This window comes from Streptomyces flavotricini, assembly GCF_020639365.1.
Classification (GTDB): domain Bacteria; phylum Actinomycetota; class Actinomycetes; order Streptomycetales; family Streptomycetaceae; genus Streptomyces; species Streptomyces flavotricini.
Map to the genome: position 1 here is coordinate 8,518,951 of NZ_JAINUL010000001.1, position 56,371 is coordinate 8,575,321.

52 protein-coding genes and 12 pseudogenes (1 of these 64 cut by a window edge) are annotated in these 56,371 nt (G+C 70.6%); 43 read left to right on the forward strand and 21 right to left on the reverse strand.

Going from position 1 to position 56,371, the window contains the following annotated elements:
• Positions 1 to 83 (forward strand): annotated as a pseudogene (locus tag K7B10_RS39165) (MerR family transcriptional regulator); the annotation flags it as partial.
• Between the two features lie 20 nt (positions 84 to 103).
• On the opposite strand, the gene K7B10_RS39170 reads toward K7B10_RS39165, so the two are convergent.
• Entirely contained in the window at positions 104 to 862 is a 759-nt protein-coding gene (locus K7B10_RS39170; RefSeq protein ID WP_229344399.1) for a hypothetical protein, read from the reverse strand.
• A gap of 249 nt (positions 863 to 1,111) precedes the next feature.
• Here K7B10_RS39170 and K7B10_RS39175 point away from each other — a divergent pair, with 249 nt between their 5' ends.
• The 3 genes from K7B10_RS39175 (at position 1,112) to K7B10_RS39185 (ending at position 2,747) form a co-directional block, all read left to right on the forward strand.
• Positions 1,112 to 1,267 (forward strand): hypothetical protein, encoded by a 156-nt coding sequence (locus tag K7B10_RS39175; RefSeq protein ID WP_229344402.1) that lies wholly within the window; start codon positions 1,112 to 1,114, stop codon positions 1,265 to 1,267.
• A gap of 59 nt (positions 1,268 to 1,326) precedes the next feature.
• Complete coding sequence (locus tag K7B10_RS39180) at positions 1,327 to 2,472, forward strand: hypothetical protein (RefSeq protein WP_229344404.1); 1,146 nt, start codon at positions 1,327 to 1,329, stop codon at positions 2,470 to 2,472.
• A gap of 125 nt (positions 2,473 to 2,597) precedes the next feature.
• Positions 2,598 to 2,747: a hypothetical protein gene (locus K7B10_RS39185; protein WP_229344406.1), complete on the forward strand. Its 150-nt coding sequence runs from the start codon at positions 2,598 to 2,600 to the stop codon at positions 2,745 to 2,747.
• 51 nt (positions 2,748 to 2,798) lie between these two features.
• Here the strand turns inward: K7B10_RS39185 and K7B10_RS39190 are convergent, their stop codons facing one another.
• The 3 genes and pseudogenes from K7B10_RS39190 to K7B10_RS39200 all read right to left on the reverse strand — a co-directional run.
• Positions 2,799 to 2,990 carry a hypothetical protein gene (locus tag K7B10_RS39190; protein ID WP_229344408.1) on the reverse strand — a complete coding sequence of 64 codons (192 nt, stop codon included), beginning with the start codon at positions 2,988 to 2,990 and terminating at the stop codon, positions 2,799 to 2,801.
• A 189-nt stretch (positions 2,991 to 3,179) separates the two neighbouring features.
• The gene (locus K7B10_RS39195) at positions 3,180 to 3,524 is read right to left on the reverse strand and encodes a hypothetical protein (RefSeq protein WP_229344410.1); all 345 of its coding nucleotides are present in this window, start codon (positions 3,522 to 3,524) and stop codon (positions 3,180 to 3,182) included.
• Positions 3,525 to 3,860: 336 nt separating this feature from the next.
• A pseudogene (locus K7B10_RS39200) lies at positions 3,861 to 5,364 on the reverse strand (helicase associated domain-containing protein); the annotation flags it as partial.
• A 27-nt stretch (positions 5,365 to 5,391) separates the two neighbouring features.
• Here K7B10_RS39200 and K7B10_RS39205 point away from each other — a divergent pair.
• The 10 genes and pseudogenes from K7B10_RS39205 to K7B10_RS39240 all read left to right on the forward strand — a co-directional run bounded on the left by K7B10_RS39205 (position 5,392) and on the right by K7B10_RS39240 (position 11,085).
• Positions 5,392 to 5,832, forward strand: a complete 441-nt coding sequence (locus tag K7B10_RS39205) for an SRPBCC family protein (protein ID WP_229344412.1) — start codon at positions 5,392 to 5,394, stop codon at positions 5,830 to 5,832.
• A gap of 844 nt (positions 5,833 to 6,676) precedes the next feature.
• Positions 6,677 to 7,312 (forward strand): hypothetical protein, encoded by a 636-nt coding sequence (locus K7B10_RS39210; RefSeq protein WP_229344414.1) that lies wholly within the window; start codon positions 6,677 to 6,679, stop codon positions 7,310 to 7,312.
• Between the two features lie 191 nt (positions 7,313 to 7,503).
• Complete coding sequence (locus K7B10_RS39215; RefSeq protein ID WP_229344416.1) at positions 7,504 to 7,965, forward strand: lamin tail domain-containing protein; 462 nt, start codon at positions 7,504 to 7,506, stop codon at positions 7,963 to 7,965.
• 232 nt (positions 7,966 to 8,197) lie between these two features.
• Positions 8,198 to 8,671 carry a transposase gene (locus tag K7B10_RS41760; protein WP_372481584.1) on the forward strand — a complete coding sequence of 158 codons (474 nt, stop codon included), beginning with the start codon at positions 8,198 to 8,200 and terminating at the stop codon, positions 8,669 to 8,671.
• A gap of 103 nt (positions 8,672 to 8,774) precedes the next feature.
• Complete coding sequence (locus K7B10_RS41765) at positions 8,775 to 8,930, forward strand: hypothetical protein (protein ID WP_372481585.1); 156 nt, start codon at positions 8,775 to 8,777, stop codon at positions 8,928 to 8,930.
• Positions 8,931 to 9,356: 426 nt separating this feature from the next.
• Positions 9,357 to 9,467, forward strand: a pseudogene (locus tag K7B10_RS41770) (hypothetical protein); the annotation flags it as partial.
• Between the two features lie 134 nt (positions 9,468 to 9,601).
• Positions 9,602 to 9,735, forward strand: a pseudogene (locus K7B10_RS39225) (transcriptional regulator); the annotation flags it as partial.
• A gap of 44 nt (positions 9,736 to 9,779) precedes the next feature.
• Positions 9,780 to 10,013, forward strand: a complete 234-nt coding sequence (locus K7B10_RS39230; RefSeq protein ID WP_267502799.1) for a hypothetical protein — start codon at positions 9,780 to 9,782, stop codon at positions 10,011 to 10,013.
• Positions 10,014 to 10,058: 45 nt separating this feature from the next.
• Positions 10,059 to 10,467, forward strand: a pseudogene (locus K7B10_RS39235) (DUF6415 family natural product biosynthesis protein).
• A gap of 261 nt (positions 10,468 to 10,728) precedes the next feature.
• Entirely contained in the window at positions 10,729 to 11,085 is a 357-nt protein-coding gene (locus tag K7B10_RS39240) for a hypothetical protein (protein WP_229344419.1), read from the forward strand.
• A 210-nt stretch (positions 11,086 to 11,295) separates the two neighbouring features.
• Here K7B10_RS39240 and K7B10_RS39245 read toward each other — a convergent pair.
• A pseudogene (locus tag K7B10_RS39245) lies at positions 11,296 to 13,658 on the reverse strand (helicase associated domain-containing protein); the annotation flags it as partial.
• Between the two features lie 874 nt (positions 13,659 to 14,532).
• Here K7B10_RS39245 and K7B10_RS41105 point away from each other — a divergent pair.
• The gene (locus K7B10_RS41105; protein WP_267501563.1) at positions 14,533 to 14,664 is read left to right on the forward strand and encodes a hypothetical protein; all 132 of its coding nucleotides are present in this window, start codon (positions 14,533 to 14,535) and stop codon (positions 14,662 to 14,664) included.
• 93 nt (positions 14,665 to 14,757) lie between these two features.
• Here K7B10_RS41105 and K7B10_RS39250 read toward each other — a convergent pair whose 3' ends face one another.
• The 3 genes and pseudogenes from K7B10_RS39250 to K7B10_RS39260 all read right to left on the reverse strand — a co-directional run.
• On the reverse strand, positions 14,758 to 15,183 hold the full coding sequence (locus tag K7B10_RS39250) for a hypothetical protein (protein ID WP_229344421.1): 426 nt from the start codon (positions 15,181 to 15,183) through the stop codon (positions 14,758 to 14,760).
• A gap of 99 nt (positions 15,184 to 15,282) precedes the next feature.
• Positions 15,283 to 15,507, reverse strand: coding sequence for a helix-turn-helix domain-containing protein (locus K7B10_RS39255; protein WP_229344423.1), 225 nt, complete (start codon positions 15,505 to 15,507; stop codon positions 15,283 to 15,285).
• Positions 15,507 to 15,623 (reverse strand): annotated as a pseudogene (locus tag K7B10_RS39260) (DUF2975 domain-containing protein); the annotation flags it as partial. The pseudogene K7B10_RS39260 and the gene K7B10_RS39255, both read right to left, overlap by 1 nt.
• Positions 15,624 to 15,650: 27 nt before the next feature.
• On the opposite strand from K7B10_RS39260, the gene K7B10_RS39265 reads away from it, so the two are divergent.
• Positions 15,651 to 16,004 carry an STAS domain-containing protein gene (locus tag K7B10_RS39265; RefSeq protein WP_229344425.1) on the forward strand — a complete coding sequence of 118 codons (354 nt, stop codon included), beginning with the start codon at positions 15,651 to 15,653 and terminating at the stop codon, positions 16,002 to 16,004.
• A gap of 163 nt (positions 16,005 to 16,167) precedes the next feature.
• Here K7B10_RS39265 and K7B10_RS39270 read toward each other — a convergent pair whose 3' ends face one another.
• From K7B10_RS39270 to K7B10_RS39285, 4 genes and pseudogenes are all read right to left on the reverse strand, one after another.
• A complete protein-coding gene (locus K7B10_RS39270; RefSeq protein WP_229344427.1) occupies positions 16,168 to 16,518 on the reverse strand; it encodes a PRC-barrel domain-containing protein in 351 nt (116 codons plus the stop codon).
• A 43-nt stretch (positions 16,519 to 16,561) separates the two neighbouring features.
• Positions 16,562 to 16,837, reverse strand: a complete 276-nt coding sequence (locus K7B10_RS39275; protein ID WP_229344429.1) for an isoamylase early set domain-containing protein — start codon at positions 16,835 to 16,837, stop codon at positions 16,562 to 16,564.
• A gap of 366 nt (positions 16,838 to 17,203) precedes the next feature.
• A pseudogene (locus tag K7B10_RS39280) lies at positions 17,204 to 17,413 on the reverse strand (hypothetical protein); the annotation flags it as partial.
• Between the two features lie 38 nt (positions 17,414 to 17,451).
• Positions 17,452 to 17,748 carry a hypothetical protein gene (locus tag K7B10_RS39285; RefSeq protein ID WP_229344431.1) on the reverse strand — a complete coding sequence of 99 codons (297 nt, stop codon included), beginning with the start codon at positions 17,746 to 17,748 and terminating at the stop codon, positions 17,452 to 17,454.
• Positions 17,749 to 18,109: 361 nt separating this feature from the next.
• Between K7B10_RS39285 and K7B10_RS39290 the strand changes: the two genes are divergently transcribed.
• A complete protein-coding gene (locus K7B10_RS39290) occupies positions 18,110 to 18,427 on the forward strand; it encodes a hypothetical protein (protein WP_229344434.1) in 318 nt (105 codons plus the stop codon).
• A 375-nt stretch (positions 18,428 to 18,802) separates the two neighbouring features.
• On the opposite strand, the gene K7B10_RS39295 is transcribed toward K7B10_RS39290, so the two are convergent.
• Positions 18,803 to 22,201 (reverse strand): ATP-binding protein, encoded by a 3,399-nt coding sequence (locus K7B10_RS39295; protein WP_229344437.1) that lies wholly within the window; start codon positions 22,199 to 22,201, stop codon positions 18,803 to 18,805.
• A gap of 182 nt (positions 22,202 to 22,383) precedes the next feature.
• Between K7B10_RS39295 and K7B10_RS39300 the strand changes: the two genes are divergently transcribed.
• The 6 genes and pseudogenes from K7B10_RS39300 to K7B10_RS39320 all read left to right on the forward strand — a co-directional run bounded on the left by K7B10_RS39300 (position 22,384) and on the right by K7B10_RS39320 (position 26,893).
• Positions 22,384 to 23,073, forward strand: coding sequence for a hemerythrin domain-containing protein (locus K7B10_RS39300; RefSeq protein ID WP_229344441.1), 690 nt, complete (start codon positions 22,384 to 22,386; stop codon positions 23,071 to 23,073).
• A 128-nt stretch (positions 23,074 to 23,201) separates the two neighbouring features.
• A complete protein-coding gene (locus K7B10_RS39305) occupies positions 23,202 to 24,008 on the forward strand; it encodes a pyridoxamine 5'-phosphate oxidase (RefSeq protein ID WP_308284676.1) in 807 nt (268 codons plus the stop codon).
• Positions 24,005 to 24,133 (forward strand): hypothetical protein, encoded by a 129-nt coding sequence (locus K7B10_RS41110; RefSeq protein ID WP_267501564.1) that lies wholly within the window; start codon positions 24,005 to 24,007, stop codon positions 24,131 to 24,133. Before K7B10_RS39305 ends, K7B10_RS41110 begins: the two co-directional genes overlap by 4 nt.
• Positions 24,134 to 24,513: 380 nt before the next feature.
• Positions 24,514 to 24,657, forward strand: a pseudogene (locus tag K7B10_RS39310) (IS5 family transposase); the annotation flags it as partial.
• Between the two features lie 146 nt (positions 24,658 to 24,803).
• Positions 24,804 to 26,405: an ISL3 family transposase gene (locus tag K7B10_RS39315; RefSeq protein WP_229344447.1), complete on the forward strand. Its 1,602-nt coding sequence runs from the start codon at positions 24,804 to 24,806 to the stop codon at positions 26,403 to 26,405.
• A gap of 56 nt (positions 26,406 to 26,461) precedes the next feature.
• Positions 26,462 to 26,893, forward strand: coding sequence for a DUF4259 domain-containing protein (locus K7B10_RS39320; RefSeq protein ID WP_229344450.1), 432 nt, complete (start codon positions 26,462 to 26,464; stop codon positions 26,891 to 26,893).
• Positions 26,894 to 27,125: 232 nt separating this feature from the next.
• Here K7B10_RS39320 and K7B10_RS39325 read toward each other — a convergent pair whose 3' ends face one another.
• Together K7B10_RS39325 and K7B10_RS39330 are read right to left on the reverse strand one after the other, a co-directional pair.
• Complete coding sequence (locus tag K7B10_RS39325; protein ID WP_229344452.1) at positions 27,126 to 27,431, reverse strand: hypothetical protein; 306 nt, start codon at positions 27,429 to 27,431, stop codon at positions 27,126 to 27,128.
• A gap of 253 nt (positions 27,432 to 27,684) precedes the next feature.
• Positions 27,685 to 28,671, reverse strand: coding sequence for a helix-turn-helix transcriptional regulator (locus K7B10_RS39330; RefSeq protein WP_229344454.1), 987 nt, complete (start codon positions 28,669 to 28,671; stop codon positions 27,685 to 27,687).
• A gap of 270 nt (positions 28,672 to 28,941) precedes the next feature.
• Here K7B10_RS39330 and K7B10_RS39335 point away from each other — a divergent pair, with 270 nt between their 5' ends.
• The 8 genes from K7B10_RS39335 (at position 28,942) to K7B10_RS39370 (ending at position 38,469) form a co-directional block, all read left to right on the forward strand.
• Entirely contained in the window at positions 28,942 to 29,160 is a 219-nt protein-coding gene (locus tag K7B10_RS39335) for a hypothetical protein (RefSeq protein WP_229344457.1), read from the forward strand.
• Entirely contained in the window at positions 29,157 to 29,492 is a 336-nt protein-coding gene (locus K7B10_RS39340; protein ID WP_229344458.1) for a hypothetical protein, read from the forward strand. The genes K7B10_RS39335 and K7B10_RS39340 overlap by 4 nt, the downstream gene beginning before the upstream one ends.
• Positions 29,461 to 30,666, forward strand: coding sequence for an aggregation-promoting factor C-terminal-like domain-containing protein (locus tag K7B10_RS39345; protein ID WP_372481522.1), 1,206 nt, complete (start codon positions 29,461 to 29,463; stop codon positions 30,664 to 30,666). The genes K7B10_RS39340 and K7B10_RS39345 overlap by 32 nt, the downstream gene beginning before the upstream one ends.
• A 90-nt stretch (positions 30,667 to 30,756) precedes the next feature.
• On the forward strand, positions 30,757 to 32,067 hold the full coding sequence (locus K7B10_RS39350) for a tachylectin-related carbohydrate-binding protein (protein WP_229344459.1): 1,311 nt from the start codon (positions 30,757 to 30,759) through the stop codon (positions 32,065 to 32,067).
• 1,611 nt (positions 32,068 to 33,678) lie between these two features.
• On the forward strand, positions 33,679 to 34,887 hold the full coding sequence (locus K7B10_RS39355; RefSeq protein WP_229345745.1) for a polyprenyl synthetase family protein: 1,209 nt from the start codon (positions 33,679 to 33,681) through the stop codon (positions 34,885 to 34,887).
• Complete coding sequence (locus K7B10_RS39360; protein ID WP_229344460.1) at positions 34,884 to 36,467, forward strand: phytoene desaturase; 1,584 nt, start codon at positions 34,884 to 34,886, stop codon at positions 36,465 to 36,467. Before K7B10_RS39355 ends, K7B10_RS39360 begins: the two co-directional genes overlap by 4 nt.
• Positions 36,464 to 37,465 (forward strand): phytoene/squalene synthase family protein, encoded by a 1,002-nt coding sequence (locus K7B10_RS39365; RefSeq protein ID WP_229344461.1) that lies wholly within the window; start codon positions 36,464 to 36,466, stop codon positions 37,463 to 37,465. Before K7B10_RS39360 ends, K7B10_RS39365 begins: the two co-directional genes overlap by 4 nt.
• Positions 37,462 to 38,469: a Rieske (2Fe-2S) protein gene (locus K7B10_RS39370; RefSeq protein WP_229344462.1), complete on the forward strand. Its 1,008-nt coding sequence runs from the start codon at positions 37,462 to 37,464 to the stop codon at positions 38,467 to 38,469. Before K7B10_RS39365 ends, K7B10_RS39370 begins: the two co-directional genes overlap by 4 nt.
• Before the next feature lie 40 nt (positions 38,470 to 38,509).
• Here the strand turns inward: K7B10_RS39370 and K7B10_RS39375 are convergent, their stop codons facing one another.
• The 3 genes from K7B10_RS39375 to K7B10_RS39385 are packed head-to-tail and all read right to left on the reverse strand — an operon-like array spanning position 38,510 to position 42,053.
• On the reverse strand, positions 38,510 to 40,099 hold the full coding sequence (locus K7B10_RS39375) for an FAD-dependent oxidoreductase (RefSeq protein WP_229344464.1): 1,590 nt from the start codon (positions 40,097 to 40,099) through the stop codon (positions 38,510 to 38,512).
• Positions 40,096 to 40,824 carry a class I SAM-dependent methyltransferase gene (locus K7B10_RS39380; RefSeq protein WP_229344467.1) on the reverse strand — a complete coding sequence of 243 codons (729 nt, stop codon included), beginning with the start codon at positions 40,822 to 40,824 and terminating at the stop codon, positions 40,096 to 40,098. Before K7B10_RS39380 ends, K7B10_RS39375 begins: the two co-directional genes overlap by 4 nt.
• Entirely contained in the window at positions 40,821 to 42,053 is a 1,233-nt protein-coding gene (locus K7B10_RS39385) for a lycopene cyclase family protein (protein WP_229344470.1), read from the reverse strand. Before K7B10_RS39385 ends, K7B10_RS39380 begins: the two co-directional genes overlap by 4 nt.
• Before the next feature lie 360 nt (positions 42,054 to 42,413).
• Here K7B10_RS39385 and K7B10_RS39390 point away from each other — a divergent pair, with 360 nt between their 5' ends.
• From K7B10_RS39390 to K7B10_RS39410, 6 genes and pseudogenes are all read left to right on the forward strand, one after another.
• Positions 42,414 to 42,677 carry a hypothetical protein gene (locus tag K7B10_RS39390; RefSeq protein ID WP_504967680.1) on the forward strand — a complete coding sequence of 88 codons (264 nt, stop codon included), beginning with the start codon at positions 42,414 to 42,416 and terminating at the stop codon, positions 42,675 to 42,677.
• Entirely contained in the window at positions 42,571 to 42,825 is a 255-nt protein-coding gene (locus K7B10_RS41880; RefSeq protein ID WP_504967673.1) for a VOC family protein, read from the forward strand. Before K7B10_RS39390 ends, K7B10_RS41880 begins: the two co-directional genes overlap by 107 nt.
• A gap of 242 nt (positions 42,826 to 43,067) precedes the next feature.
• A complete protein-coding gene (locus K7B10_RS39395; protein ID WP_229344473.1) occupies positions 43,068 to 44,219 on the forward strand; it encodes a S1 family peptidase in 1,152 nt (383 codons plus the stop codon).
• Between the two features lie 483 nt (positions 44,220 to 44,702).
• Positions 44,703 to 45,636: pseudogene (locus tag K7B10_RS39400) on the forward strand (ricin-type beta-trefoil lectin domain protein).
• 109 nt (positions 45,637 to 45,745) lie between these two features.
• Positions 45,746 to 47,410: a glycoside hydrolase family 64 protein gene (locus K7B10_RS39405; protein WP_229344476.1), complete on the forward strand. Its 1,665-nt coding sequence runs from the start codon at positions 45,746 to 45,748 to the stop codon at positions 47,408 to 47,410.
• A 20-nt stretch (positions 47,411 to 47,430) separates the two neighbouring features.
• Positions 47,431 to 47,595 (forward strand): annotated as a pseudogene (locus tag K7B10_RS39410) (IS5/IS1182 family transposase); the annotation flags it as partial.
• Positions 47,596 to 47,623: 28 nt separating this feature from the next.
• On the opposite strand, the gene K7B10_RS39415 reads toward K7B10_RS39410, so the two are convergent.
• The 3 genes from K7B10_RS39415 to K7B10_RS39425 all read right to left on the reverse strand — a co-directional run bounded on the left by K7B10_RS39415 (position 47,624) and on the right by K7B10_RS39425 (position 50,632).
• Positions 47,624 to 48,349, reverse strand: coding sequence for a DUF6003 family protein (locus K7B10_RS39415; RefSeq protein WP_229344477.1), 726 nt, complete (start codon positions 48,347 to 48,349; stop codon positions 47,624 to 47,626).
• A 484-nt stretch (positions 48,350 to 48,833) separates the two neighbouring features.
• Entirely contained in the window at positions 48,834 to 49,316 is a 483-nt protein-coding gene (locus K7B10_RS39420; protein ID WP_229344479.1) for an RICIN domain-containing protein, read from the reverse strand.
• 536 nt (positions 49,317 to 49,852) lie between these two features.
• On the reverse strand, positions 49,853 to 50,632 hold the full coding sequence (locus tag K7B10_RS39425) for a glycoside hydrolase family 16 protein (RefSeq protein ID WP_229344482.1): 780 nt from the start codon (positions 50,630 to 50,632) through the stop codon (positions 49,853 to 49,855).
• Between the two features lie 115 nt (positions 50,633 to 50,747).
• On the opposite strand from K7B10_RS39425, the gene K7B10_RS39430 reads away from it, so the two are divergent.
• From K7B10_RS39430 to K7B10_RS39450, 6 genes and pseudogenes are all read left to right on the forward strand, one after another.
• Complete coding sequence (locus K7B10_RS39430) at positions 50,748 to 51,023, forward strand: DUF4916 domain-containing protein (RefSeq protein ID WP_267502776.1); 276 nt, start codon at positions 50,748 to 50,750, stop codon at positions 51,021 to 51,023.
• Positions 51,024 to 51,497: 474 nt separating this feature from the next.
• Positions 51,498 to 52,592: an alpha/beta hydrolase gene (locus K7B10_RS39435; protein WP_229344485.1), complete on the forward strand. Its 1,095-nt coding sequence runs from the start codon at positions 51,498 to 51,500 to the stop codon at positions 52,590 to 52,592.
• 66 nt (positions 52,593 to 52,658) lie between these two features.
• Positions 52,659 to 52,880: pseudogene (locus tag K7B10_RS39440) on the forward strand (ISAzo13 family transposase); the annotation flags it as partial.
• Between the two features lie 67 nt (positions 52,881 to 52,947).
• Complete coding sequence (locus tag K7B10_RS41115) at positions 52,948 to 53,073, forward strand: hypothetical protein (protein WP_267501566.1); 126 nt, start codon at positions 52,948 to 52,950, stop codon at positions 53,071 to 53,073.
• A gap of 532 nt (positions 53,074 to 53,605) precedes the next feature.
• Positions 53,606 to 54,405 (forward strand): IS5 family transposase gene (locus K7B10_RS39445; RefSeq protein ID WP_229345748.1). Its coding sequence is split into 2 segments (ribosomal slippage): positions 53,606 to 53,945 and positions 53,945 to 54,405, totalling 801 coding nucleotides; the frame shifts between segments, so codons are not numbered across the junction.
• A gap of 494 nt (positions 54,406 to 54,899) precedes the next feature.
• Positions 54,900 to 56,371, forward strand: the 5' portion of a protein-coding gene (locus K7B10_RS39450) for a right-handed parallel beta-helix repeat-containing protein (RefSeq protein WP_229344488.1). 145 nt of this gene lie beyond the right edge of the window; the window shows 1,472 of its 1,617 coding nt (coding positions 1–1,472); the start codon lies at positions 54,900 to 54,902; its stop codon lies beyond the right edge, outside the window.

The following is a 56,371-nucleotide window of genomic DNA, read 5'->3' on the forward strand; positions in this document are numbered from 1 at the left end:
AAGACCAGCTCGAAGAAGCCCAGCGCATCAACGCCGAATACCGCCGGACCGCCGAATCGGCGAACCCGACAACCACACCCTGAGACGGCAAGGACGTGAACTGTCAGCGCTCGCTGGTGGCGACGTAGGTACCGTGCCAGGTGTGGGGCCATACAGCGCCGGTGGAGGCGTTGACCGAGAGCATGCCGTTGATCTTCCCCTCGCGCAGGGTGTGCAGGGTGTAGTAGCCGGGGAACGCCTCGGCCTCACCGGCGGTGAGACGGCTGCCCCGGTTGCGCAGCCACTGCTGGGCGCGGTCTCGGGCCTGGTCGGGAGAGACCCGGGTCTCGGTCTGGCCGCGGTGGTGCATGCCGTAGTCGGTGTTCCACATCATCGCTGGTCCGTACTCGATCCCGGTGTCACCGTCGGCCGGGTCCACGAGGATCTCGGTGGCCGGCTTCCCGGAGGGGGTATCCAGTTCGGCGTAGAAGTTCTTCGAGAACTGCATGACCTCCCCGACACGCAGGTCGAGCCGGCCGGCGAAGGCGTCGGCCCGTTGTCGGGCCTGGTTCAGGGTCTTGACAGGGATACCGTCACCGCGCTGCCAGTAGTGCCCGCCCATCATGCCCGGCCCCCACGAGCAGTCATCGCGGCCCATCATGCCCGGCCCCATGCCGGGCCCCCACGAGTCCCAGTCGTCCCAGTCGTCGCCCGATGTGCCCGACCCCCAGCAGTCCCTCCCGGAGGGGCTGGGTTGGGCGGCGGCCGGGCGCATCGAGGAGCCGCTGGAGGTGGTGTCGCCTGTCGTGTATCCAACGGCCAGCGTGCCGGTCAGCGCGAGGGCCGCCATCGCGGCGGCGGTTCGCCTGCTGGTGCTGGGCATGGTCATCACCCTTCCGGGTCGTTCCCGCGGCGGCCGCCCGACCTGGCGTCCGCAGGTCTGTGCCCTCCAGCCTCTCTACGGGTACGAGGGCCGCCCAGGGCCGTTCGGACCAGGCCGGTGCACCGATCGGCCCGTACACAAAGAAGACGGCGCTCGTGCACGACGGCTGGAAGTCTTCCCAGGCCGTGTGGCTGTCTGATTCCTCTCGGACAGACAGTGAGTGGTGCAGGGTCGATCATCCCGCCATCGTTGTCGGCATCGACGGTTCCCAGCCTCTTCACGGCGGAGGAACGCCACCTCCTGCGCAGCGTCTCCCTCCTCGACGCCCGGGACCTGGAGCTGGCCACCCGAGCCGCCGGCCTCACCCAGCAGGCCCCGCCCGACGCCTCACCGAACGCCCGCTGATCTCCGAGAATCCGTACGCGCTGTGGCCGTACCACCTGCACCGGGCGATCCGCACCGCTGTGCGCGAGGACACCCACAGTGAGGACCGCTGGACGGACGCCGACTGGCGGCAGGGCGCCACCCGCGCACTGGCCGTCTGCCCGCGCCAGGGCCTGCGTCTGGCCCGCGACCACAACCTCGCCGACCTCGGCTGGCTCACGAAGGCGGCCTACGCTTACACCGACGACAGGGTCTGGGAGCCGCTCACCCTCCCGGCCGACACCGCCGGCGCCCCGGACACGCCCGCGAACGCCCTGGCCGAGCTCCTCACCGCGATCACCCGTCACCAGCACGAACACCAGCAGCGCACGGTGGAGCGGCTGACCGAGGTGCTCGACTCCGGCCTGCTGTCCGCCGAGGTCATCGAGCCGTCCCTGTACTACCGGGCCAAGGCATACGAGGACCTCGACCAAGGCGCCGCCGCCCGAGCCGGGATGCGGCAGGTCGCCGACGCCGACGGGCGCCTCGCGCCGAAGGCCCGCCGCGGCCTGGCCAACCTGGCACGGCTCGCCGGCGACTTCCCCACCGCCCTGGCCGCCGTCCCCACCCTGGGCTGGAAGGGCCGCCACCACCGCGCCCTCGGCGACATCCGCTGGTCCCAAGCCGACACCGCGGCCGCAGGCGCCGCCTTCGAAGCCGGCCGTGCCGAAGCCGAGCAGCACGGCGCCCCCGGCGAGCGCGCCATGATGCAGGTCCGCCTCGCCCTCGCGGTCTCCTTCGCGGACCCCGACCGAGCCGACGACGAGCTCGCACTCGCCCACCAGCTCCTCGGTGGCCTCGATCAGCGCTCCAGCACCCTCCTCGCCAAGGTCGTCGCCCTGATCAAGGACGCCGGAACCAGCGGCGTCACCAACGGCGCCCAGGGCGTGAACGCCGAGATCGAGGCCGCGGGGCTCCCCTCCCTCCACCGGTTCGTAGAGCTCGTCCTCGCCTTCCACCACGCCGTCCGCGGCGAGGACCAGGGCCTGGCCGCCACCATCGACCGCCTGCGCGCGCTGACCGCCACCGGCGACTTCGCCTACTTCACCGATATCGCCCACTACATGGCCGGCCTGCCGCTACCGGAGCCGTCAACCACACGCTGGACGAAGAGCGAAGCCGACGTCCGCTCCGCCTGGCACGGCTTGGTCCGGGTCCGGCAGGAACACCTCCTCGCCGGAAACTGACTCCCGGACACACCACAGCCCCGACCGGCAATCGCAGGTCGAGGCTGTCGCCATACGGGCCGGGGTACCGAGCCCGGAGAAATCCCGCAGGGCTTCGTTCGGAGTCGACCAGGTGCCCCAGCTGGATGCCGGCCGCCGTGCAGGACCGGCGAGCGGTCGTCACCGACCCGCAGCCGGGGATGTTCGCGGCCGTCGCCGGCGACGTCCTCATCGCGGGCGACGACGCGCGCCTCGCCCCCACCCGCTACTGGGACTGGCTCGCCACCCGCCCCTGATGATCCGCCCGCCCGCCGACAACCGCCCCGGCCCCCGATGCTGATGGACCGTCAAGCCATCGAGCGGTGCCTGCGGTCCGTCACGGGTCGCGCCGGGCGGTCGCAGCGCTCCCCAGTGACGAGCCAGGGGCTGCCCCACTGCTGATCCTGGGCATCGGGATCGGCGCCGGCGGCGACCGGTACGCGAGCGGTCTCGACGTGGTCGCCGACCGCCGCGAGCAGGCGCGTGTCCTGTGCCTTCATGTCCTCCCTGTCCCACCGGGGCGGCACGTGCTGCGATCCCGGAGCGGACCGCCGCCCGCTGGCTGGGGCAGTACCTGGACCGGTGCTCCGGCCAGCACCGGTACGTCCCCGCGGGATCGTGTGTACCTCGCAGGGCCGGGCCCCTTTGCGAGAGGAGCCCGGCGTCTGGCGGGGTGCGGGGTTGGGGTGTCAGCTGAAGATGACGGAGCGAAGCCGCAGGCTGTTGCCGAGCCTCTGGCCCGGGGCCATCGTGCGGTAGACGTCGCCGTCGCAGTCCGCGTCGAGGAAGACGGTGGCGGTGGAGGTCGTGTAGTTCCGCGGGGCGAGGGCGGGCAGGGAGGAGCCGACCGTTTCGGGGATGTTGATGCACACCCCGCTGTCCGGGTTGGCGAGTTCACCTCGCAGGTTGAGGCCGTTGAGGCCGACGTACGTGTACACGAAATCGCCGGTGGCGGCCGCAGCGGGCGACGCCGGCAGGGCCACGGAGAGCAGGAGACCACCGAGAGTGGCGGCCAGGGTGCTGCGCAAGCGCATGGGTTGGTCCTCACGGATGGGAAGAACGTGCTGTCAGCGTCCTTTCCACCGACCGGGCCTGCCCGGTTGCTGCGCTGTCAGCAGGAAGGTTTCACCTTCACCCGTTTGGCTCCACAGTCCTGTGAAAAGGTTCAGCGGCCGCATACCGCTGCCGGGTGTACTCGCCTGCTGGCCCTTGTGCCCGCCAAACTCGGCAGACACCGGCAACTGCACGCTCGCGGCGCCCGTGTTGCACCACGATCCGGTGCCGGAGGTCAAGACGAGAGTCCGGGGGCACGACGTTCCGGGGCCTTGACTTCGCTGACCTCCCGGCTCAACGACGGGCGGGGTGGCGTGTCATGCCCCGTCGATGCCGAGTTTGGCGAGCGAGGCGAATTGGTCGGCGGTGAGCTTGTCGCGTCGGCTCTTGGTGTTGGAGACCCACACGCCGAGCTTCACGGTCACCGGTTTTGCCTCGCCCTCGACCGCGATCCCTTCGCTGTGGATGCGGGGTACCGGCGGGTGGGCGCCTTCCCGCTCCACCCACTGCACGAGCGCCGCCAGGCAGCCGTGCCCAGGTGGCCGGCTGCTGCTGCCGTCACCTCCACTTGCCGACGTCGTCGCCGTCGAAGACGCCGCCCGGCGCGATGTCGGGCAGCTGGCCGTCGGCGTCGACCAGGTCCGCCAGGACGCGGTGGTGGCGCTGCCAGTCGAGCGGCCACGGGCAGTTCCAGTCCGTGTCGATCGCGGCGAGCTGTGCGGCCCGGGCCGTCGCGGTCTCCTCGTTCTTCCCGAGACCCTTCTTGGCGCCCTTGCGGCGGAGGTTGGCCATGTGCTGCCCGATGGGCACCATCTCGTCGTCTTCGCCCCACATGGCGTCCTGCCGGGGTGCGAGGTGTCCGGTGGCCCGACGGTTGGACCGGAACGCGGTGAGCTTGGCCTACCACGCCTCTTCGCCCGGCTCCCACACCACCCCGGCCTCCGGCGCGTCCAGCAGAGCCTTGCGCCGGTCCTCTAGCTCCCCGGCCCGCAGGGCCTTGCGCTGCTGATCCACCCACCGCCCCAGCGGGAAGTCCTTGGTGACGCCGACCTCGACCTCTACGCCGTAGGGCACGGCGTAGACGCCGGTGATCTGGTTCTCCGTCCGCCACCGGATCAGGGCCTGGTGGCTCTCCAGCCACACCAGCGACTCCCGGTAGACCCGGGTGCGCAGGAATGCGGCGATCGTGGCGGCGTCCCACGGGCTGGAGAAGCGAAGCAGGGCCGACTCCGCTGCGGCGTAGGTGTCGTCGTCCTGCTCCTGGTCGCCTTCGCCGCTGGCGCCGGCGATCTGCCCGCCCTCGTCGCGGCGCAGGTGGACCTTGCGCTGGCCGTGGGTGAGGGCACGGGAAGCGAGCTGCTCGACGAGGCGCCCATCAAGAGAACGCAGGCCCTGGAGGACCGCTGCGAGCGGCTTGTAGCTGGCGGAGGCGACCATGTCGGTAGGGTCTTCGCCCGGTGCCAGGAACACCGGCACGATGATGCGGGCGATCTTCGTGGAGCCGTCCTTGTTGAGGCGGAGGGCGCGGCCGATGTTCTGGACGTTCTCGACTTGGGAGCCGCGGGTGCCGGCGAAGCAGATGGCCTCCACCCCGCGCTCGCCGGTGATGTCGACGCCTTCCCCGAGGACGCGTACGGAGGCGAGGAACGCCCGGTGGACCCGGTGTCCGGTGGCATCGATGCCGCCTGCGAACTGCCGCAGTACCTCGCGCCGCTCGGTGACGGGGTGGTCCCCGCACGGCCACGCCGACCACACCCGGTCCGGCGGGACGTGACGGCTGGCCTGCAGCTCGTAGAACTCGGCGTCGATCGAGGACTTCGGACGGAGCCGATTCTCTATGATCGTGCCGTGCCCACCTTTTCCCTCGAACTCACGTCCCCGCTCGTCCCCGCGGAGGCGTGGCGCAGGCTGACGGAATGGCCCCGCCACGCCGACGTGGTCCCGCTGACCAAGATCGAGGTGCTCACCGCGCCGCCGACCCACGAGGGAACGCGTTTCGTGGCCCGGTCGGGCGTCGGACCGGTGACGGTCGACGACGTCATGGAGGTGACGGTCTGGCGCCCGCCGGTGGGCGACGAGCCTGGCCTGTGCCGCCTGGAGAAGCGCGGCCGCGTCGTCTTCGGCTGGGCGGAGATCGAGGTCCGGCCAGGGCCGGGGGGCCACAGTCGGGTGGTCTGGCGGGAGGAACTGCGCATCCGCTTCCTGCCCCGCCTCTTCGACAGCATCCTGAACCGGACGGCCCGCCTCATGTTTGGTCGCGCGGCGACCCAGCTGCTCAGGAAGGCCTGAACGACGACGGCTCTCGCGCGACCGAGCCGATGCGCCGCGCCTGCCGGTTCGCGAGGAGACCGCTCTGTCCGCGCGGAAGGGACAGGTTCGAGGCCGCAGTCGCCTTCTCCCTCGGCGAGGACGGATCGGGCTGTTGGGTGACCGTCGTCCTTCGGTGCATCGCGCACGGATGCTGCGGTGTCTATATCGACTGGGAGATCAACTACAGCCCCACGGATCACCTTCTGGCCATGGTCTAGGCCTGCGGAGCGGCCGCCCGAACAGGCTGCGGTTCGTAGACGGTTCCGTCCCGAAGCAGCGTCGGGGACGAGGTCCTTGCTGGCGGCCGCCTGGTCGCCATCACCGATCTCCGCTACCGCCACGGCGGCACCCGCACCATGATCCTCGCGGTGCGGCCGCCCGGCCGTCGCCGAGCGAGCGGTGCGTGTCTGGCGCCGCGTGCGGGCTGATCCGGCCCCGTGCGCCTGCGGCAGGCAGGGCGTGTGGCCGCCAGGGGGTCGGGCAGGCTCGGCGAGGAGCGGTCTGCCGCCCTTGTGCGGATCCCGGAACGGTGTCGGGCGCGTGGGGGCTTGCTTCGGCGCGGGGCCGGGCCGGATGCTGAGGGTGTGGGGGCTCCGGGGGAGGCACGGCCGAACGGCCCTTCGCTGCGGTCGCGGCTGGGGGTGTTCCTGCTGACGCTGGTGCTGTGCCCGGTGGTGTCGGTGGGTACCTGGTGGTCCGTCATGGAGGTCGGCCTGCACCTGGGGCCTGGCTGGGCGGTGGCCTTGCCCTTGGTGTCCTCGCCTTTGGTGGCGCCTCCGGCGCGGTGTTCCGCCGGTTCGAGCCCACCCGCCCTGGAGCCGCCTTGACCGCTTTGGTGGCGGTGATGTTCGCGGGCTTCCAGTGGATCGATGCGCAGGCGAGGGAAGCGGACTACCGGGTGCTGCGCAAGCGGGGCATGGTGGTCGACGCGGTGGTCACCGAGCACGTGGACAATCCCGACGGCTCCGTCATAGCTGCCACTGACACCTGGAGCGCCCGCGTCCGGCTGCCCGACTGCAGCACGGTACATCTCGACACCTTCGGCTACCGGCTGGCGGTGGGTGCGCACGTCGTCGCCACCGTCGACCCCAGGCACCGGGTGGCTGCCCGGCTCAGTTCGCCGTCCGGCACACCCGGCAGCCACATGGACGACCCGCCGGCTCGGCGGGTCATCGCGATCGCGCTCATGGCTTTGAGCGGTCTCGCCGCCGCCACCCTTGTCACCCTGGAGTTCACCGAGGCAGCGCGCCCCCATCGCCGACGCGCGAGTGGCGCGGCAGCAGCCCTGAGCGGACCCAAGAGGCGTGCATCAGGCGGCGGCCCCGCGGCCGGTGGGTGTAGATGCCTTCGGGAGTCGGGGGCGCTGACCGCGACCGCGGCCCGCTTGCGCTCCTGCTCCACATTGTGGCTGGTGGTGCGGGTGGGTGTAACGGTCAGTGAATGTCAGGGGCGTGCCTGACCGCTATGTGTGTAGTGCGCAGGCGAGCGTGACGGAAATTTCCGGTTTCGGCAACCGGCCTCAGCAGGGGCTGCGGCCGGTCGTGTGGCGGGTCGAGAGTGGGGACCTCGGCTCATCCGGGCCGACAACGACAAGTGCCTTCACCGGCCTGTTACGGCTGGTGGAGCGCTGTTCTTGAGGCAGCGTCACCCATGGCTTCTGCTTCTTCCTCCATCCGTCGTATCGCCGCCGCCATCCTGGCCGCAGGTGCCGTGGTCGGTGCGGCCGCGCTGCCGGTCGCCGCGCAGGACCACGGCCTGCGCCAGCACCCGCGGGTGGAGATCGGCCGGGTCCAGGCCGACAGCCCCGGACGCGACGACCACACCAACCGCTCCCTGGACAACGAGTGGGTGGAGATCACCAACACCACCCGCGACGCCGTCAACCTGCGCGGCTGGACGCTGCGCGACGCTGACGGCAACCGCTACCGCTTCGACAACACCCGCATCAACGCCCGCGCCACGATTCGCATCCACACCGGCCACCACACCCGCACCGACCTCTTCCAGAACCGCCGCGACTACATCTGGGGCAACCAGGGCGACACCGCCACCCTGCGCGACGACCGCGGCCGCACCGTCGAGACCGAGTCCTGGGGCCGACGCCACCACTGATCCTTGCGGGTCGGTTGCCGGGGGTCGCCTGGACGGCGGGCGGCCGCCGGTGCTCGGCCCGCCCGGGCGGAAACTGGCGACTGGCCGGCCTGCACGCCCGTATAGCCGGTCAGTCGCCCTCGTCCGACTACGGGTGAGGCGGTTCCTCTGTGACGTGCCGATGTGCCGCCGACGGACTTTCGTTGAGCAGATCGAAGGTTTCACGAGGTCACACGGTCAGTCATCGGTGGCGATGCACCACCTGGCCCGTTTCGTGGCCGTGGAGCTTGGGGGCCGCCCGGGAGAACGCCTCTGCCGACGGCTGGCGTTGTCCGGCCGACGGACTTCGCTCATCCGTCTACTGTCGGCACCGGTGGTGCCGGCCCGGGCTCCTCGGGTCCTGGGAGTGGATGACTTTGCCTTCCGGCGTGGCCACACATACGGAACGGTGCTCGTGGACGTCGAAGGGGGCAAGCCGTTCGATGTTCTGCCCGACCGCAGGTCGGAAACCTTACTTGCCTGGCTGGAGGCCCATCCCGGAGCGGAGGTCATCTGCCGGGACCGGGCCACCGGCTATACTCGCGCGATCAAGCAGGCCGCCCACCGGGGCGATCGAAGTGGCCGACCGGTGGCATCTGCTGCAGAATCTGTCCGTTGTGGTGGAGAAGACATGTCACCAGCACCGCGCCTGCCTGCGGAAACACGCTCAGGAGCTGGCTCGACCTGACGCCCCGGTCCCCGACACCTGGGTGTCGGATCAGCCGGCCGCGCTGCCGAAGATCGCCATCGTCGAGCGAACCCTCCACCGGCACGCCGACATCCTCGACCTGGTGGACAAAGGATGGACGATCAGCGCGATCGCGCGCCGATTGGGCATGGACCGCAAGACAGTGCGGCACTTCCGGGACACCGATCTCGTCGTGCTCGTCGAATCCGCCCGGCACCGTCGAGCAGGCCTCCTTGCACCCTTTCACTCCTACTTGTAAGCCCGCCTCCTCAACGGCTGCACGGACGCCAGCCGGCTCTTCCGTGAAGTCCGTGAGCGGGGATTCGAGGGCACGGTTCAGACGGTCCGCCGATACGTCGCGACTCTTCGAGACGGCACTGCGATACCCGCGCCGGCGCCGATTCCGAGCCCACGCGCGATCGCTTCCTGGATCATGCGTCGGCGTGAGTCGTGGAGATAAGACGACGAGGTCCGGCTCGGCGAGGTCTGCCTGGCCTGCCCGGACATCGCCCGCGCCCGGGAGATCGCGCAGCGCTTCACCGATCTGGTACGCGACCGCACCGGCCATCTGCTGCAAGACTGGATCAGCGAAGTGGAGCGTGACGCACCTCAGCCGATCCGCAGGTTCGCCCGGTTCTAGAAGTTCGACATCGACGCCGTGACAGCCGGCCTGGCCTTGCAGTACAGCTCCGGCGTCGTAGAAGGCCACGTCAACCGCATCAAGACGATCAAGCGGCAGATGTACGGCCGAGCCTCGTTCCGCGTGCTGAGAGCCCGAACCCTCATCCAGCCGTAGTCATCACGGAAGCTCGGGCACAGCCAAAATTCGGGATTCGCATCAGTGACTAGTCCGAGCCGGTTACCCGTCGGCCTGGAGCTCGGCAGACATGCTCGACGCGATGGAAACGAAGGATCGGAACGGCGATGCCGACGGCGGAGATCAAGGTGAAGCAGCCGCGGAGCTCGCCGACTACGTCAAGGCGTTCGCCGGCCTCGCGGAGATGGCCGTCTACGGCGACGCTGCCCGCGCCCTCATCCACGTCGCGATCGACGCCCTGGAGTGAACTGGCTTGATTCTCCGCAACTTTGTTGAGAGCGCGGACCACAGGTGCGTAGCGTCGACGGCATCGACGGACCACCAGCCGGAGAGGCGGGGCCCCCTTCCGCGCACACCGACTCCACCGCCCCGGCCCGGGAGGGCCGCGGCCTCCAGTCGCCTCCCTACGGCGTTCCCTCCCCGGCCCTGTTGGCCCGTGCGGACCGCGGCTTCGCCCGGTTCCTCGGTCGGCGCGGCGAGGACCAGGACGACGGGGCCGACGGCAGCGAGGGCCCCCAGCGGTGACCGCCGGCCACCCGCGCGACGACGCTCCCGGCAGCGAGGCCCGCCATGCACACCAGCACGCACACGGTCCTGTACGACCCTGATGGCCTGATCGAAGCCGGGCTCCCGCTCGACCACGAACCGTACGAAAGCCTCGTCAAGGCCGTCCTCGCCTGGACCGGCGAGGACACCCTCACCGTCCGCGACCTGGAGCAGATCGCCTTCAGCTCACCGGCCACGCCCGAGCGCTCGCCACCGACGTCCGCCGCCGTGCCGACCAGCTGCCGAAGAACAGCGGACCAGAGCGCTCGCCGACGTCGTCCTGCGCGAGGCGGAAGGCCGGCTGTCCAAGACGATCGAGGGCACCGTGCGCTGCGTCCCGAACCGCGCCCGCCTCGTTCGCGCTCTCTACGAACGGCTGGACCGCCTGGAGGCCGCGCTCGCCCCGGAGAGGGTTGTACCGAGCGGGGGCTGAACCGTGGGCTGGACGGTTGCTTCCAGCTACTTCGTCAGCGTGTCGAGTGCCTTCCTCGCCTCACCCAACAAGTCGCTGACCTGGCGCAGAGCATCTTCCTGGGCGTCGGCGGGCTTGCTGACCGTTCCAGCGGAGGAGGCCTGGCCCGGCTCCCGTCTCGGATACCGTGTTGCTCTACGGGGTGCCACAACGGATGTGGCGCCCCCCACCGGAGGTAGTCAGCGTATGAGTTCAAAGCGCAGCAAGAATCCAGCCCTGCCCGTGCTTGACGACGCATTCCGACTCGCGTCGGTCAAGGACGCCGAAGAGTCCACCCGTGACTTGGCCGCGCGGCTGGCCACCACCGAGCTGCGCCGCGTTTCCCACCCGGGCCGGGTCACCTGGGAGCCCACCGATCAGGCCGAGCCCGTACCGGTCCCGCCGACTGTGGTCGACGGCGACGGGGACCTGTGGCTGCGGGACCGGGGCACTGGCACCTGGACCATGCCCGAGTTCAACCCGAAGGAGTTCCCGGCCCGCTGTGGCGAGGTTCTGACGTGGAACGAGCTTGCCTGCGAGTTCGGCCCGCTTACCGCACTGGCCGACGACCGCCGCATCGGCGGCGGCCGGCGTCGCTGACCGCGCAGCCTTCTGGGATGGCCGCGCCCCTGAAGCGCCCGTTACGGGTAGCTGGGAGCTCCAGCTCACCGCCGAGGGACCAGTCGGGTAGCGGTCGGCCTTCAGCTGCCGTGGTGAGCGCGCGGCCCAGCTCGCCGATCGACTGGTGCCAGTCGGCCAACTGCGCGAGCAGGCCGCGCACCAGCGTCGAAAGCGGCCAGGGCGACACGTTCAGTGCAACACCGCCGCGCATCGCGCTCTGACCTGCGGTGATTCCTCGGGTAGAGGTTCGTGGAATCGGTGTTGCACCTCGCGTTGCAGGCCCGCGTCATGTCCGGGCGGAGCCGCCGGCCGCCGACAGCACGAGGCCCCGGGCGATGACGCCCGGGGCCTCTCTGTGCACTTCGCTCGACCGTCCTGTTCAATGACCAGCCGCAGCCGCAGCCGCAGCCGCAGCCGCAGCCGGTGCCACGCCCAGTCCACACCCAGCGCCGCGAGTGCGGCGAGCTGGTCAGCGGTGAGCATCTCGCGTCTCGCACGTGTGTTCGAAATCCATACGCCCGGCTTCACGATCACCGGCTCTGCCTCACAGGCGACCGCGATCGGCTCACTGTGGCCACGTGGCACCGCCCGTTCGGCGCCTTCCCGTTCGACCCACTGCGTGAGGGCTGCCAGGCCGCGCTGGAACGCCTGCTGCGCCTTGCTCGGCCCCTTCGCCGGCCCGCCCGCCGCCGGTGCCGGAGACGGAGGGGGAGAGGGAGGCAGTGCCTGGATGCCAAGGGCGGTCAGCCGTTTCTGCTGCTCGGTGGACAGCAGCCTCCAGGTGGCGGGCATTTTTCTGCCGCTGGAGTCATCGCCCGATCCCCTCGCCGTCGAAGACGACGCCAGGTTCGATGGTCGGCAGGTGGCCGTCTGCGTCGACCAGGTCGGCGAGGACGCGGTAGTGGCGTTGCCAGTCCAGCGGCCACGGGCAGTTCCAGTCCTCATCGACCGCGGCCAGCTGCTTAGCGCGTTCCTCCGCCCGCTTCGGGTCCTTCCCCAGGCCGCCCTTTCGGCGCAGATTCGCCACGGGCTGGCCGACCGGCACCATCGCCTCGCCCCTCGCCCCTCGCCCCTCGCCCCTCGCCCCTCGCCCCTCGCCCCTCGCCCCTCGCCCCTCGCCCCTCGCCCCTCGCCCCACACCGCGTCCTGACGCGGCGCGAGGTGCCCCGGGCTCGCCGGTACGACCGCAGCGCGGCGAGCCTGGTCTCCCATGCCTCCTCGCCCGGCTCCCAGACCATCCCGGCCTTCGGCGCGTCCAGCAGCGTCTTGCGCCGCTCCTCCAGCTCCCCGGCCCGTAGCGCCTTCCGCTGCTGGTGGACCCATCGGCCAAGCGGGAAATCCTTCGTGACCCCCACCTCGACCTCAACGTCGTAGGGAACGGCGTAGACGCCGGTGATCTCGTTCTCCTTCCGCCACCGGATCAGCGCCTGGTAGCCCTCCAGCCACACCAGCGACTCCGGCCGGTACACCCGGGTGCGCAGGAACGCAGCGATGGTCGCTGCGTCACGCGGGCTGGAGAAGTGCAGCAGGGCCGCTTCTGCAGCGGCCTGCGTGTCGTCGTCCTCCTCCTCCTGGTCCTCGCCGTCGCCCTCGCCGCCGGCCCCGACGATCCGCCCGTCCTCGTCACGCCGGACGTGGATCTTGCGCTTACCGCTCGTGAGCGCCCGAGAGGCGAGCTGCTCGACCGGACGTTCGCCATGCGAGCGCAGGCCCTGAAGGACCGCTACAAGGGGGCGGAACGAGGCGCTGGCGATCATGTCGGTGGGGTCCTCACCGGGCTCCAGGAACACCGGCACGATGATCCTGGCCACCTTGGTGGAGCGGTCCTTGTTGAGCCGGAGCGCCCGGCCGATGTTCTGCACGATGTCGACTTGGGAGCCGCGGGTGTCCGCGAAGCAGATGGCTTCCACCCCGCGTTCGCCGGTGATGTCGACGCCTTCGCCGAGGACGCGTACGGAGGCGAGGAAGGCCCGGTGCACGCGCCGGTTGTCGGCGTCGATGCCGTTGGCGAACTGGCGCAGGACTTCGCGGCGCTCGGTGACGAGGTGGTCCCCGCACAGCCACGCCGACCAGACCCGGTCCGGCGGGACGTGGCGGCCGGCCTCCAGCTCGTAGAACTCCGCGTCGATCGAGGACTTCGGCAGTTGCTCGGCGGCCGCCAAGTCGGCGCCTGTAGCGTTGGTGACGTACAGCTCGGCGGCCGTCTGCGGCAGCTTCTCCGCGAACGCGGCCGCCTCCTGGACCTTTTGGTGGAAGGTCATGACGGTGCGCAGGTTGCACGCCGCGGCGTGCTCCAGGAGCGCGGTCTGCAGCAGCGCCAGGCGCCGGCCCCGCCGCGCTTCCTCGGACTCGCCGAGGACGGGGGAGGGGTCGCGGATCTCCAGGACGTCGATCTCGAACCCGGCGAGGATCCCTCGCTCGATCGCCTCGGACAGCCCGAGCTCGGCCAGCCAGGCGCTGTACGTTCCGTCCGGGTCGTCGGCCATGCTCGCGATCTCGGCCCCCTGTTCCTCCGCGCCCTTCTGAGGTCGGGCCGCGGCCAGGATGCGGGGGTCACCCCGGCCGGCCCGGGCGGCACGGTGGTGGAGACCCGCCGCGGGGCGCTCGTCCAGGACCGGTGGCCGGACCTGGTGGCGGCCGCCGCCAAGCAGCTGCCGCCCGGCCTGGTCCTCGACGGCGAGCTGGTCGTCTGGGACACCGGAGGGCCGGTTGTCGTTCCAGGCGTTGCAGCGCCGGGCCGCCGCCCGTTCCCGCGGCGCCGCCAGCCTGGCCGCCACCACACGTCGCCATAACGGGCGCTGCCGCCTTCCGGCGCCGGTGGTACGCAAGGGCGACCGCCGCCAGCTGCGGGGGCCCCGCGACCAGGGGGACGTAACAGACCAGCAGGAAGATGTCCTGGGCCGGGCTGCCGATGGTCCCCTCGCCGATCCCGACGACGTCGGCGTACGTGAACCAGGCGACCAGGACCGCCGCGGCGGCCGCCCCCAGCAGTGCCGGAACTACCGCCGCGAGCGGTGGCACCCGCCGCCCGCCGAGGTACAGGATCCAGCGCGGCACGGTCTCTCCCCAGCCGCGGACCAGTCCCAGCGTGAGCAGGGCCAGGCACTCGGACAGCACGCTGAGAAAGAGCAGGTACGCCGCCCCGGGCACGGTCGTGACGGGCTCGGAGGCAACCGGCAGCCCCACGACCAGGGCGACCCGTCACAGCCCCGACGGGACGGCGATCAACGGAACGGCATGGGCGGCGACGGCGGCCCACCGGGGCACGTCCGGCAGGGCCTTGACTCGCAATAGGTTCGGCATGACGAACATGCTGGCCGGGAGCCGAGCCGATCCACATCGTCCCCCGCTCCCGACCTCTTCCCCCACACGGGGGAGGCAGGATGCTACCCAGGTCCCCTCACCCGCGGAACGGACGGAATCCGGATGACCGACATCACCGCGATCGAAGGGTGGGAGCTGCTGCCCGCCTCCGTCCGCGAACAGGTCGACGCGTACGTCCTGCGGGACGCCCTCTTCCAGGCGGTCCCGGTGACACCGTGCACGACTGGTTCGTGAACTTGCTGGCCGTCACCGCCGACCCGCACACCCCGGACGACGAGGCCCCCGCTGGCGTCTGTGACACCGCCTCGGGCGGGGCGGAGCACTCGGTCAGTTGAAGTTGGGCCAGTCCCAAGGCGTCCAGCCCGAGCCGAGGGCGAGGCGCGTCCTGCTGACGACGGGGCCGTTGCTGTTGTTGAGGTAGATGGTTGTTCGGAAGTCGCCCCCCACCTGCTGATCCTCCACCTTGACAGCGTTCGTGGCGCGGGCAGAACCGAAGGGATCGGGCTTGCCCAAGGACGTCCATCCGGTCCACTGATTGCTGATGGTCCAGCGCGTCCACACCGCATAGTCGAGGCCGACCAGGAACTGTTCCTTCTGGCCGTTCGGAAGCGCGTGGTTCGTTACGCCGTAATCACATATGTACAGGCCGCCACCCCCCGCATTGCAGGTATCGGCTGCCTGAGCCGGCGTGACGGCCACGGCCAGTCCTGCGATGGCGGCGACGGCGACAACCGTAGCCTTGAACTTCTTCAACCTGAGCACCTTGTTCTCTCGATGTGATCCATTCGACTCGGGCCTTCAGGCCCGGCCATGACACACCGTCACCCTACTAGTCGGATCGGTGAACCGCGCTCACGTACCGCCGTCGGCGCCGCCGGCCTCCCCGCGCAGCAGGTCCCCCGGCTGGCACTCCAGCACCTCGCAGAGCGCCGCGAGCGTCGCGAAGCGCACCGCCTTGGCTCGGCCGTTCTTGAGCACCGCCAGGTTGGCGGGAGTGATCCCGACGCGTTCGGCGAGTTCGCCCACGGACATCTTCCGCTTGGCCAGCATCAGGTCGATGTGGACGGCGATCGGCATCAGATCACCTTGTCCAGCTCGGCCTGCATCCTGGCCGCCTCGACGTCGCGCGCGATGGCCTGGGCGAGCAGCATCCGCAGTACGAGCACGATCAGCGCGACGCCCAGGACGGCGCCCCGGAGGCCGGCGGCAACGCCATCGCCGTGGAAGTCCTGGATCACGCCGTCGCCATCAGGCCCACGGGCGAGATCGACATCGAGACGGCCCCCGCCCTGCGGTTCGCCCTCGACCAAGGCCTCGCCCACGCCTCACCGGCCAAGCCCGTAACGGTCGACTGCAGCCGCGTCTCCTTCTGCGACTCCTCCGCGCTCAACGCACTCCTCGCCGCCCGGCTCACGGCGCAGGAGACCGGAACCGTCGTCCGCCTGGCAGCCCCCAACCACCAGCTCCTGCGCCTCCTGGAGATGACCGGCGCCCTGACCCTCTTCCCCGTGGACCACGACCCGCCGCCCCGCGACCGCTCCTCGAAGGGATACCCGGACGGGCTGCCTCGGTAGGCAGACCGGTGGTGCACGGGCACCGACCGGAGCGCCGGTTGCAGGCGGTGCCCGACCGGGCCGGATTGCTGCGGGACGACCACACGGCGAGCTCGCGGCCCCGGCCCCTCAGCGGGCTACGGCTCCCGTGCGTGGTGGGGAGCCGCAGCACGGCGGGCTGGGCTCAGCTGTGGTCGCGGTTGTAGTACTGGCCGAGCTGGTCGCGGTAGGCGGCGTCGCCGCGGTGCTTGTCCTTGTCGTACTCGGGGGAGTCCTTGATCTGGTCCTTGGTGAGGTTGACGTTGATCGTCTTCTCCTTCACATCGACGCGGACGACGGTGCCGGCGGGGATGAGGACTTCCTTGCCGAAGATCCACGGGCCGGTGTCGACGACGATGTAGGAGGCGCCGACCTCGTCGGTGTCCTCGTCGACCTTGCCGATGCTCCCGTCGCTGGCTTCGACCTTGAAGCCGACCAGGCTGGTGCCGGGCGTGTAGTGGGAGTCGGGGTTGTAGCTCCACATGTCGTCAGTCACAGGTGTTCTCCTTCTGGGGCAGAGTCCGTGGTCGTGCGGAGGGTCAGGTGTGCAGGAGGCAGTTGCGGCCGTCGTGGCCGTCCGCCCCTTCTTCGTCGAGCCAGTGGCCGCCGTCGGCGAGGTAGCGGAAGCCGTGGTGCTGGTCCACCGGGAAGGTGACGGTGACCGCGCGGCTGCCGTCCGGGCGCTCCGTCATCGGGTGTGCGCCGGGCCGCCAGTCGTTGAAGTCGCCGACCACGCTGACCTCACCGGCCGGATGGCCGGCGGGCAACACGAAGGTGATCTCGGTCCGCTTCTTGCTCCGAGTGCGCTCCAACATGGACGGTCAGCTCCTCACCTGCGGGTGGAATGGCTTTGCCATCACTGCCCGCTGCGTCGGCCTGGGTAGCAGGCGGCTACGCCACCCGGTACAGCTGTCCCCCGCTCGGCCGCACCTTCAGGCGGCTCGGTGGGCCGTCGCAGGTCTGCGCGCGTGGGGGCGGAACGCTGCGGAGGGCATGCCCCTGGGGCCCAGGTGCACACTGTGCAACAGTGCCCCCCCGGCCCATCGGCCCCGTCGAGGCCGGGTCCCCAGGTGCCCGCATTCGGTCGGCTCGCGCCCGGGGGTAACCACAGCACGCCAACACCTCGACCGAGCGTCTGCCCGGCTGTTCGAGGCGGCCCCTGCGGCGCTCCGGCGGTTCCCTCACCCCGTCCAGTAGTCGATCAGGGATCCGGTATTCACGTTGCGACTGCCGTCATGGGGTCCGCGCCAGTCCAGGCACAGGACGGTGGCGTCGTCGCTCGGCGGCCGGCCGTCGTACGCGCCGGTTACCGCGCCCACCAGCGTGCGCACCACCTCGCGCGGATGCTCGGCCGCGGTCTTGCGTAGAAGACCGGGCAGGTCGACCGCCTCTCGCGCCGTGCGGATGCCAGTTCAGACGTGGTCCGCCGTCATATCCAGGGGGCCGTCTTGCTGTCTTCGTTGGCGGTGAATTCGACCTCCACGGGGATGCCGTGTCCCGGCCGGGGTGCCCCTGGCGTGTCGGTGACCGCCGGCATTCGTCCACCGTGAGGGTCTTGCTGCTCGATGTCCGCCGTGAGAGTGCCGACCCGCTCCCGGATGCCGGCTTCGTCGAAGGCGTCGCCATCGGCGTGGGCCAGGCCGCCGGAGAGCAGGACGGCGCCCATGACGAGTGCCGTCTGTGCAGTCTTCTTGATCATGTAGTGGTCAACGACAACGGATTCCACCGGTCACCGTCCCGGACGCTGGCCAGGTCCGTCCGTCAGAGACTTCCGGGATCAGCAGCGGCGCGGTCATAAGCCGGCTGCCGCCCGTCAAAGGCGGCGGTACGAAGGGCGAAGGCGGTACTGCCGGTGTGCGCGATGCGCTACGAGGCGGGAGGCCGCTTGCGTATCCGGCTGGCCCGGCCGTGCCCGTCCCCCCCCGGATGCCCGCCACCGCCGGGGACGGCCAGGGTCGGTGATCTGGCGTCCGTTCGGGTCGGCGGGTAGGTCCTTCAGGGTAATCCGGCTGTGTTTGCGCATGGTCATCCTGCCGGTGAGCAGAAGAGACGCAGCGAGTTGCCTACCCCCTTGGAGGGCAAGCACGATGACAGACGACGTACGGCCGGGTAACGGGTCCTCGGCGAGCATTTCCGCGGGCGAACAGATCGCCGCCGCGCTGAACAGTCTTCCTCCATCCATGGTGGTGGCCCTGAAGCAGTTGATGATCTCATTCGGGTTTCCTGCGACGGGCACTGTCAACGAGATGCCTCCAGGTGTTGCCCCCGCGCTGACCGCGATCGCGGACGCGTTCTACGGAAGCAGCTCGGGCGGGCAAGGGGCGGGCTCGCGGGGTAGTGGAACCCCGCCCTTCCCGAACACGCCGCCGCTTCCTCCGCCCCCGCCCGGCGTGATCACCGGCTAGCCGCTGCCCGACCAGGGTCCTGGGGCGGGTTCTGCAGCGTCGGCTACCGCTGCCGGCCCCCGCCACGTCGTCGTCGCTTGCACCGGGATCCCCGCAGGTACGGCCGGTCAGCGGATCGACACCGCGCGCCGAGGACCAAACAGCCGCCCAGTCGGTTCGGGCACGGGCGGACAACACATCTGCCCTTCGGACGGGGCGCTGCGCTGCCGGGCCCGCCCTCACGAGGTGGAGGAATCAACTCGTCCCGCTCCTGCCGGATTCCCGATCGGGGTGCGGGCGGTCCGCGTCGAATTGCCGCCGGGCGCAGTGCACTCGGTGGACGGCTGCGTTTGGCGACGGTGTGAGGGTCGAGGGCGTGAGCCCCGTTGCGCAGCTTCACAGGGCGAAGGTCCGGCGCCGATCGCGGTCTGCGGCCATGTCCGCCGCGGCGCGGCGTGCGGCGGCGGCGTGGTGGGGCGCGTTCCAGGCCAGGGCGACACGTTCGGCCAGCGCGTAGGCGTCGGCCGCGGCCCGGCCTTCGCCTAGGAGGCGGTGGAGGTCAGCCAAGGGGTGGGCGAGTGGGCGGGTGGCGTAGGCAGCGTTCGCCGCGCCGGCGAACTGGTCCCGGACCGGCCGCAGATGCTCGATCAACAGGGCCGCGGAGTCGGTGTCGGCGTGCAGGACGGCGAGTTCGCTACGGTAGTCGAGCTCCACGCCGTAGAGGTGGTCTGTCACCGGTTGTTGGGGAAAGAGCACGTCGCGTGCCTCGTCCAGCCGGCCCTGGCGGGCCAGTACGAGAGCGTGCGCGACGGCGACGGGGGCGCCTACGGCCTCGTGCACCTCGCGGACGCTGTGCGCGATGTCGGCGGTCCGCCCCTGGGTGAAGCGAATGGTCCACAGGCCGAGCGTGCGTGGGCCGGTCGCGTGGTGTGCCCCGACCCGCTGGAACAGCTCGTCCGCCTGGGCGTACCGCTCCTCGGCCTCCGTGAACCGACCCGCGATGGCGGCGAGCATGGCCCGGGTCGTGACGTTGATGCCGAGCGCCCAGAGCATCCCGTAGCGGTGCGCGAGGTCCAGGCCGTCAGTCGTGTGTCGGTGGACTGCTGCGGGCTCGTTGCGGACGGCTGCCGCCACAGCGTCGAGGTGCTCGCACACCCAGCGGTGAGCGGGCAGGTCGTGCTCCGCGGCCAGCGCGCGCAGTTCGGCGACGAGCGGGGGCCGGGTGGCGCCCTGCAGCTCGTACGGCAGCAGCTTCGCCGAGGTCATCACGGCCGAGGCGAGCAGCCGCGGTCCACCGACGGAGCGAGCCAGGGCCAGCTGTGCGTCGGCCGCGTCGCGGGCACGCGCGGCGTCCTCGCCGGCCACGGCGTCGGCGAGGACCTGCAGCACGCGGGCCCGTGTCGCCCCGTCCAGCGAGCGGTCGCGGGCGAGCCGTTCGAGACGGGCAAGCGCGGTCCGGTCGAAGAACCCCTCCAGTCGGCTGCGCCAGGGTGAGGGCTCGGTCCAGGCCCCGTACACCGCCGCCACCAGGTCGTCGCGATGGGCCCGTACCGCGAGGTCCACGGCCTGCTGCCGGGTACGCCGGGCCGCGGCCGTGGCGCCGGCGCGGAGCTGGGCCCCGAGCAGGCGCATCAGGAGGGCGAGGGTGGCGTCCGGGTCAGCGTACGGGTCGGCTGTGGCCGCGCTGTGCACGTCCAGCGCCTGCGCGATCAGCCCGACCGCGACGTCGTGCGCGTACCGCTGCTCCGCCAGCCCGGCAGCGCCCAGGGCGTACTCGACGGCCAGCGGCGCGTTCACGGCGCTGCCGGATCTGGCGAAGTGGTGGGCGAGCGCGGCCAGGTCGTCGGGCCGCTGCCGGTGCAGCGTCCGGGCGATGCGGTCGTGCAGGCGGGATCGCCGTACGCCGGAGAGGTCGGTGTAGACGGTGTCGCGGACCAACGCGTGCACGAAGCCGACCCGGCCGGGTCCCGCCTCGGTCAGCAGGTCCGCGGCGAGAGCGGCGTCGAGTCCTTCGAGTACGGTCTCCTCGTCCGTGTCGGACGCCTCGACCAGCAGTGCGACGTCCGCTTCCACCCCTACGGCGGCGGCGAGCCGCACGGCCGCCAGCGCGGCGTCGGGCAGCAGGGCCAGGCGCCTGCGCAGGACGTCCCGGACGCCTTGGGGGACCTCGGAGAGGGCCACCAGCGCCCCTTCGCTGTCGAGCAGGCGCGCGCTCTCCCAGACGTAGAACGGATTGCCGCCGGTCCGTGCCGTGATCGTGGCCACGGTGGCCCTGTCGACCGGCTTGCGGCAGACGGCGTCGACGACGGTCGCGACGTCGCGCGCCGAGAGTCCGCCGAGCGCGATCCGGTGCGGGAGGCGCGGGGCGAGCTGCGCGAGAGTCTTGCCCAGCCGGTCCGTGACCTCGGCGGGCCGGTAGCAGGCGATGGTGAGCAACGGGACGCCGGTGACGGCGGCCGCTGCTTCGAGCAGGGCCAGCGTTTCCCCGTCGGCGCGGTGCAGGTCGTCCAGGAGCACCGCGAGGGGGCGCCCGGCGGAGGCGGTGGTGAGCCACGCCGTGAAGGCGCGGTGCGTACGGAAGCGGTCGGCTGCCGCCTCGTCGCGCGTGGCGGCAGCCGCCCCTTCCGGCTCGTGCAGGAGAACAGCCAGGTCCGCCGTGTGCGCGGGGGGCACCTCCCGGGCGAGCGCACCGAGTGCCTCCACCCACGCCCAGGCAGGCGGAGCTCCCTCGTGCCCGGGGCAGCGGCCGATCACCACGGTCCAGCCCTCGCGCCGCAGCCGGTGCGCGAACCGGTCGAGGAAGGCGGACTTGCCGGCCCCCGCTTCGCCGGTCACAAGCAGCAGTCCGCCGGTGGTACGGGCTTCTCGTGCCGCGGTGTCGGCGGCGCCGAGTTCCTTCTTCCGGCCGAGGAAGAGGGGCTGTCGGCCGGCGGGCAGGGCGCCGGAGCCGGAGTTCTGGGCGCTGCCGTGGCTGGGCCTGGCGATCTCCGTACGCGGCTCCGGTCCGGCGGTGCCCGGCTGCTGCTCCGGCACGTGCGCGTGCAGCACGTCCAGCTGCTGGTCGAGGAGGGCGTGCTCGAGCTCGACCAGGGCGCGGGAGGGATCGCAGCCCAGCTCCTCGCGCAGCACCGCCCGGGCTCGGCGTAGCGCGGCCAGGGCGTCGGCGCGCCGCCCGCACGCCCAGTGGGCGAGCGTGAGCAGCCGCCAGCCCTCCTCCCGCAGCGGGTGCTCGCCCACCAGGGCTTCGGCGGCCGACGCCGCCCTGAGGGTGTGTCCGGTGCGCAGGTCCGCGGCGAGTGCCAGCTCGCGGGCGTCCGCCCGCAGCGCGGCCAGCCGGGCCGCTTCGGGCCGGGCCCACGTCTCGTCGGAGAACTCCTGGAAGGCGGGGCCCCGCCACCAGGCCAGCGCTTCGGCCAGCAGTTGGCGCGCCTGTGCGGCCGGGGCGCGCTGCGCCCGGTCCAGCCGGTCCTCGAACCGCCAGGCGTCCACCGCCTCCTGGGGGAGGAGCAGGGCGTACCCCGGAGCGGAGGTGACCAGGACCGCAGCGGGCGTGCGCGGCGGCCGATCGGGTTCGAGCACGCGGCGCAGGTTGGACACGTAGGCGTGCAGTGACACGGTGGCCTTGGCCGGTGGGGTGCCGCGCCACAGGTCCTCGACGAGGCGGTCGACGGACACCACCGCCCCGCGGGCCGCGAGGAGGCAGGCGAGCACGGCCCTCTGCCGCGGTGCTCCGAGGGGGACCGGCGTTCCTTTCGTCTCGGCCTCCAATGAGCCCAGCACTCGTATGCGCAACACGTCCGGGAATCTACCGGAGGTGGCGAGAACGAGTCGTCAACGAAGGCTGAACGCCCAGGTCGGAGGTGGTTCCGGCAGGGTCCGTAAGAGACGTCCCATGGGTTCGCCAAGCCAACACCAAGTGGCGACGGGCAGTTTCGGTACGTCCATTGCCCCGTATGCGATCCATGGAGTGAGCGAGCGTGTCCCCCAGCACCACCTCCCAACGACCCCACACCCACGAGATGGTCGTGGTCCACCGTGTCTTCCGCCGTGAGTCGGCGCTGCTGCCGCGGCTGGTCCGGGCCGTCCCTGACGGTGCGACCGCCCGCGCAGCCCAAGTCGGTGCGCATCTGGCCGAATACATGGAGGGGCTGCGCCACCACCACACCGTCGAGGACGAGACGATCTGGCCGCTGCTGCGCGAACGTGCCGCGGATGAGGAACTGGTCGCGCGGATGGAGGAGCAGCACACCGGGATCGACACCTGCTCAGCGATGGTCGCCGACCGCGCGCTGCACTGGCAGCGGACCGCCGACCGTACGGCGGGGCAGCAGCTCGCGCTGGCATTGGACGAGCACCGTACGGCGCTGCTCGAGCACCTCGACGACGAGGAGCGGCTGGTCCTGCCCCTAGTGGGCCAACACCTGACCGTCGCCGAGTGGGACGCGGTCGGACGCGGCGGCATGGAGGGCATACCCAAAGAGAAGCTCATGATTGCGCTCGGTGCCCTGCTCGAGGATGCCACCCCGCAGGAACAGGCCTACTTCCTCGGCAGGGCCCCGTTCATCGGGCGCCTGCTGTGGAAGGCGGTCGGACGCAGGCAGTACGCGGCGTCCTGCCGGGCCCTGAGGGCCCCGCTCTCCGAGCTCGACGGTGGCGCGGGGCGATGACCGTACTCGACTCCGCCCCTACGGCCCTGGATGCTTACCGGACCTGCGAGTTCGCCACCCTCGCCAGGAGCGGAACTCCGCTTGCCTGGCCCACGGCGGTGGCCCGGCGCCCGGAAGGGACCCTCCTGTTGACCACCTCCCTGGCCTTCGCGCAGAAGGCGCTGAACGTGCGCCGGGACGGCAGGGTCGCCCTGCTCTTCTCGGACCCGACGGGCAGCGGCCTCGATCCCGCCCCGCAGGTCTTCGTGGGAGGCCGGGCCCAGTGCCCGGACGAGATCGCGACCGGCCCGGAAGGGGCGGAGGATTACTGGCGGATGCTTTTCGAGCGGCAGCCGCACAGCCGTTCGTACCTCTCGCCGCCCATGAGGCCACTGATGCAGTGGTACTACCTACGGCTCCTCATCACCGTCGAGCCCGAGCAGTTGACCGTACGGCCGCCCCTGGCAGGGCTGTCGGAACCGGGCGCACCGGCAGCGGTCACCGGTACCGAGGCGCTGTCCGGCGCCGCGCAGCTGAGTCGCTTCCCCACGGCCGTACTGGCTGCCCTGGACGCCACCGGGGCGCCGCTGCTCGCCCGGACCCGGCCGCGGCCCACCCCGGCCGGCTACTTGGTGGACGTGCCGCCCGACTGCGCGGTGGAACGCGGGCCGGCCTCGCTGCTGGTGCACCGGCACGACGAACGGCTGAACCACATGTACAACGCATCCGTCCGCGGGGACCTGAGGCGGACCGACGGGGGCTGGTTGCTGGTCCCGTCGGTCGTGGTCGAACCGATGGGCTCGGGACGGCCGACCGACGCGTTCCGCGTCCTGCGGCACACGAAGCGCTCTACCGACCGCTATCTGGAGCGGCGGGGGCTGTCTCGGCCGACGGTGCAGTGGGACCGCTTCCGTGCCCTGGTGAAGTCCGCGGCGCAGAAGGAGCAGGCCTCGTGAGCTTCCTGATGGCCCGCCTCGCCGCCGCGCTCACGGGCGTCCGGAGCCGCGCCGCACACCCCCGCCCCCGGACCCGGGCCGGCGGTGACCGCATGCGGCAGGTGATGCGCTCGCCGCACCACTGACGGCGAACTGCATGTGGGTCAGCACAGGCTGGAGGCGGACTCCCGCCTTCGGCCGCCGCTCAGAACCTGGTGGGCGGCAAGGCCGCCACCGTGTGCACGTTCCCTGAAGAGGCGCCACTCGTTGCCGGACCCGACAGAACATCACCGGCGCGGCTGACGACTGTATGCAGCCTGCTGTTCTGGGGCACTGTGTTTGTTGCCGAGCGTCCTCCGGCACACCGCCCGATGTGCCGCGACCAGGGGGCGTCACTGCGAGGGTCCGACCACTCGAACGCGGAACTGCTGGAAGGCGGGGTGCGGATCCCGCCGGGGCTGATCCCGCTGGAGGTGCCGCCCACCGAACTGCTTGTCGGGGACCTGCTCGACGGAGTCCTTCGTAACTTCTCCGTGAGAAGGAAGGACGGGATGCGGAGCCCTCAGCGTGTGTGATCGACGCCCAGAGCGTCAAGACCTCGACCAGCGTTCCCGCCGCCAGCCGGGGCATCGACGCGGGGGGCGAGAAGATCGCGGGCCGCTGGCGAAACCCATCGACAACCGCTGTTCCTGGAAGGGTTCTGGCTCAGCTTTCGTGCAGTGGCCACGGTGAGTGACAGCTGAGGGTCTCCGGGCGGCATGCGAAGTCGCCCGAAAATGGACGGTGGTCAGTGCAGCGGGGCTGACAGTCCGGGCCGTGGAAGACGTTGCACTCCAGCTGAAGGCGCTGTTGTTCCCGGCGATCGCGGACATCGCGGTGCGGTCGGTGGACGTGGATATCGAGAACGTGCGCCTTGACGCGCAGTGCACCACGGCCGGCGCCGTCTGCCCGGAATGCGGAGTCTGCTCGACCCGGGTTCACAGCTCCTACCTGCGGTTTCTCGCTGATGTCCCGAGCGCCGGACGAAGCGTCGTACTCCAGCTGCGGGTCCGGCGGTTCCGGTGCGGGAACACCAAGTGCCCACGTCGGACGTTCGTGGAGCAGATATCCGGCCTCACCCGCAGACACGGCCAGCGCACCGAACGACTGCGTTCCATCCTGACCGCAGTCGGCCTCGCCCTGGCCGGTCGAGCCGGCGCCCGCCTGGCTGCCGTGCTTGGCATGTCCATCAGCCGGAGCACGGTCTTGCGCCTGGTCGAGGCGCTGCCCGAGCCGGAGGTGCCGATGCCTCGGGTGGTCGGCGTCGATGAGTACGCCACCCGCAAGGGCCGCCGCTACGGCACTGTCCTGGTGGACGTCGAGACCCGTCGTCCGATCGATCTCCTGCCTGATCGAGAGGCATCAAGCCTGGCCGCCTGGCTCGCCCAGCGGCCAGGGATCGAGGTCGTCTGCAGGGACCGCGCGCCGTTCTTCGCGGAAGGCGCCACAGCCGGGGCACCCCAGGCGACGCAGGTCGCGGACCGTTGGCACTTATGGCACAACCTCGGGGAAGCCGCTGAGCGTGCGGTGGCCCGACACCGCCAGTGCCTTCGGGTTCTGGTCCCCGATCCCGTGGCGAAGGCCGACGAACCCGCGCCGCCCGAGGAGAAGACGGACTCGCCATGGCGGAGCGAGCGGTTCGCCAACCGCGTCCGAGCCCGGCATGCCACGGTCCACGCGCTGCTGGAAGCCGGCCACAGCCGCCGCTCCATTGGGCGTCAGCTCCGGATGACCCACCGCACCGTCAAGAGCCTCGCCGACGCTGCGAAGCCGGAAGATCTCTTTCGTGGCCAGTGGCAGCACAGCAGGACCTCCGTCCTCGACGAGTACAAGCCTTACCTGGACGAACGTTGGGACGAGGGCTGCACCAACGCCTGGAAGCTGTGGGAGGAGATCGTTCCCTTGGGCTATCGCGGCAGCTACGGCCGGGTCAGCGCCTACCTGCGAGAGAAGCGCACCTCGCCACGGCCGGTCACCGCGCAACCGCCGGCACCCCGCGTGGTGACGAGATGGATCCTCAGTCGACCCGAGACGCTGACCGAGATCGAACAGCTCCGGCTCAAGGCCGTCCTGGCCAACTGCCCCGAACTCGATGCCCTGACCGGTCACGTCCGGTCCTTCGCCCACATGCTTACCGAACGCCAGGGTGAACGACTCCCGCAGTGGCTCGACGCCGTCCGCCAGGACGACCTGCCCAGCCTCCACACTCTCGCGGCCGGCATCGACCGAGACCGCGACGCCGTCATCGCCGGCCTGACGCTGCCCTGGAACTCCGGAGTCGTCGAAGGACACGTCAACCGGATCAAGATGCTCAAGCGCCAGATGTTCGGCCGCGCAGGCTTCGGCCTTCTTCGCAAACGGGTCCTGCTCGCCCCGTAGTCGTGTTGTCAGTGCCTGATGCGAGGATCCGGGCGACCATACGCAAGGAGATCAGCATGGGCACCTGGGATACCGGTCCCTTCGACAACGACACAGCCGCGGACTTCGCCAATGCGCTCGACGAAGCCGAGCCCGAGGCGCGTGAAGCCCTGATCCGAGGCGTCCTCGTCCGGACGATCGACGCAACCGGCTATCTCACGGAAGCGGAAGAGGCGGTGGCCGCCGCCGCTTTGCTCGCGGCGCAATGCCCGGGAGGCGAACCCGTCGACATGTCCTACGGCCCGGAAAAGCCCATGCCCGTCTTCCCTTCCGACCTTCGGGTACTCGCCGACGAAGCCCTCGCCCGCATCGTCGACGACGAGAATGGGCCGGCCTCAAACTGGGTCGACCCGGAGGACTGGAAGCAGTGGCGAGCCATACTGACGCGCCTTCGCACAGTGCTTGCCCCGCCACCCCCGTCCATTGCTCTCTTCGACGTCCAGCCGTAACGGAGCGTCACTCAGCACGAAAGCTGAGCCAGAACCCGGGGCGTGAAGTCCGTTCTTCATGACTTCGGGAGGCACCCGGCGAGGCGGGATGTCGATGTTCACGAGAACGGGAGGCAGAACGACACAGAAGTCCGCGAGACGGCAGCAGAGCCACACCACGGATCACCTGATTCCGTAGCCAGCGCTTTGTCCCCGGCTGGATGCGATGCCGTTGACGCTTGGCTAGCCGGGTCTAGCCTGCCTCGGCGGGGGTACGGCCCTTCGGCTCGCGGCGGGCATGGGCCTCGGGGACAATCTTCCAGAGCATCACCGGGAGGAGCAGGGTTAGAGCGGCGAAAACAACGGCCGGGTGGTCGCCCCCTGCGGCGAGAGTGCTGATCAGCACCGTACCGAGCGCATGGTCGAGGGCATCGAGACCGGGGCCGGTTCGGTGGCCCGGACTGGCCAGGCGCATGCGGTGCAGCGCCTTCAGCGCGAAGAAGAAGTTCAGGCCGGCGCAGGCGAGCAGGGCCCAACGAACCGCCATGGGTATGTTCACAGGCGCGACTCTAGGCCACTCGCTCCACCCCAGACGGTCCCGGCCCAATGCAACGGTGCACTGCGGCGATCCGACTTCCGACGACGTCTGGACAGTCGGCACGACTTTCCGACGGTGGGCGGTGCCTCCCAAAGTCGGTTCTGGCACAGGTCGGGCGCACCGGTGAGCCCCACGTCGAGCGATACCTCGGCCCCTGCCCCTCTCTCCTGTCTCCGGGGACGTGTGTGACATGGCGGCCTGTGACCCCCGATCGTCAGAGCCAGCCTTGCTGCGCCGCTTTGAGGCCGGCTTCGAAGCGGCTCGTCGCGTGGAGGCGTTCCATCAGGGCGGACATCTGGCGCCGGACGGTGCGCAGGGACACCCCGAGGCGCTTGGCGGCGGCCTCGTCGGTCATGCCCGAGGCCAGGAGCTTCAGCAGTTCGAGTTCGGTCGCGGTCGGAAGGGTGTCGCTGGGGCGGGGCCGGTCCGCGCCGAGCGGTACCGCCGAATCCCACGTCTGCTCGAAGAGGGTGGTCAGGGAGGCCACGATCCCGGGCGCGCTGGTACACAGGGCGCCGAGCCGGGAGTGGTCCGGGTCGATCGGGACGACCGCCACCGCGCGGTCGAATATCAGCAGGCGCGGCGGCAGGAGCGGGCTCGTCCGCACCTGGCCTCCCTGTTCGGTCAGCCAGCGCGCGTAGGCCAGCGTCGTCGGATCGTTGCGGGCGCTGTCCTGGTAGACCGAGCGCATCTCGATGCCGCGGTCCAATGCCCGCCGGTCCAGCGGCCGGGAGGCCTCCAAACTCGCTTGTGACAGTGCGCCGCCCGGCAGGATCGCCAGGCACTCCCGGGTCAGTCCGTGGGCGAGCTGCTCCAAGCGGCCCTGGATGGCGTCCATCCCCACGAGCCGTTCCGCACCGTCGACCTCGGTGTTGGGGCTGAGTCCGGCGAACTCGGAAACCACCTGCGCCGCGGCCGCCTTGCTGCGAGCCAGCTCCTGCTGCTGCCTGGCCAACTCCTCTTCCTGGCGGCGCAGGAGCAGCTCCAGGCCCAGTTCGGGTCTCACCGCGCGCAGGCCGCCCGGGCAGTCCCGGGACGGTCGGAGCAGTTCGAGGTCGACGAGCCGGTCCAGGCCCTCGCGGACCCGGGTCTCGGTCAGACCGAGGCGGTCACTGAGCTCGGCGACGCCTCCCGAAGGGTCGGCCAGCATGCCCCGGTACACGGCTTCCACCTCGGCTCCGAGCCCCAGCGTTTGCAGCATCTCCCAGCCCCCCGGCTGTAGTTGGGCCGCTCTCGGCGAGCGTCGCCCCCGCGATCGTAGGCGAAGTCTGTCACCAAAGTGCCAGGCCTGTTGGTGCCAGCAGGAACCTCTTCTTCGCAGGTCCCACGGACAGCAACATGGTGTCCACCGGGACGGCGGGGACGAAACGAAACTCCCCGACTCAGGCCAGAGCCGCAAGGACGACCCGGGCCAGCGCGCGGCACACCGCACCGAACGCCTCGCTTCCACGCCTGTGACCTGGGGGAAACCATGTGCCGCACCGCCCGCTTCGCCACTGTCACCGCCGTCCTCACCGCTCTGTGCGCCGGCGCGGTCACGACCGCTTCGGCGGCCGCCGCCGAGGACCACTACGTCAGCGCCGCCGCCGACGGCAGCATCAACTGGGACACCCCGCCCTCGTCCATCGAGGACAGCATCAACTGGGACACCGCGCCCGAGTCCGCCTGGGACAGCATCAACTGGGATTGACCGGAATGCGCGTCGTACGGGCCTCACTGTCAGGGCCACGTGCCGATCCGGACCCGGAGGGCGTGCTCGCGCTCCTCTCCGATCTGATCTGGGCCCACACGCCCGCCGCCCACGGCCTCGAACATCTGCGGACCAAAGCCGCAGCCGACGGCGTGGACGTCTACCTCTTCCTGAGGGCCGCTTCCGAAGCCGCGGCCCTCACCCAGGCCCACGCCATCCTCGACGGCGCCCGCGCCCCGCTGCGGGCGCACGGCTATCGCCCCGGCGCGCCGCGCCGCGAACCTTCCCCAGGAGAACACAGTGACCGCCCCCCTCCGTCAGGCCGCCCTTAAGAGCGCGGGACCCGCCCTCTCGACCGCCCTCGGAGCCTGCCTGCTCACCGCCGCGGCCGTCGCCGCCGCCCCGGCCGCCGAGGCCGCGACCACGTGCGGCGGGACCGCCTCGATCTACGGCGTCCTTCCCGACGGCCGCCTGACCTTCAGCACCATCACCCCTGCCACCGGTGCGCTGAAGAAGGTGCGGGTCGGAGCGAACCTGGGGTTCGAGCCCAGGGCGATGGCCACCCTCGACTTCAACACCGTCCTGGTGACCTCGACGACGGGCGCGCTCTACCGCCTCGACGTCCTCACCAACAACGAGTCCCTCGTCCTGGAACGCGCGCCCGTCAAGATCTTCGACAGCGGCTGGACCCACGACAAGCTCACCTACGACGGTCACGGCCACCTGTACGGCACGGCGGGCGGCGTCCTGCTCCAATACCTGGTCTCACAGCCCAAGCCGACCGGCTCGGCGCACATCGGCCAGCGCAGGGAGATCGGCAGCGGCTTCGTCCTGAAGACCCTCACGGCCGCCGGAGACGACCGTCTGCTCGCCACCACGTCGGCCGGCGCGCTCTACTCTTACAAGATCAACGCCGATGGCACCTGGGACCGGGACGACCTCAAGCCGTCCGGCTGGTCCGGCTTCGACCAGGTCGTATCGCCTGGCGGCGGCCTCTACTACGGTCGGATCGAAACCACGGGCGCCATGTACTGGTACAAGGACGCCAATCCGGCTGACGGTTCCGGAAACGACATCGCCTACCACAACGACACCCCCGTCAACACCGGCGGCTGGACGCAACGACTGCTCTCCGCCCAGCCGGGGACCTTCAGCTGCACCACCACTGCGGACCCGCTCGACGGCCACGACATACCCGCCGTGAAGGCGGCCGGCCGCGACCTGATGAACCGGCACGACGGCGGCGCCTGGAACAGCTCCACCCAGTGGAACTGCCTGGAGCAGCTCTGGGACAGGGAGAGCGGCTGGCGCTACTGGGCCGACAACCCGAACTCCACGGCGTACGGCATCCCCCAGGCCCTGCCCGGGTCGAAGATGGACGCCTTCGGCGACGACTGGCGCAGCAACCCGGTCACCCAGATCAACTGGGGCCTGTCCTACATCGACGGCCAGTACGGCACGCCCTGCGGCGCCTGGACCCACTTCCTGAACAACGACTGGTACTGAACGGCCCCGAGCGCCTCCCGCTCACCCGTTCCCCCTCACCTTCCGGCCCGACGCGCGTACGTCAGGGCTGCCCAAAACCTGGAGACACCCATGTCCTCGTCGTCACTCAAGCGCCGCCTGGCCGCCACCCTGGCCGTCTCTGCCACCACTCTCGGCATGATCACCCTGACCTCGGCGCCCGCCCAGGCCGCGGCGATCTGCGGCGGCAACGTGTCGGTCTACGGCACCCTCCCCGACGGCCGCCTCACCTACACGGCGATAGCCCCCAACACCGGCGACCGCGTCAAGACCCTGGTCGGCGCGAACCTAGGCTTCACGCCGAAGGCGATGGCCACCCTCAACTTCAATACGGTCCTGGTGACCTCGACGGCCGGCGCGCTGTACCGCGTCGACATCCAGACCAACGACAGTGCCCTGGCCTTGGCTGGTGTCACGAAGATCTGGGACAGCGGCTGGACCTTCGACAAGATGGCCTACGACGGCGCCGGTCACCTCTACGGTACGGTCGGCGGCGAGCTCCACCGCTACAACGTCTCCCAGGCCAAGCCCGCCGGACCCGCCCACATCGCCAAGCACGCCGTGATCGACACCGGCTTCGTCCTGAAGACGCTCGCCGCCGCCGGTGACGACGTCCTCATCGCCACCACCGCCGACGGCCGCCTGCTGTCCTACCAGATCAACGGCGTCGGAGACTGGGAAAGCTCGGAGCTCAAGAGCTCCGGCTGGTCGGCGGTCGACAGCCTCGTCTCGCCCGGCGGCGGCCTCTACTACGGCCGTACGAACGGCGGGATGTACTGGTACCACGACGCCGATCCCACCGACGGCAAGGGCGACGACATCGCCTACCACCCCGCCGACCCAGTCGACACGAGCGGCTGGACCCAGAGCCTGCTCTCGGCCTTCGCCAACGACTGCACCTACCAGCCGCCGACGCCCCCCACCCCCACCCCCTCCACCAAGGGCGGGCAGATCGCCCGCAGCGAGATCATGAGCCGCGCCGCGAACTGGCTGAGCCGTGACATCGCCTACAACCAGGGCGCGTACGCCTCCGACCCGGACGGCGACCACACCTACCGCACCGACTGCTCCGGCTTCGTCTCCATGGCCTGGCACGCCGGTACCAGCTACACGACCCAGAGCCTGCCGGGCACCGCCGCCGCCATCTCCAAGTCCGACCTCCAGCCCGGCGACGCGCTGAACACCCTGGACGGGCACGTGGTGCTCTTCGAGAAGTGGGTCGACAAGGCGGCGGGCAAGTTCTCGTACATCCACGAGGCGAACACCAACGACGACATGATGCGCGGTCAGGACTACCTCAACGGCGGCAGCGACGGCCGCATCGCCGGCCACGCCGCCTCGGGCTACGTCGCCCTGCGCTACGACCACGTCGTCAACGGATAACCGCCCGCGCGAGCGAAGGCCGGACCACCCTCCACCGGGCGGCCCGGCCCTCACTCGTGGGTCGCTCCAGGTCCTCGCAGGCCGCGGTCCGGAGCTCGGCGCCGCCGGGATTGCAGAGCGTGCCGAGTATGTCCGGCGTTGGGTGCTTGGCTGCACGCCTTGTCTGGCCCCGCAGATCCTTTTCGACGGGCGGGCCGGGCCGGTGGTGGCGAGTGAGGATCCGGCGCGCGAGGGCTTGCGACGCTGCCGGGAAACCGGGCGGCGGCCGGTCGGCTCCGGCCCGGGCAGCCCGCTAGACCTCCGAGCGCCGACGCGTCTTCCTGGACGACTTGGAGGCCGGTCTGCCAGCGCCGCGAGCGCGACCCGGGTGAAGAGGAGCGCCTCTACCCGCCGGAGTCGTAGCCCTGGTGGGGGCGACTGTGCCCGGGCGGGGGCCTTCCACCGCTCGCACGAGCGCGTCGCGTAGCACGAGCAGAACACGTCTGTGCAGCGCGACGACCGCACTGTCCGCCACCGCACCGCCTGTCAGGAATGCGATGTCGTACACCTCCGGATCCCCGGCTTCATCCGAGCCTTTCGGGGACCGTGCGAACACCCACCGCATACCGGCCCCGGGTCGCCGACTTCGTCTGCCGCCAGCCTTAACTGACAGGATGACACTCAACCCCCTCGCGGCAGCTTCAGAGCAACCTTGAGCCTTGCCCGCCTCGTCGACGAAGCTCGGCAGCGCTCGGCCCGTGCCGCGTACCCTGCGCCCGGCATCGGGTGGGTCGGACGGCCGTCACGGCTGTTCCCGACCTATCCGAGCGGCCGAAGGGGCGGCCGCGTCACGCGTGAACCTCGTCCAGGTCTCCCGCGCCGCCGATGGCTGGTCTGGAGATCAGCCCGACTGGCCCATATCCACATGGGCCGCTCTGCCCGCTCGGCTGAGAGTCGCCGGCACGCATGAGCCGGGGAGCCGGGAAGTGGGGCAGTCAGCGAGCCGAACCGCTCATGCCTCTGAGGAGCGCCAACGCTCGAGCAGGCGCTGCCGAAGATCACAAGCCCTCCGACGACGAACATCACGTTTGAGGTGGTCGAATTATCGGCTTTCTGCTCTTCGAGGTTCTTACTCCCGGTCTGCTTGCCGTTCGAGTAGCTGACGCAGGTGTCGGCCGCCGACATTTTCTCGCCGCCGCACTCGTCAGACGACACCTGGAATCCGACCCAGACGATCGCCGCAGCGGAAGTACAGGTCACGCAACCGGTCATCTGTGACCGGCGGCCACGAGAGGTTCGGCGAGCAGTCCTGCGGCGGCCTGCCGGCGGTCCCCGGCAATGGCCGCCGCACTTCTTCCAAAGTCTTTTGCCCAAACAGCGCGGTCGCCCCCGGCTACCGGGTCCGCTCCACGCCGAGATGTTCCATCCGCTGATCCACGCGGATCTCAGGCCACAGCGGATGACCGTTCAACTTGGACGTCCGCGAGCGCTGTCACAGCCTCGCCGCCTCGGTGGCCTCACCCGTCCGGGCGCGGGGATTGTCTCGCCTTTCAGGGGAGGGATCAGTGCATCCGAATCAGCGCCGGAATCAGAACAGCAGGCGTGGCATACAGCCGAGCGGAAGAGGTGTGGATGCAGCATCTGTGGACGGCCCCGTCTGACCGAGCCGGACCGAAGTCCGGAACCCCGCGTAGTGGCACCTCTCGTACCGGCGCAGACCCCAGTACCCGTCGTGCCGGCACTTCCCCGCCCACGGCGCAGGAAGCCGTCACGGCCGGCGAGGCCTTCCTCCACGCACACCTGCGCACCGCCCTGAGCACCGCCCGGCAGATCGACCAGGTGTTCACCGACGAGGTCGCAGGCCGTGTCGCCGGCCTCGTGCGCAGGGGAGGCAAACGGTTGCGCATGGGCTTCGTGTGGTGCGGTTGGCAGGCTGCGGGCGGCCACGGCGACCCTGCGGACGTACTCCGCCTCGGCGCTGCCCTCGAACTGCTGCAGGCGTGCGCCCTGGTGCACGACGACGTCATGGACGGCTCCCCGGTCCGGCGCGGCGCACCCGCCGTGCACATCGGCTTCGCGCGCATGCACCGTGAAGAGTTGACACACGGCTCCTCAGAGGTCTTCGGGACCGGTGCCGCCATCCTCGCCGGGGACCTCGCCCTGGCCTGGGCCGACGACCTCTTCACTGAAATCGCCCTGCGGTCCCCGCACGGCGTGTGCCTGCACCGGGAGTGGCGGGCGATGCGTACGGAGATGGCCGCGGGCCAGTACCGAGACATCCGCGCCCAGGCTCTGGGGTCATCGGATGTCACCGAGGCGGTCACCGTTGCCACCCTCAAAAGCGCGCTCTATTCCGTCGTGCGGCCCCTCTGTCTCGGCGCCGTCCTCGCCGGCGCCGATGAGTCCGTTCTCGGCGCGTTGCGGTCGGCGGGCCGTTGCGCGGGCCTGGCCTTCCAGCTCAGCGACGACATCCTCGGAACGTTCGGCGATCCGGCCGAAACCGGCAAACCGGCCGACGATGACCTGCGCGCCCGCAAACCCACCTATCTCCTCGCCACCGCGGCCCGCCTCGCTTCGGCCTCGGGTGACGTTCAGGCCGGCGTTGTCCTCGAGCCCGGAGCGGAGCCCCGCTCGGACGCCGGCATCGCGCAGATGCGCTCCGCCATGGAACGCACCGGGGCACGAGCCGCGGTCAGTGCGGAGATCACCGAACTCGCCGCGGCGAGTGTGGACCATTTCGCATCGACCGGCGCGACAACCCCCATCGTGCGGGAGTTCGACGCCCTGGTGCGGCGTGCCGCGGGCGGGCCGGCAGGCACCGCACCCCAGGACACCTCATGAAGACCGTACCCGGCCCGACCGGGCACGTCGTCGTCGTCGGGGCGGGGCTCGCCGGCCTGGCCTGCGCCCTGCACCTGCTGGGGGCCGGGCGCAGCGTTGTCGTCGTGGAGCGCGAGAGCGGACCCGGCGGGAGAGCGGGCCGCGCGGAGACCGGCGGATATCTGCTCGACACCGGGCCGACCGTCCTGACGATGCCGCACCTGGCTGATGAGGCCTTCGCCGCCGTGGGCGACAGCCTGGCCGCGCGCGTCGAGCTCCTGCCCCTGGATCCCGCCTACCGGGCCGTGTTCGCCGACTCTTCCCGCCTCGACGTTCACACCGACGGCGAGGCCATGGAGGCCGAGGTCCGCAGATTCGCCGGCGCCGCCGAGGCGGCCGGCTACCGCCGGCTGCGCACGTGGCTGGAGCGCCTGTACCGGGCGCAGATGCGCCGATTCATCGACACCAACTTCGACTCTCCCTTCCAGCTCCTGCACCCTGACCTGGCCCGGCTCGCGGCACTGGGCGGCTTCGGACGCCTCGACCGCAAGATCGGCAGCTTCCTGTCCGACGAGCGGCTGCGCCGGGTGTTCTCCTTCCAGTCCCTGTACGCCGGCGTCCCGCCGGCCCGCGCCCTCGCCGCCTACGCCGTCATCGCCTACATGGACACCGTGGCCGGCGTGTGGTTCCCCCGCGGCGGCATGCACGCGCTGCCCGCCGCCATGGCCGCCTCCGCCGAGCGGGCGGGCGCACAGTTCCACTGGTCCTCCGAAGTCACCCGGCTCGAACACGTCGGCGGCCGAGTGCGCGCCGTTCACCTGGCCCAGGGCGTACGGATCCCCTGCGACGCGGTCGTCCTGACACCAGACCTGCCCGTCGTCCACCGCCTGCTGGGCCGCGTACCCCGCCGCCCGGTACGCCTGCGCCACTCGCCCTCCGCAGTCGTCCTGCACGCCGGTACCGACCGCACGTGGCCGGACCTGGCCCACCACACGATCTCCTTCGGCGGCGCGTGGGAGCGCACGTTCGACGAGCTCACCCGCACCGGAACCCTGATGAGCGACCCCTCACTGCTGATCACACGCCCCACCACCCACGACCCCGCCCTGGCACCGCCGGGCCGGCACCTGCACTACGTCCTGGCACCCTGCCCGAACACGGATACCGGCCCCTCCGCGACCGCCTGGCAGACCCTGGGCCCGCGCTACCGCGACTCCCTGGCCGCGGAACTCGAACGCAGGGGCCTGCACGGATTCACCGACAGCATCGAGCATGAAGTGCTCGTCACCCCGGCGGACTGGGCCGCCCAAGGCCACGGCGCCGGCAGCCCTTTCTCCGTCTCGCACACCTTCGCCCAGACCGGACCCTTCCGGCCGCGCAACCTGGTGCGCCACCTCGACAACGTGGTCCTGGCAGGCTGCGGCACCACGCCCGGCGTCGGCGTCCCCACCGTCCTCATCAGCGGAAAACTCGCCGCCGCCCGCATCACCGGCGTCCCGTCGGCCGCCCGCACCACCAGCACCCGGCCAGCGCCTCCCACCGCGGCAGCCGCCCACCCCGCTGCCCGCCGGACCGTCGCAGGAAGGCCCCCGACGCCATGAACAGCCGTGAACTGGACGCCGCGGGCGTCACCGATCCGCACCTCAGGTCGGCGTACACGCTCTGCCGCCGCCTCAACGCCTGCCACGGACGCACCTACTTCCTGGCCACCCGTATGTTGCCCGCCGAGCGACGCCCCGCCGTCCACGCCCTGTACGGGTTCGCGCGCTGGGCCGACGACATCGTCGACGACCTCGACCGCCGCGAGCCCCCTGCCGTACGCGACCGGCAGCTCGCCGTCCTGGAGGCGGCCCTCGCCCACGGCCTCGCCACGGGGACCAGTACGGAGCCCGTCGTCCGGGCCCTCGCCGACACCGCCGCCCGCTACCGCATCCCGCACGCCCACTTCACCGACTTCATGGCCTCGATGCGCGCCGACCTCACCATCACCGATTACCCGACCTACCAGGACCTGCGCGCCTACATGCACGGCTCGGCCGCGGTCATCGGACTCCAGATGCTGCCCGTCCTCGGCACCGTCACCGACCCGCAGGAGGCCGCACCCCACGCGGCCGCCCTCGGGGTCGCCTTCCAGCTGACCAACTTCCTCCGCGACGTCGGCGAGGACCTCGACCGGGGCCGCGTCTACCTGCCCGCTGACCTGCTGGCCGCCCACGGCGTGGACCGCCCGCTCCTTGAGCACAGCCGCCGCACCGGCCGCCGCGACCCGCGTATCCGCGCCGCGCTCGTCGCGGCGGAGGCGCTCACCCGCACGGTGTACCGGGAGGCCGAACCGGGCATCGCCATGCTCGATCCGCGCGTACGGCCCTGCATCCGCACGGCCTACGTCCTGTACGGCGGCATCCTCGACGCCATCGCCGCCGACGACTACGCCGTCCTGCACGGGCGCTCCACCGTCACCCGTCGCCGCAGGGCCCTCACGGCCGCCACCGGGGCCGCCCACGTCGCGGCCGCCCGCCTCCGCCACAGCAGGCCGCGCCGCAGACCCCTCCCCGCACCCCACGACCGCATCCACTCCCCGCAGGGAACCCACGAATGAACGAGGACACGCGTCGCCCACGCCGGCGGACGCCGCTACGACTGCGAACCGGCACCGGCTGGGCCGCGCAGGCACCGACCTGGCAGCAGGCCCGGCCGGCGCTCATCGCCGCCGCCCTCAAGCGGGCCCAGGCCCGATCCGGCGGAAACTGGTTCGTCGTCGGGGCTTCCCGCAGCGTCGCCGCCGACGGCCGCCCCGCCGGCAGGACCGTCGGAGGCACGGAGATCGTCCTGTGGCGCACGAGCTCCGGTGACCTGCGTGCCGGCCAGGGCGCCTGCCCCCACCTGGGGGCGCCGCTCCGCGAAAGCCGCGTGGTGTGCGGCACGCTGGTGTGCCACTGGCACGGCATGGCGCTGGACGGCGCCCCTGTCGCCGGATGGCAGACGTACCCGGTGCACGACGACGGCGTCCTGGTGTGGGTACGGCTGGACCGGACCGGCGGAGAACAGACGACCGAGCGGCCGCCGTCGGTCCTCAGGCCGGATCCCGGCCGGGCCGTGGACGCGGTCGTCACCGTCATCGGGCGCTGCGAACCCGAAGACGTGGTGGCCAATCGCCTCGACCCGTGGCACGGATCGTGGTTCCACCCCTACTCCTTCACCGACCTGCGCGTGATCACCGCCCCCGAGGGGGAGCCGGACGAGCCCTTCGTGGTGGACGTCTCGTTCAAGGTGGCGGGCCGGCTCGTGGTGCCGGTACGGGCCGAGTTCACCGCCCCCGGGCCGCGCACGGTGCTCATGCGGATCACCGAGGGCGAGGGGCGGACCTCCATCGTGGAGACCCACGCGACACCGCTGACCCCGCCCGGCGCGGCCGTGCCCAGGACCGCCGTCGTCGAGGCGGTGGTGGCCGCCTCCGACCGTCCCGGCTTCCGCCTGGCACGGGCCCTCGCCCCGGCACTGCGGCCGCTGATGTCCCGGGCCGCGGGCCGCCTGTGGCGCGACGACCTCGCCTACGCCGAGCGCCGCTGGGCGCTGCGCAACGCCGGCACCTTCCCCGGCTGACGGCAGGGCGGGCGGACCGAACGCGGCGGCCGTCCGGCGCTCAGGACCCTGCCGCGATGCGCGCCAGGAGCCGCAGGGCGCGGGAGCGGCCCGCCCGCGGCACGGTCCACAGCACCTGTCCCCGCACCCCCCGATCGGCGAGCAGGGCATTGGCGGCGAGGAACCCGGTCGTGGCGGCCCGCTCCATCAGCGCAACCGGAAGACCGCAGCGCACCGCGTCCCCGGCCAGGGTCACCCGTGGGTCAGGTGTGCGGACCGCCGGGCGGCGAAGGTAGCCACCGAACGGAAAGAGCGGGCAGTCGGACCTCCACTCGTGGCGGGAGTCGATGATGCGCGCCTCGCGGGTCTCGGGGTAGATCTCCCGCAGCCTCGCTGTCAGGTGCTCCTGGACCTCCTCACGGCATGCGGCGCCGGCGACCGCGTAGGCGTGGAGTTCGACGACAGAACCGCCCGTGCGTCTCGCCCAGCGGGCCGCCTCTCCCTCCCAGCGGTCCAGGACGCTGATGTTGTCCAGGCCGTCGAAGCCGCTGGTTGCGAGGAAACCCGCACGCCCCGGGTCCACGGGCCGGTCCAGCCAGAGCCGGGAGACCAGGAACGGGGGAGCGGTACGCAGGCTCGCGACCTCCTCGCGCCACGCGGCGGTGCCGAGTCCCGGTGATCCCGCCACGGTCTGGCGCAGGCCGCGCACGTCGAGGGCCAGCACGGCCGCCTGGTGGCGGAACGTCCCGTCGTCAGTCCGTACTTCGAGGGCGCCGTCGGGGCAGGGGTCGACCCCGTGCACTGCGGTGCCGGTGCGTACATCGGCTCCCAGCTCCTGCAGATAGGCGCCGAGGGGGTGCCACAGCGCCTGCGGGAAGGGCTCGTTGGGTACGTCGAAGAGCAGGCCCTCAGACGAGCCGAGGAAGTAGATGTGGAACATCAACAGCAACTCCGCCGCCGAGAGTTCTCCCGGGTCCGAGAAGAAGCTGCGCGAGAACACCTCGAAGGCCAGGTGGCGTGCGGCCGAGGGAAAGCCGATGCGGTCGAGGAACTCGGCGGCGCCGATGCCGTCGTAGCGCTCGTACACCTCGGGCACCCGTACGTCGAGGAGCGGCAGCGCCGCCCTCGGGTCCATCGCCGCCAGGTCCCGCCAGCCGAACGTCGGGCTCAGCGCGACGAATCCCAGGGCACTCCACGGTGGTGTGCGAGGCACCCGCGCGAAGCCGTCCGTCGCCCCGCCGCAGTGCCGCAGCGGATAATCGGACAGCGGCGTGAGCCGTGCGAGGGCCGGGTCCGTCCGTCGCAGTAGCCCCCGCAGGTTGTAGTACTGGCGGAAGAACGCGTGGAAGCCCCGGCTCATCGTCACCTCAGAGCCGTCCGACAGCCGGGTGGGCCACCCCGCGAGCCGGCCGCCCAGCGAGGCCTCCCGCTCGTACAGGGTGACCCGTGCTCCCCGTTCGGCCAGGGCGGTGGCCGCGGCCAGTCCCGCGATCCCCCCGCCCACCACCGCCACGCTCGGGGCATCCCGCCGCTCGAAGCGGGCGCGGCCCGGAGCGGGCAGCACGACCTCCGCCCGCCGGTCGCGGCCGCGCCGGGCCGCCCCGGGGCCCGTATCCGAGGCGCGCCCGAGGCCCTGGAGCAGGGCGCTCACCGGGTGGCCTGGGGCAGCCCGGACCCGTTGCGGGCCGTGAAGGTGTGGACGATGCCCGTCTGCCAGCCAGCCACGGGAGTCGTGCGCACCGATGTGAACCCGGCCCGGCGCAACCGGTCGACGAAGGCAGGTGCGGTGTCGAAGGCCGGCACGCTGTCGCACAGGTGCCGGTACAGCTCCCGGTCCCCGGTCAGCGTGCCGGCCGGCACGATGACGCACCGGCTGACCGCCTCCCACACGGCCCGGTGCCCGGCCCTCCCCGTGAGGCTGTACTCGTGCGCCGCCAGGCGGCCGCCGGGGCGTAGCACTTCGCGTACCGCGGCCAGTACCGCGTCCGGATCGGTGACGTTGCGGAAGAGGTACGCGGCGAACACGGCGTCGTACGGACCGGTTCCCGCGGCGGGCAGGTCCTCCGCGGCGGTGTGGGCGAACCGCACGCGGGCGGGCCACGGCTTGGACCGTGCGCGGTCCAGCATCCCCGCGGAGGCGTCGACGGCGGTGACGCGGGCCAGCGGGGCGGCGCGCAGCAGCGCGCGGGTGGAGGCTCCCGTGCCGCAGCCGAGGTCCAGGATGTGCAGGCCCGCCCCGCCGCCGGGCAGTTGCAGGCGGCGTGCCGAGCGGTACAGCTCGGCGCGGTGACCGGGGTTGAGGGCGGTCAGCCGGTCGTAGGAGCGCGAGGCGTGGTCGAAGGCGTGGGCCAGATCGTGGTCGCGGAGCAGCGTCACCGCGGGTTCTCCTCGGGTCGCGGGGCGCCGATGGCCCCTGGGCGGGCGCGCCGGCGCAGTAACGGCAGTTCGGCCGCGGTGCGCAGCATCGGGGCGACGGGCGTGCGCAGTCCGATGGCGAACTCCTCCCGCGGCGTTGTCCGCCCGTCGAGGAAGCGCAGCAGCCGCTCACCGGGGACGGTGCGGAAGAGGTCGGTGAAAAAGGCGGGTCCGTCGATGCGGCCCGCGTCGATGCCCCGCAGGAGGACCGCGTCCATGGCGAGCGCGCGACGGCCGTACGGGGGTGGCACGATCTCGCCGCTTCCCGCCCGCAGGGCGGCCACGATGTCCCGACTCTGCCGCTGCACGGCGGAGAAGGTGTAGCCGGTGGCGGGGCGGGTGGCGCCCCCGGCCGCCCCGATCCGGTACACGGACGGGCCCACGCGGCGCGGAAAACGTGCGTCGGTCATGGGGATCACGCCCTGCTCCTCCGCGACGATGCTGTACGGGCCCAGCCGCAGCACGCGGCCCGCATAGTGGCGCAGGGCGGCCCCGTACTCCGCCGATGTCAGGGGCTCACGCGAGAACTCGGTGTACTCGACCAGTGCGTGATCGGGGGCGAGGGGCAGGACGTAGCCGAACGCCAGACCGTGTCGGGGCTGCGGCACCCGGAAGTCCATCAGATCGGCGACCCCCGGGTCGAAGCGGGCCGAGGCGGTACGCACGAACCATCCCCAGAAGTGCTGCAGCAAAACCGTCCGGGCGGGTGGCAGGAAGGGCAGCGGCCGGGAGTCGAACACGTACCGCCCGTGCAGCGCGAGACGGCCTCCTTCCGCCAGGGTGCACACCACCTCGGCACCCCCGGGGTACTGGCGGATCTCGTGCACGGCGCCCCGCACCAGCCGGGCCTGCGGATGGCCCGCCAGTCCGCGGTGCACCAGTTCCTCGAAGGCACCCGAGCGGATCATCCGATAGGTCATGGGGGAGGGGTCGCTGACCACCGTGCTGCCGTCGGGGCCGCGGACCCGCAGGCGCTCCCACGATGCCGAGACCGCATCTTCGAACTCGTCGGGCCCCTGGGCCCAGTGACACCAGGTCCGCTCAGGGGGCCGCAGCCGCCCCCGGGACGGCTGCACTACGACGAAGTCGCCGATACCGGTGCGCGCCAGCCGGTGCGCCAGACTCAGCCCCGCCGCACCACCCCCCACGATGACGACATCCGCAAACTCCGCGCGGGCGTTCGACGCCACGGCTGGCGTGTCCGCCGCCCGGCTCACCGCGCCGCCCGTTCGGCCCGGTCGACGGTGGGCGGAGCCGACCCGGATCCGGTTGTGCACATGTCGTGGACCCTCCCTGTTCCGGCCGGAGCGCGGGTGACCATCAGTCTGCCGGGAGCAAGCCCCTCCTGGCCGCCCCCACGCCGAATTCCGGTTGAAGGCCTGCCACGGATGCAGCTGACTCTGACGTGCCGGCCCGCAGCCGAACGCCCCGAACTGATCGAGCGCTGATCGGCATCGAGGGGGCCTCGCTCTGGCTCCTGCCGTGATCCGCCGGGCCGGGGCCCGTCCGGCACATTGGCGACAGCGGCTCCTTAGGCTATCGACCTGACGCTGGACGGTTCGGATACGAGGGTTCTTGCCGTCTTCTGGAAGACGGCTCTGGGCTATGTCGACGAGCCGCCGCCCGCCCCCTTCAAGACACGCGAGGAGTGGCTCGCGCAGTTCGACCTGCCGGAGGGCGACTCCGTGGCCGACGGGGCGTGGCTCTGTGATCCGGACGGCGTCGGCCCGCGCCTGCGCATCCTCAAGGTCCCCGAGCCCCAAGACGGCAAAGAACCGGCTGCACATCGACGTACGAGTGCCAGGACACGGTAGTCCTGACGAGCGATGGGCGCGGATCACGTCGGAGTCCGAACGCCTGATGCTGGCGGGCGGGACCCTCCTCGAGAAATTCGACGGACACCATGTCCTGATGGCCGACCCAGAGGGCAATGAGTTCTGCGTCGGCGCAGCCTCTGCGTAATGTGCGCCAGAGATCGGCCCGTGTAGTCCACCAGCCCACGACCGCGACGTCGACGGCGGTCAGGCCGGTGACGACGCCATCCCCCGAGGCCGGGGGCACTCCTCGGTGACCGAGTGGTCGACCGGATCCCGCCGCGGCGGAACCGTCCTTGGTATGGACCTGACAAACAGCGGCGGCTAGCGTAACAACCGACACTCTGTGAGAGCGCTCTCAAGCGTTCGCTCCCCACACCAGGAGGTCTCGTGAAACACACCCGCCCCTTACGCGCCGCCGTTGCGGCGGTACTCCTGACCCTCGGCCTGAACGCCGCACACGTCGGCGTGGCGAGCGCCGTCCCGCTCCCGGAGCCCGCCCCAGCGCCGTCCGCCTCTGTCGGGCTGCTCGACGCGATGCGCCGGGACCTCGGACTCACCGCTTCCCAGGCCGAGGAGCGGCTGAGCGCGGAAAAGGCCGCCGCGGCCGTGGAGAAGACCGCACGGCAGGCCGCGGGCGGTGCGTACGGCGGTTCGTGGTACGAGCCGTCCACCGGCCGGCTCGTCGTCGCGGTGACCGACCGCGCGCAGGAGTCCGAGGTGCGGGCCCTGGGCGCCGACACCCGCCTCGTCCGGCACAGCGCCGCCGCGCTGGACCGCGCCAAAGCGCGCCTGGACACGCTGCGCGCCCCCGCCGGGGTGGCCGGCTGGCACGTCGACCCGCCGACCAACAGCGTCGTCGTCACGGTCGTACGTACCGAGCGGGAAGCCCCCGCCGTACGGGCGTTCGTCGACCGGGCCCGGGCAGGCGGCCCCGTCACCGTCGTCGAGACGGCGCAGGCTCCCCGTACGTACGCCGCGGGCACCGTCGGCGGTGACCCGTACTACACCGGCAACGTCCGCTGTTCGATCGGCTTCTCCGTGTACGGCGGCTTCGTGACGGCTGGGCACTGCGGGCAGGCGGGGGCCGCCGTGCGCGGCTGGGACGGTTCCGCGATGGGCACCTTCCAGGGATCCTCGTTCCCCGGCAACGACTACGCGTACGTCGGCATCCACAGCGGCTGGTGGACCGTACCGGTGGTGCTCGGCTGGGGCACCATCCCGGACCAGCTGGTACGCGGCTCCGCCGAGGCACCCGTGGGCGCCTCGATCTGCCGGTCGGGGTCCACGACGCACTGGCACTGCGGCACCGTCCTCGCCAAGAACGAGACCGTCAACTACAGCCAGGGTGCCGTCTACCAGATGACGAAGACCAGCGTCTGCGCCGAGGGAGGCGACTCCGGCGGCTCGTTCCTCAGCGGGGACCAAGCCCAGGGGGTCACGTCCGGCGGCTGGGGCAACTGCTCGTCCGGCGGCCAGACGTGGTTCCAGCCGATCAATGAGATCCTCGGCCGCTACGGCCTGACGCTGCACACCGCCTGACGCTGCACCTCACCTGGCGCCTGGCGCCGCTTGACCCTGCACACGCCTGAGGTCGGCGCGGCGCGAGGTGCCCGGCTTCCCGTACGGGTCCGGCGGCGTTGCTCGTGGAAGGTGTCCGGCGCCGCGGAACCAACCGTCGGCCGGGGCCGGGTTCGTGGCCGGAGCAGGCGTACGTACGCCTGCGCGGAGTGCCCGCGGCGGTGCGGTCCGGCCGACGATCACGTCAGGCTCCGATTCACAGCCCCTCTGCATCAAGCCAGCCTTAAGAGAGCGTTAAGCCGAAGACCACAAGATAGAACCGCAGTTCAGAGGAGTGCGAGGAGTGACGTCTGACGTTGCCATGGCGGTTACCTCTCCGTGATACTCACTGCCTCGGGTGACATCGCGTCACGTTTGAGAGCGCTCTCGTATCCCTCGTGCCACTCTTCACGGCTCGCCCGGCCTGGCCCTCTTCTTCCCCCACCCAGACAAGGAGCCATGCCCATGGCTGCTGCTCATCGCGCGCGTCGCCGCCCCCTCGGGGGAGTGGTGCTCCTCGTGACCACCGCGCTGGTCGCGGCGATGTTCATGTCCTTGACCCGTTCGGTCGCCCCGCACGCCGGTGCTGCCGTCGTAGGGCAGACCTGGTCCGACGAGTTCGACGGCGCGGCCGGCCGCGCTCCTGACGCCGCCAAGTGGACATTGGAGACCGGTGGTTCGGGCTTCGGCAACCACGAGTTGCAGTACTACACCAGCAGCACCTCGAACGCCGCGCTCGACGGCCAGGCCCACCTTGTCATCACCGCGCGGAAGAGCAGCGACGCCGGCCTCGGCTGCTGGTACGGGCAGTGCCAGTACACCTTGGCACGGATGAACACCGCCAAAACCTTCACCCGGGCGTACGTCCGCTTCGAGGCCCGCGTCAAAATCCCGCGCGGCCGCGCCCTCGCCGACGACTTCCACGTGTTCGCCGTCGACTGGAGCCCGAACTCCCTTGCCTGGTCGGTGGACGGCACCACGTACAAGACGCTCACGCCGGCCGGCACCGGCGGCAACAAGTGGGTCTTCGACCACCCGTTCTTCGTCATCCTCAACCTGGCGGTCGGTGGGGACTGGCCCGGCAGCCCGGACGCCTCCACGTCCTTCCCGCAGACGATGACCGTCGACCATGTCCGCGCCCTCCTCCGCCGGAGCGTCCGGGCCCTCGGCAAGTGCCTGGACGTCGCGGGGCGGCTCCACAGCCGACGGCGCCGCCGTCCAGCTCTACACCTGCAACGGAACCAACGCCCAGAAATGGACGTACACCGCCGCCCGTGACCTCATCAACACCGGTGCGGGCACGTGCCTGGATGCCACGGGCAACTCCTCCGCCGACGGCACCCGGATGCAGACCTGGTTCTGCACCGGCGCCGCCAACCAGAAGTGGACGGTCGGCTGACCCACCAGCCCCGCCGCCCTCCCATGACCCCCGTCCCTGCGTCCGACCGCTCCCCCGCCCGACCTCACGAGAACGGACCCCCACCGTGACGGCTCGCCACCAGCGAACCATGCCCCGTAGGAAACTCCTCGCCGCGACAGCGGGCCTGGCCCTGGCCGTGCCCGCCGCCGCTGTCTGGCTCGAGATGAGCGCCAACGCGTCCACCACCCCCACGCTCCCCCTGGACCTGGTGAACACCACCGGCAACAACACGGTGTACGCCTATGTGCTCGGACGTGACCCCGCGGCCGGCGGCACCTGGGCCTTCATCCAGGCCAACGGCTCCGGCCTGTACCACCCGCCGGCCCCGGCCAACGATCAGACCCCGCTCGGGGTCGACTGCGCCATCCCGCTCAACGCGTCCGGCGCCGGGGCGCGGAGGGTGACGCTGCCGCGCCTGGACAGCGGCCGCATCTACTTCTCCGTGGGCACGAAGCTCACCTTCCTGGTGAACCGCGGCGGCGGTCTGGCCCTGCCGTCGGTGAGCAACCCCACCGACCCCAACGCGAACGTCCCTCACGACTTCTGCGAATTCACCTTCAACAGCGATCAGTTGTACGCCAATATCACGTTCGTCGACATGGTCTCGCTGCCGATCGCCTTCCAACTGGAGACCGGACAAGGCACCCAGACGGTGCGCGGGCTACCCGCCGACGGACTGTCCCGGGTCGCCGCCGCGCTGCGGGCCCAGTCAGCCGCCGACGGCAGCGACTGGAGCCGGCTGATCGTCACCGCGGGTGGCCGCGACCTGCGCGTACTCAGCCCCAACCTGGCGATCCGCGGCAACAGTGGCTTGTTCCGGGGCTACTTCGACGGCTACGTGGACGAGGTGTGGAACAAGTACCGCTCCACCGACCTGCGCATCGACACCCAGTTCACCTGGGGAACCGTCACCGGCCGGGTGAACGGCGACGTCCTCGCCTTCCCCGGAGTCGGCAGCTTCGCCAAGCCATCCACCCTTTCGATCTTCTCCTGCAGCGACGCGCCCTTTACCACGGGCAACGACCTGATGGGCAATCTCAGCGCACGGCTCGCCGCCGCCTTCAACCGCACCACCCTGCTGGACAACCCCTACCAGCCGACCGCCGAGAACCCCGCCGCCTTCTACACCTGGCCGCGCACCAACCACTACGCCCGCATCCTGCACAACACCACTCCCGACCATCTCGGGTACGCCTTCCCGTACGACGACGTGCACCCGGCCGGAGTCGACTTCGAGGGCAAGGTGCAGTCCGGCAGCCCCGGCCGCTGGACCATCACGGTCGGTGGTGTGGCCGGCGGCGGCACCCCGACCCCCACACCGACCGCCACCACCCCGGGCGGCGGGGTCAGCGCCTTCACCACCATCCAGGCCGAGGCGTTCAACGCCCAGTCCGGAGCACAGGTCGAGGCCTGCTCCGACGCTGGCGGCGGATCCGACGTCGGCCATTTGTCCAACGGCGACTGGCTCAAGTTCTCGGCCGTCGCCTTCGGCGCCACCGGCGCTACCCGCTTCGACGCCCGCGTCGCTTCGGGGGCCGCCGGCGGAGTCAGCGGCCTGGTGCAGGTCCGCCTCGACAGCCCCACGGCCACCCCGGTCGGCGGCTTCGCCGTCGCCAACACCGGCGGCTGGCAGGTATGGCGCACCGTCCCCGCGGACATCGGCCGCACCACCGGAACCCATGACGTCTATCTGACCTTCGACAGCGGCCAGTCAGCCGACTTCGTCAACGTCAACTGGTTCTCCTTCGCCTGACGAGCTCGTGCACGGTCCTCGGTCCATGGAAAACGGCCTGCGAGCGCCACCGGCGCTGGTCCGCTGACGGCTGGCAACGGTTGCCGTCAGCGGGGCCAGGTCGGGGCCGACGCGGCAGGGGGGATCCACTGGGCCATCTCGGTGAACTCACCGTCGTGCGCGCGCACCAGCACGCGGCCGGCGCCGCACCGCGCCGCCGTCAGCCCCGCCACCTCAAAGGGCTGGGCTTCGCCCGGCCGGATCGGTGGGGCGGGGCCCGGTCGTCAGCGCGCTACTTGCCTCCCTTGCGCAGCGCGCTCCCCCTGTGCTCTGCGTACCGGCCCGTCTTGTGGCTTTCCACCTTGTACTGGGGCCGGGTGCGCATGGAGCGACGCCCCCTTCGCCGCGGTCCGCTGCGGCGGCAGACCACCCCGACCGACGCCGCAGAATCACGCTCGCCCTTCGTAGCGCCACCCTGCGCAGAACGGCACGGCAGCGATACGAGGACCAGCGGCTCCCCACCGGCATGTGGGTCACGACGCGCGGGTCCGCCCGCCCGGCCGGGGGCGTCCGGCTCAGGGAGGGCGAGGACAGCGTGGTCGGGTCGACTACGGAGAGTTCGGCGATCCGGTGCGCCGGTACACCCGCGGCGAGGGCCCGGCGCAGCAGTTCGTCACGGTTTTCCTCGCTGCCCCGGAACGGGAGCATTTCCTCTTCGATGCCCGCGACCCGGTCAGTGGCCGTGGCGCGGCGGACGCGTTCCAGCTCCTCCTCGCTGAGCGGACCGGGAGCCGTTCGGCCTCCTTCGCAACAGGCCCGGTCTGCTCCGGGGGAATGACGCGGACCACCGAGGATTGACGGCCGGTCCCGCAAGACCGCCCGCTCCCTGGGATGGGAGCCCCTGCCCGTCGCCCAAGCTCCCGAGACCGCCGGCTGACCGCCCGGTGCCCGGTCCACCATGGACCGGGCACCGGCCCTCCACCTCCACGGCCAGCGCCGCGGGTCGTCCTCGGCAGTCAGGGGCCGGCCACCGACTCGAAGGCGCAAGATGACCCACCAGAGAGCACCCGTCGAGCCGGCACACTCGGGCCCGGGCGGCGGGGCTGCAGATCTCCAAGGTGCCGGCGAAGGACCCCGTTAGACGAGCCGGACTGGTCCGCCCCAGAACGGGCTGGCACTGGGGTTCGCGCGCAGCGGCGAGCCCGACAGCCCGACAGGCCGAAGCCGAGGTTTCCGTAGAAGTGAGAAGCGCGGTTCGCCAAGAGGGGTAGGGGCACGCCACCGGGGCCTGCCTGGGAAGGCACGAACCGCAGCATGAGCAGGGAAGGTCCTGTCCGCTCCTGCCTACAGGAGTCAGTCGCCGATGGCGTGGCCTCAGCGGTAGCCGTCAGGTGCGGCCTTGATGCCCTAGATCGGCCGTGCGGCCACTGTCAGGCCGGCGAAATCAGTACCAGAGTTGGTTGCTCTGGTGGTTGCAGCTGGCCAGCACGGCCAGGGCGCCGTTGCCACCGCCGGAGATGGTGAGGCACTTGTTCCAGTCGGCTCCGTTCCTCAACTGGGCCGAGCCGCCGGAAGAGTCGATGTACCACTTCTGGTCTGCATTGCCGTTGCAGCCCCACTGGATCGCCACGCCGGTGGATGCCCAGATGCCGAGGCACTTGCCGTTCCCGTTCTTGAGCTGGTAGTAGCCGCTTCCGACACCGGTGTAGTCCCAGTTCTGGTCGGCGTTGCCGTTGCAGTCCCACTGGATGGCGTCCTGGCCGTTGTCGCTGACGTTCCCGTAAATGCCCAGGCATTTGCCCGAGGCCACGTTGTGCTGCTGACCGCTGGTTATTGCCGAGGCGGAAGGGGCGGTGATCAGCACGGTACCCGCCGCGAGCAGGAGGCCTGCGGAGACGGCGGCAATACGGGACAGAGTCCTCGTCACTGTAGTGAACCCTTCATTCTGTGGAGACAAGACGCCGGCCCGTGAGGGGCGCCGTCTCGTGGTCGTCGCTTGTGGGTGGCAAAGGTTTTTGATGCCTGAATTCGCCTGAGGGCGTTCCCACGAGACCGGCCCGGCGGGTGGGACACGTCCTCGGTCAGGGGGAGGACGCCTGGGTCTTCCATGACGACTGCCCGACAACTGGCCAAATGCGCCCACTGCGTGCACCGGACAGTTCTTACCCGTTCACCGTACGAAGCGAGGTGCCCGGGTAGTTGTGCACTGCGTGCAGGATCAGTTGATTCTGAGCGCACCACCCTCCACACACCACCGCAGTCGGCGCAGCGGGTGGGCGGAGCGGGCCAGGCCGGTGCGGGTACCGGCCGTTGTGTGCGTGGCAGAGGACGGGTGAACGCGTCGCCGCTCTCGCGGCCACGCGTTCACGCATCGCCTGGCTCCACCGGTTCACTTGCCTGCGGATCCGGTACGAGACACGCACCGACCTCCACCGGCCACCGACAACTCACCTGCCGCTGCTTCTAAGGGCGGATGACGCGGAGGTAGGCCACCTCGTAGGACATCGCCGATACGTCCCGGTCTGGGGCCGGGTGGTAGCGGCCGGCGCAGACCGAGAGGTTGACGATGAGGTACGCGCGCCAGCGGCGACCCACCCCGCGCCGGTCGGCGAACACCTGCTTGCCGTTGACCCACCACACCACCGAGCGTGATCCGAACTCCACCTTGAGGTCCACCCAGCGGCCGGGGCCGATCGCCGGGTCGCGGTGGTAGTGAGAGCTGCCCTTCACGTGGTTGGACAACTCGAGGAGGTCGGGGTTGTCCGGGTGGTACTCGAAGACGTCGATCTCGTTGCCGCCGTCCAACCAGGTCCAGATCGCGGGCCAGGCGCCGAGTGCGGAGGGCAGGCGGACTCGGGACTCCAGAACGTCCCCGGTCCGCACCATGAACCCTTCGCTGCTGCCCTCCGTGGTCAACAGCCCCGTGTTCCACTTGCCGTCGGGGCGGCGGGTGGCCCGGAAGGTTCCGGTGCGGCTGAAGGACGGGTCAGACACGAGGTAGTCGAGCTTGTTGTCGCCGGGATTGGTGGGTCCACCGTTCGGATAGGCCCAGGAACGTCCCGCGACCCACTGGGGAGTCGAGCCGAAGTCCGCCGTGAAGACCGGGACCGGGGCGCTCGCCTGGGCGTCGCCGACACGTGCGGGTGCGGATCCTGGGGCGGGAGTTGAGGCGGGAGTCGAGGCGGGGGTTGAGGTGGGGCGTCCGAGGAGCCGTCGGATCCGGTCGAGAACTTGGGAGAGCACATCGCTCCTTCCGGAGAACGCGAGCCCTTGCAGCATGCCCGCCTTCACAGAAGCACATACCGGTCCACCGGTTTATATTCAGGCCGCCGCAGGGCGGAACCTGGTCACCGGTCATATGTGCGAGGAGGCCTGCTCTTGCCGTGTGCGCGTGCGGTTCCCCACGGCCGGTGTCACCGATTACCACAACCCTCGCCAGCACGCGGTGTCACTGGCGTACGTCGTGCCCGTGGCGGGTGACTGCCGTCCCCGGCGGGACGCCTTGAGCCTGGTCTGGTTCAGCCCGCAGGGGGTGCCGCAGGAGGTTGTCTCACCAGCCGTGCAGAGTGAGATGCCGGGCGGCCACGCGGTGTTGCCGAGGCAGGCCCTCGCGCACGTCGGGCACGTCCACTGACACGACGGCGCCACCCGTCGCGCAATCCGGCGGACGTCTTCCCGCCGAGCAGACGGCCCGAGAGGACGCCTCCGGCGGACCGCCGCTGGGAGCCTCGAACGACAGCCGGCCCCTTTCAAGGTCGGTGAAGGACGTGGGGCCGGGGCAGGGGCGTTCGAGGCCGGCCTGAGAGGTGCGTTCGTCCGGACGCGTGCGCGAGACCAGTACACGGGCACGCGCAGAACGGGGTGCGGTGGCGGTCTCGATCGCCTCGACGAGCAGTCGGCGGCGCGTGGCGCGTTGTACGGATTCGCTGCGCCCGGAGCGGGCCGAGCCGCTCCCGGCCACCTCACCGAGGCCCCTACCCTGCGCGGCATCCTCAGCCCGGTCCCGTTCACGCTGGTCCGAGGGAACCAAAAAGCCCCCGTGGCGATCTATACCTGCGAGATCTGTTCGATACGCGTTCGAGATCCGTCAGTCTGCACCGGAGTACGAGTGAAACACCGTTCCGCCACGCTCTGCGCGGCCCTCGTCGTGTCCGCGGTCGCCGCGCTGTCCGGCTGCTCCAGCGAGGGAGATCCGGTTTCCTTCGCACCGAAGCAGTCGGCAAAGCCGGAGGTGAGCAAAGCCAGCGATGTCCTGATGCCGACTCACCCGCGTGAGTGGACGACGCAGCGGGAGCTGCCGGACGGGACCCGGGTGGTGCGCACCGACCTGGCAGGGCCGAAGTCCGGCTTCACCGGCCGGGTGTGGGCCTGGGTTCCGAAGCAGTACGGCAAGCCCGAGTACAAGGACAGTGCCTTCCCGGTGCTGATGGCGCTGCCAGGCGCCGTGGGATACCCGACGAACTATTTCTTCTCCAAGGAGTTCCGCCTCCAGGAACGGATCGGGGAAGCCGCCGACAAGGGCGAGAGCCTGCCCTTCATCGTGGTCATGCCGGTGCTGAACGCGAACAAGGACACCTACTACGACGGCAGCGACATACCGGGGCAGCCCAAGATGGGCACCTGGATCTCGGACGACGTCCCGGATCTGGTGCGGGAGAACTTCCGTACCTACGCCGACCCGAAGGGCTGGGGCTTCTTCGGTTCGTCCTCCGGCGGTTACGTGGGCATGAAGATGGTTCTCCAGTACCCCGAACGGTTCAGTGTGGCGATCGCGGGCGGCCCGGACGCGGCGCCCGATTCGCCGCTGTGGAACGGCCATCCGAAGGAGAAGCAGGAGAACAGTCCGGCTTGGCTGGCCGAACAGTTGATCAATAAGAGCGGCCCCACCCCGAGCAGCAGCCCCACGAGCGGCCTCAAGGGCACTCCCAAGAGCAGCTCAGCAAGCAGCCCCGCGATCGGGGCCACGGGCAGCCCCAAGAGTGGCTCCAAGGTCGCGATCTCCTTCCTCATGGGTACCAAGGAGCCGAAGCAGGAGGTCGCAGCGCTGGAGAAGCTCCGCAAGGAGATCACCAAGGGGCCGATAGAGACCCGTGTGACATCCTTCGAGGGCGGTCACGACGGGTACAAGTACACGGACACCCTGTTCAACGGTGACCTGAAGTGGATGAGCGACCGGATGCGCGGTCCAGTGGCCGCCAAGTGAGCGTTGCCCAGGGCCCATGCTCCTGGACTCCGTGAACGCCGCCTCGGGAGCCGAACAAGATCATTCCTCCACCTGCATCTCGCCCTGGCAGCCGAACCCCTCGCCGTGCTCTTCGGCGGCAGCCGCACAGCCATGCACCGCACACTCCTGAAGATCAGGAAACTGCTCAAGGCACACGACGTCGCCATCTCGCCCGCCGCTACTCCGCCTGCCGCCCTCACGGTCCTCCACGCCCAGATTCTCGCTCGGAGCAGCGAGACCAGCAGCAAGATCAAGACAACGTGTTAATAATCGGCAAGCCCTACTGATCTTTTCGTAAGTTCGGTGGGTGTGGTGGGTGGATGGTGAGTCCGGTGTGGGTGAGGAAGGACCATGGCAGTTGTGGGTTGTGGTTGATGCGGTGGATGCCGTGTTCGGTGGCGTCGGCTACGTCTGCGAGGTGGTCGCCGGCGAGGTTGGCGAGTTCGCGTTTCTTGAGTGAGGACCACAGCAGTTCGGCTGTCCCAGCAGCCCCCGGCGTGGACACGGCCCGGCAGCCGGCCCGCCCCAATGCCGCGCTCGATCAGCCACGCGGGCGGCTCGGCCGGCGGGCGGCGCCGCGCGGCGAGGGCCTCACGCTCTTCCGCCGTGTTCAGCGCCCGCTCGGCGCGCACGAGCTCGCCGCGCAGGTAGGTCACGACAGTGCGCAGGCGCGGCAGGTCAGGCGGGAGTTCCGACACCGCTCCGCCTCCGTACTGCGCCTGCCGTGCGGCCTTGCCCGTTGCGCAGAGCGAGTTCTCTGGGGCTGATCGTGTGGTGTGAGCGTGTCACGAGAGGTTCACACAGCTCAGCGTCGGTTCCGCTCACGGTAGCGGGTGCAACAGATGAGGTGCATCCCCGAATCGGGCGACAACCATCTGCGCCGCCGGGATGCGCTTCCTGAGACCACCCATGGTCAGCTGTGTGCCAGTTCGCGGCGGATCTAATACGTCGTCTCATTTGGCGGATTGGGTAGCCTGTCGGTCGTGGTGGGGATTGTTGAGCGGCTGGTGCCGGATGAGTTGTGGGTGTTGTTCCAGCGGGTGGTGCCGGAGGCGCCGTCGCGGCCTCAGGGTGGCGGCCGGCGTCGGCATGGGGACCGGGAGGTGCTCGCCGCGATCGTGTTCGTCGCCACCTCGGGCTGTACCTGGCAGCAGCTGCCTGCGGCATCGTTCGGACCGTCGGGGGCGACAGCCCACAGGCGGTTCACTGAGTGGACGAAGGCGCGGGTGTGGGCGAAGCTCCACCGCCTGGTCCTCGACGAGCTCGGTGCCCGCGGCGCGCTGGACTGGTCTCGCTGTGCGATCGACTCAGTGAACATGCGGGCCCTGAAAAGGGGGACCTGACGGGTCCGAATCCTGTCGACAGGGGCAAGTACGGATCGAAGATCCATTTGATCACCGAACGGACCGGTCTGCCCCTGTCCGTCGGAATCTCGGGGGCGAACCTTCACGACAGCCGGGCCCTCGAACCCCTCGTCCGCGGCATCCCACCCATCCGTTCACGTCGCGGACGCCGCCGGCGCAAGCCCGCCAAGCTCCATGCAGACAAGGGCTACGACTACGCCCACCTGCGGAAATGGTTACGTCAGCGCGGCATCACACACCGCATCGCCCGCAAGGGCATTGAGTCCTCCCAGCGGCTCGGACGTCACCGCTGGACTATCGAACGCACCATGGCCTGGCTCGCCGGCTGTCGCCGACTCCACCGCCGCTACGAACGCAAGGCCGAGCACTTCCTCGGCTTCACCAGCATCGCCTGCACCCTCATCTGCTATCGCAGACTCGCCAAATGAGATGACGTCTAAGGCGGGACCGGAGCGATCGCCTTCAACGCCCGTCCTGCTCGTTCCGGCCGCCTGGTGGCCTGGGGCCGCGCTCGGCCTGATCCTGCTGGCGGCCACTGTCCAGCCCGACCTGGTCGGTGAACTTGACGGCTTCCAGCCCATCCCGGATTCCGAGCCGCCGTGCTGTGACCCGTAGGCAGGCCGAGCACCCTGCGGTTCTCCGCAGCGTCAGCCAGACAGAGCAGTGATATGACGTACTGTCAGAACGTTTACACAGGGTCCGGGGTTGCGTCCAATTTTCGAGTCTGGAACTGTCACTTGAGTAACTCACCCCCCTCACAGCGGACTTCGGAGCGCAACGCCCCCGGGCCTCGCTGCCCGGCGCCTTGCCCTGGTGCGGCGATAAGGGCGAAATGCCTCCTTTCGTGTGCTCTCTGCTCGCGGCTACGGCCCACGGAGGGCGCCAGCCGCTTCGCCAGGACAAACTGGGAGACCAGGCAACAGTGAAACGCACGCGCACCCTCGCCCTGACCGCAGCACTGCTCGCTTCATCCGCCCCGCTCGGCCTCGCCACCATGGGAGCCGGTACTGCGCACGCCGCAGCCCGCACGTACTTCGTCAGCCCGAGCGGCAACGACAGCAACTCGGGCGCGTCCACCCGAGATCCCTTCCGGACCCTCCAGAAGGCCGCAGACATCGTCGAGCCGGGCGATACCGTCTCGATCATGAACGGCACGTACTCCGAGCGTTCTGCCGGGTCGAACGTGCTGACCATCAAGCGCTCCGGCCTCCCCGGAGCCCCCATTACCTTCACCGCTCATCCTGGCCACCATCCGGTGATCCACCCGGTGAAGGCGTGGAACGGCATCAGCGTCCACGGCGCCTCCTACATCTCCATCAAGAACCTCGAGGTCAAGGGCAACAACGGAGCCCTCACACTGGCCGGAGCTGAACGAGAATCGAAGAAGGGTGACCCCACCTACAACACCAACTGCATCTCCGTGGAACAGGACCGGTCCACGGGTGCGCTGTCGCACCACGTCGAGGTGACCGACAACGAGGTGCACGGTTGCGCCGGCGGCGGCATATCAGCCATCGACTCCGACCACGTCACCATCTCCGGCAACCACGTGTTCGGGACCTCCTGGTACGCGGTGTACGCAACCAGCGGCATCTCCGTTCTCACCCCGCGCGACGTGGGGGGCGGCGACGCCGGGACGTACAAGATCCGCATCACCGGCAATCGCGTCCACGACAACGAGACCAAGATCAAATGGGAGAAGTGCGGCTGCTACTCCGACGGCAACGGCATCATCATCGACACCCTCAAGGGCGATGCCGATCACCCCGCCTACAGCGGACGCGTACTGGTCGCCAACAACCTCTCCTACGACAACGGCGGCTCCGGCATCCACTCCTACAAGAGCCAGCACGTCGACATCGTCCACAACACGGCCTTCGCAAACGGGCGCAGCACCCGCATGGAGAGCTACGCCAACATCTTCGCGCACGACAGTACCGACGTGCGGCTGCTCAACAACATCGCGTACGGCCGGCCGGGGCAAGCGACGAACAGCAAGTCCCGCAATGTGGACGTCACCTACGACTACAACATCTACTTCGGCGGCAAGGCCCCCGAGGCCCAGGGCCCGAACGATGTCATCGCCGATCCGAAGTTCGCCAAGACGGGTACCGGAGCTGACGCGGACTTCCGGCTGAGCGAGGGCTCACCCGCCGCCGGCTCGGGTACACCGTTCGCCGCCGTCACCACCGACTTCACCGGAGCCCGCCGGGCCGTTGGCACGCCCGACCGGGGCGCCTACGGCTTCGGCGCCAAGAGCAGCGGCGTCCCGGGAAATGCCTCCGCCGCCTCCTCCCCCGGCCGGCAGGGGGACGCCTCCGCCGGGAGCGGCCAGTCCGCCGGAAGTGACCCCGCCGCCTCACGGGGCGTGCAAGCCGCCGACGGCACCGATGG

Coding starts and splice junctions, on each gene's coding strand:
- K7B10_RS39215 (WP_229344416.1), top strand. CDS start 7,504: ATGGCTTCTGCTTCTTCCTCCATCCGTCGTATCGCCGCCGCCATCCTG.
- K7B10_RS39320 (WP_229344450.1), top strand. CDS start 26,462: ATGGGCACCTGGGATACCGGTCCCTTCGACAACGACACAGCCGCGGAC.
- K7B10_RS39415 (WP_229344477.1), bottom strand. CDS start 48,349: ATGGTGGACCGGGCACCGGGCGGTCAGCCGGCGGTCTCGGGAGCTTGG.
- K7B10_RS39360 (WP_229344460.1), top strand. CDS start 34,884: ATGAAGACCGTACCCGGCCCGACCGGGCACGTCGTCGTCGTCGGGGCG.
- K7B10_RS41105 (WP_267501563.1), top strand. CDS start 14,533: ATGACCGACATCACCGCGATCGAAGGGTGGGAGCTGCTGCCCGCCTCC.
- K7B10_RS39350 (WP_229344459.1), top strand. CDS start 30,757: ATGTCCTCGTCGTCACTCAAGCGCCGCCTGGCCGCCACCCTGGCCGTC.
- K7B10_RS39195 (WP_229344410.1), bottom strand. CDS start 3,524: ATGCGCTTGCGCAGCACCCTGGCCGCCACTCTCGGTGGTCTCCTGCTC.
- K7B10_RS39275 (WP_229344429.1), bottom strand. CDS start 16,837: ATGTTGGAGCGCACTCGGAGCAAGAAGCGGACCGAGATCACCTTCGTG.
- K7B10_RS39330 (WP_229344454.1), bottom strand. CDS start 28,671: ATGCTGCAAACGCTGGGGCTCGGAGCCGAGGTGGAAGCCGTGTACCGG.
- K7B10_RS39190 (WP_229344408.1), bottom strand. CDS start 2,990: ATGAAGGCACAGGACACGCGCCTGCTCGCGGCGGTCGGCGACCACGTC.
- K7B10_RS39290 (WP_229344434.1), top strand. CDS start 18,110: ATGACAGACGACGTACGGCCGGGTAACGGGTCCTCGGCGAGCATTTCC.
- K7B10_RS39430 (WP_267502776.1), top strand. CDS start 50,748: ATGTGCGAGGAGGCCTGCTCTTGCCGTGTGCGCGTGCGGTTCCCCACG.
- K7B10_RS39185 (WP_229344406.1), top strand. CDS start 2,598: ATGCCGGCCGCCGTGCAGGACCGGCGAGCGGTCGTCACCGACCCGCAG.
- K7B10_RS39370 (WP_229344462.1), top strand. CDS start 37,462: ATGAACGAGGACACGCGTCGCCCACGCCGGCGGACGCCGCTACGACTG.
- K7B10_RS41760 (WP_372481584.1), top strand. CDS start 8,198: ATGCACCACCTGGCCCGTTTCGTGGCCGTGGAGCTTGGGGGCCGCCCG.
- K7B10_RS39365 (WP_229344461.1), top strand. CDS start 36,464: ATGAACAGCCGTGAACTGGACGCCGCGGGCGTCACCGATCCGCACCTC.
- K7B10_RS39355 (WP_229345745.1), top strand. CDS start 33,679: ATGCAGCATCTGTGGACGGCCCCGTCTGACCGAGCCGGACCGAAGTCC.
- K7B10_RS39255 (WP_229344423.1), bottom strand. CDS start 15,507: ATGCCGATCGCCGTCCACATCGACCTGATGCTGGCCAAGCGGAAGATG.
- K7B10_RS39170 (WP_229344399.1), bottom strand. CDS start 862: ATGCCCAGCACCAGCAGGCGAACCGCCGCCGCGATGGCGGCCCTCGCG.
- K7B10_RS39335 (WP_229344457.1), top strand. CDS start 28,942: ATGTGCCGCACCGCCCGCTTCGCCACTGTCACCGCCGTCCTCACCGCT.
- K7B10_RS39405 (WP_229344476.1), top strand. CDS start 45,746: ATGCCCCGTAGGAAACTCCTCGCCGCGACAGCGGGCCTGGCCCTGGCC.